This window comes from Mycobacterium mantenii (assembly GCF_001667865.1).
GTDB classification, from domain to species: Bacteria; Actinomycetota; Actinomycetes; order Mycobacteriales; family Mycobacteriaceae; genus Mycobacterium; species Mycobacterium mantenii_A.
Window position 1 is genome coordinate 56,254 of the sequence record NZ_LZJP01000013.1, and the last position, 57,671, is coordinate 113,924.

General features: G+C 67.2%; 48 protein-coding genes, 1 tRNA gene and 1 pseudogene (2 of these 50 only partly in view). 26 read left to right on the forward strand and 24 right to left on the reverse strand.

Annotated features, from left to right (window positions below; translation table 11 throughout):
- Nucleotides 1-1,163, reverse strand: partial view of an acetyl-CoA acetyltransferase gene (locus A5688_RS02290; protein WP_067914614.1) — the 5' portion only. The gene continues 64 nt to the left of window position 1, outside the view; only the first 1,163 of its 1,227 coding nucleotides appear in the window; its start codon is at nt 1,161-1,163; its stop codon lies off the left edge, out of view.
- An 833-nt stretch (nt 1,164-1,996) separates the two neighbouring features.
- Between A5688_RS02290 and A5688_RS02295 the strand changes: the two genes are divergently transcribed.
- Nucleotides 1,997-3,523, forward strand: a complete 1,527-nt coding sequence (locus A5688_RS02295; protein ID WP_068268037.1) for a DUF4185 domain-containing protein — start codon at nt 1,997-1,999, stop codon at nt 3,521-3,523.
- A 47-nt stretch (nt 3,524-3,570) separates the two neighbouring features.
- On the forward strand, nt 3,571-3,957 hold the full coding sequence (locus A5688_RS02300; protein WP_067838195.1) for a hypothetical protein: 387 nt from the start codon (nt 3,571-3,573) through the stop codon (nt 3,955-3,957).
- Between the two features lie 59 nt (nt 3,958-4,016).
- Here the strand turns inward: A5688_RS02300 and A5688_RS02305 are convergent, their stop codons facing one another.
- On the reverse strand, nt 4,017-4,232 hold the full coding sequence (locus A5688_RS02305; protein ID WP_067838192.1) for a hypothetical protein: 216 nt from the start codon (nt 4,230-4,232) through the stop codon (nt 4,017-4,019).
- Nucleotides 4,233-5,178: 946 nt separating this feature from the next.
- On the opposite strand from A5688_RS02305, the gene A5688_RS02310 reads away from it, so the two are divergent.
- The 3 genes from A5688_RS02310 to A5688_RS02320 all read left to right on the forward strand — a co-directional run bounded on the left by A5688_RS02310 (nt 5,179) and on the right by A5688_RS02320 (nt 8,905).
- The gene (locus A5688_RS02310) at nt 5,179-6,414 is read left to right on the forward strand and encodes a PPE family protein (protein WP_067838189.1); all 1,236 of its coding nucleotides are present in this window, start codon (nt 5,179-5,181) and stop codon (nt 6,412-6,414) included.
- Between the two features lie 52 nt (nt 6,415-6,466).
- The gene (locus tag A5688_RS02315) at nt 6,467-7,858 is read left to right on the forward strand and encodes a PPE family protein (RefSeq protein WP_067838185.1); all 1,392 of its coding nucleotides are present in this window, start codon (nt 6,467-6,469) and stop codon (nt 7,856-7,858) included.
- 153 nt (nt 7,859-8,011) lie between these two features.
- The gene (locus A5688_RS02320; RefSeq protein WP_067838179.1) at nt 8,012-8,905 is read left to right on the forward strand and encodes a universal stress protein; all 894 of its coding nucleotides are present in this window, start codon (nt 8,012-8,014) and stop codon (nt 8,903-8,905) included.
- A gap of 66 nt (nt 8,906-8,971) precedes the next feature.
- Here the strand turns inward: A5688_RS02320 and A5688_RS02325 are convergent.
- The 7 genes from A5688_RS02325 to A5688_RS02355 form a co-directional block, all read right to left on the reverse strand.
- A tRNA-Arg gene (locus tag A5688_RS02325) sits at nt 8,972-9,044 on the reverse strand.
- A 360-nt stretch (nt 9,045-9,404) separates the two neighbouring features.
- Nucleotides 9,405-9,971: a polysaccharide deacetylase family protein gene (locus A5688_RS02330; protein ID WP_242660327.1), complete on the reverse strand. Its 567-nt coding sequence runs from the start codon at nt 9,969-9,971 to the stop codon at nt 9,405-9,407.
- A gap of 488 nt (nt 9,972-10,459) precedes the next feature.
- The gene (locus A5688_RS02335) at nt 10,460-11,284 is read right to left on the reverse strand and encodes an LLM class F420-dependent oxidoreductase (protein WP_082951332.1); all 825 of its coding nucleotides are present in this window, start codon (nt 11,282-11,284) and stop codon (nt 10,460-10,462) included.
- A 7-nt stretch (nt 11,285-11,291) separates the two neighbouring features.
- A complete protein-coding gene (locus tag A5688_RS02340) occupies nt 11,292-12,365 on the reverse strand; it encodes a poly-gamma-glutamate hydrolase family protein (protein WP_067912229.1) in 1,074 nt (357 codons plus the stop codon).
- Nucleotides 12,366-13,607 (reverse strand): Nramp family divalent metal transporter, encoded by a 1,242-nt coding sequence (locus A5688_RS02345; protein WP_431602673.1) that lies wholly within the window; start codon nt 13,605-13,607, stop codon nt 12,366-12,368.
- 82 nt (nt 13,608-13,689) lie between these two features.
- Complete coding sequence (locus tag A5688_RS02350; RefSeq protein ID WP_067912237.1) at nt 13,690-14,766, reverse strand: NAD(P)H-dependent amine dehydrogenase family protein; 1,077 nt, start codon at nt 14,764-14,766, stop codon at nt 13,690-13,692.
- 24 nt (nt 14,767-14,790) lie between these two features.
- Nucleotides 14,791-15,582 carry an SDR family oxidoreductase gene (locus tag A5688_RS02355; RefSeq protein WP_067838163.1) on the reverse strand — a complete coding sequence of 264 codons (792 nt, stop codon included), beginning with the start codon at nt 15,580-15,582 and terminating at the stop codon, nt 14,791-14,793.
- 258 nt (nt 15,583-15,840) lie between these two features.
- On the opposite strand from A5688_RS02355, the gene pstS (A5688_RS02360) reads away from it, so the two are divergent.
- The 4 genes from pstS (A5688_RS02360) to pstA all read left to right on the forward strand — a co-directional run bounded on the left by pstS (A5688_RS02360) (nt 15,841) and on the right by pstA (nt 20,352).
- Entirely contained in the window at nt 15,841-16,947 is a 1,107-nt protein-coding gene (gene pstS / locus A5688_RS02360; protein WP_067912240.1) for a phosphate ABC transporter substrate-binding protein PstS, read from the forward strand.
- A 261-nt stretch (nt 16,948-17,208) separates the two neighbouring features.
- Nucleotides 17,209-18,321: a phosphate ABC transporter substrate-binding protein PstS gene (pstS, locus tag A5688_RS02365; protein WP_067838157.1), complete on the forward strand. Its 1,113-nt coding sequence runs from the start codon at nt 17,209-17,211 to the stop codon at nt 18,319-18,321.
- 30 nt (nt 18,322-18,351) lie between these two features.
- Entirely contained in the window at nt 18,352-19,326 is a 975-nt protein-coding gene (gene pstC / locus A5688_RS02370) for a phosphate ABC transporter permease subunit PstC (RefSeq protein WP_067838253.1), read from the forward strand.
- A gap of 123 nt (nt 19,327-19,449) precedes the next feature.
- Complete coding sequence (gene pstA, locus A5688_RS02375; protein WP_067838154.1) at nt 19,450-20,352, forward strand: phosphate ABC transporter permease PstA; 903 nt, start codon at nt 19,450-19,452, stop codon at nt 20,350-20,352.
- Nucleotides 20,353-20,364: 12 nt separating this feature from the next.
- Here pstA and A5688_RS02380 read toward each other — a convergent pair whose 3' ends face one another.
- From A5688_RS02380 to A5688_RS02400, 5 genes are all read right to left on the reverse strand, one after another.
- Entirely contained in the window at nt 20,365-21,270 is a 906-nt protein-coding gene (locus A5688_RS02380; RefSeq protein WP_067912243.1) for a Ku protein, read from the reverse strand.
- Nucleotides 21,271-21,365: 95 nt separating this feature from the next.
- Nucleotides 21,366-22,274 (reverse strand): carbohydrate kinase family protein, encoded by a 909-nt coding sequence (locus A5688_RS02385; RefSeq protein ID WP_067912247.1) that lies wholly within the window; start codon nt 22,272-22,274, stop codon nt 21,366-21,368.
- Nucleotides 22,271-23,683 (reverse strand): mannitol dehydrogenase family protein, encoded by a 1,413-nt coding sequence (locus A5688_RS02390; RefSeq protein ID WP_067838145.1) that lies wholly within the window; start codon nt 23,681-23,683, stop codon nt 22,271-22,273. Before A5688_RS02390 ends, A5688_RS02385 begins: the two co-directional genes overlap by 4 nt.
- Nucleotides 23,684-23,791: 108 nt before the next feature.
- Nucleotides 23,792-24,649: an HAD family hydrolase gene (locus A5688_RS02395; protein WP_067912249.1), complete on the reverse strand. Its 858-nt coding sequence runs from the start codon at nt 24,647-24,649 to the stop codon at nt 23,792-23,794.
- Entirely contained in the window at nt 24,646-26,175 is a 1,530-nt protein-coding gene (locus A5688_RS02400; protein ID WP_067912251.1) for a mannitol dehydrogenase family protein, read from the reverse strand. The genes A5688_RS02395 and A5688_RS02400 overlap by 4 nt, the downstream gene beginning before the upstream one ends.
- A 126-nt stretch (nt 26,176-26,301) precedes the next feature.
- Between A5688_RS02400 and A5688_RS02405 the strand changes: the two genes are divergently transcribed.
- On the forward strand, nt 26,302-28,557 hold the full coding sequence (locus tag A5688_RS02405; RefSeq protein ID WP_067912253.1) for an ATP-dependent DNA ligase: 2,256 nt from the start codon (nt 26,302-26,304) through the stop codon (nt 28,555-28,557).
- Nucleotides 28,554-30,506: a fumarylacetoacetate hydrolase family protein gene (locus tag A5688_RS02410; protein ID WP_067912256.1), complete on the forward strand. Its 1,953-nt coding sequence runs from the start codon at nt 28,554-28,556 to the stop codon at nt 30,504-30,506. Before A5688_RS02405 ends, A5688_RS02410 begins: the two co-directional genes overlap by 4 nt.
- A 57-nt stretch (nt 30,507-30,563) precedes the next feature.
- Here A5688_RS02410 and A5688_RS02415 read toward each other — a convergent pair whose 3' ends face one another.
- Entirely contained in the window at nt 30,564-31,481 is a 918-nt protein-coding gene (locus tag A5688_RS02415; RefSeq protein ID WP_067838132.1) for an SAM-dependent methyltransferase, read from the reverse strand.
- Nucleotides 31,482-31,557: 76 nt separating this feature from the next.
- Between A5688_RS02415 and A5688_RS02420 the strand changes: the two genes are divergently transcribed.
- Nucleotides 31,558-32,364, forward strand: coding sequence for an enoyl-CoA hydratase/isomerase family protein (locus A5688_RS02420; RefSeq protein WP_067838129.1), 807 nt, complete (start codon nt 31,558-31,560; stop codon nt 32,362-32,364).
- Nucleotides 32,365-32,472: 108 nt separating this feature from the next.
- On the opposite strand, the gene A5688_RS02425 is transcribed toward A5688_RS02420, so the two are convergent.
- The 4 genes from A5688_RS02425 to A5688_RS02440 form a co-directional block, all read right to left on the reverse strand.
- Nucleotides 32,473-33,339 carry an LLM class flavin-dependent oxidoreductase gene (locus A5688_RS02425; protein ID WP_067838127.1) on the reverse strand — a complete coding sequence of 289 codons (867 nt, stop codon included), beginning with the start codon at nt 33,337-33,339 and terminating at the stop codon, nt 32,473-32,475.
- A gap of 115 nt (nt 33,340-33,454) precedes the next feature.
- Nucleotides 33,455-34,198 carry an STAS domain-containing protein gene (locus A5688_RS02430; RefSeq protein WP_067838124.1) on the reverse strand — a complete coding sequence of 248 codons (744 nt, stop codon included), beginning with the start codon at nt 34,196-34,198 and terminating at the stop codon, nt 33,455-33,457.
- A 376-nt stretch (nt 34,199-34,574) separates the two neighbouring features.
- A complete protein-coding gene (locus tag A5688_RS02435; RefSeq protein ID WP_067912259.1) occupies nt 34,575-35,813 on the reverse strand; it encodes a DUF4873 domain-containing protein in 1,239 nt (412 codons plus the stop codon).
- Entirely contained in the window at nt 35,810-36,715 is a 906-nt protein-coding gene (locus A5688_RS02440; protein WP_067912262.1) for an AurF N-oxygenase family protein, read from the reverse strand. Before A5688_RS02440 ends, A5688_RS02435 begins: the two co-directional genes overlap by 4 nt.
- 125 nt (nt 36,716-36,840) lie before the next feature.
- On the opposite strand from A5688_RS02440, the gene cobF reads away from it, so the two are divergent.
- The 4 genes and pseudogenes from cobF to A5688_RS02455 all read left to right on the forward strand — a co-directional run bounded on the left by cobF (nt 36,841) and on the right by A5688_RS02455 (nt 39,258).
- Complete coding sequence (cobF, locus tag A5688_RS02445; RefSeq protein ID WP_067838116.1) at nt 36,841-37,599, forward strand: precorrin-6A synthase (deacetylating); 759 nt, start codon at nt 36,841-36,843, stop codon at nt 37,597-37,599.
- A 4-nt stretch (nt 37,600-37,603) separates the two neighbouring features.
- Nucleotides 37,604-37,846: pseudogene (locus tag A5688_RS27980) on the forward strand (DNA-formamidopyrimidine glycosylase family protein); the annotation flags it as partial.
- A gap of 162 nt (nt 37,847-38,008) precedes the next feature.
- Nucleotides 38,009-38,467 (forward strand): zinc finger domain-containing protein, encoded by a 459-nt coding sequence (locus tag A5688_RS27985; RefSeq protein ID WP_242660331.1) that lies wholly within the window; start codon nt 38,009-38,011, stop codon nt 38,465-38,467.
- A 41-nt stretch (nt 38,468-38,508) separates the two neighbouring features.
- On the forward strand, nt 38,509-39,258 hold the full coding sequence (locus A5688_RS02455) for an SDR family oxidoreductase (protein ID WP_067838111.1): 750 nt from the start codon (nt 38,509-38,511) through the stop codon (nt 39,256-39,258).
- A gap of 3 nt (nt 39,259-39,261) precedes the next feature.
- Here A5688_RS02455 and pgi read toward each other — a convergent pair whose 3' ends face one another.
- Together pgi and A5688_RS02465 are read right to left on the reverse strand one after the other, a co-directional pair.
- A complete protein-coding gene (gene pgi, locus A5688_RS02460) occupies nt 39,262-40,926 on the reverse strand; it encodes a glucose-6-phosphate isomerase (protein ID WP_067838108.1) in 1,665 nt (554 codons plus the stop codon).
- Between the two features lie 132 nt (nt 40,927-41,058).
- Complete coding sequence (locus A5688_RS02465) at nt 41,059-41,379, reverse strand: chorismate mutase (protein WP_082951330.1); 321 nt, start codon at nt 41,377-41,379, stop codon at nt 41,059-41,061.
- 393 nt (nt 41,380-41,772) lie between these two features.
- On the opposite strand from A5688_RS02465, the gene pcrA reads away from it, so the two are divergent.
- A complete protein-coding gene (pcrA, locus tag A5688_RS02470) occupies nt 41,773-44,097 on the forward strand; it encodes a DNA helicase PcrA (RefSeq protein ID WP_067912268.1) in 2,325 nt (774 codons plus the stop codon).
- Between the two features lie 74 nt (nt 44,098-44,171).
- Here pcrA and A5688_RS27875 read toward each other — a convergent pair whose 3' ends face one another.
- Both A5688_RS27875 and A5688_RS02480 read right to left on the reverse strand, forming a co-directional pair.
- Nucleotides 44,172-44,762, reverse strand: a complete 591-nt coding sequence (locus A5688_RS27875; RefSeq protein ID WP_207546582.1) for a hypothetical protein — start codon at nt 44,760-44,762, stop codon at nt 44,172-44,174.
- Between the two features lies 1 nt (nt 44,763).
- Nucleotides 44,764-45,816 carry a M23 family metallopeptidase gene (locus A5688_RS02480; protein ID WP_082955141.1) on the reverse strand — a complete coding sequence of 351 codons (1,053 nt, stop codon included), beginning with the start codon at nt 45,814-45,816 and terminating at the stop codon, nt 44,764-44,766.
- Nucleotides 45,817-46,140: 324 nt separating this feature from the next.
- Between A5688_RS02480 and sucC the strand changes: the two genes are divergently transcribed.
- From sucC to A5688_RS02495, 3 genes are all read left to right on the forward strand, one after another.
- Entirely contained in the window at nt 46,141-47,304 is a 1,164-nt protein-coding gene (gene sucC / locus A5688_RS02485; protein WP_007776999.1) for an ADP-forming succinate--CoA ligase subunit beta, read from the forward strand.
- A gap of 12 nt (nt 47,305-47,316) precedes the next feature.
- Nucleotides 47,317-48,219 carry a succinate--CoA ligase subunit alpha gene (sucD, locus tag A5688_RS02490; RefSeq protein WP_067838101.1) on the forward strand — a complete coding sequence of 301 codons (903 nt, stop codon included), beginning with the start codon at nt 47,317-47,319 and terminating at the stop codon, nt 48,217-48,219.
- A gap of 121 nt (nt 48,220-48,340) precedes the next feature.
- Nucleotides 48,341-49,864, forward strand: a complete 1,524-nt coding sequence (locus tag A5688_RS02495) for an acetyl-CoA acetyltransferase (RefSeq protein ID WP_067912273.1) — start codon at nt 48,341-48,343, stop codon at nt 49,862-49,864.
- Nucleotides 49,865-49,990: 126 nt separating this feature from the next.
- Here A5688_RS02495 and A5688_RS02500 read toward each other — a convergent pair whose 3' ends face one another.
- Complete coding sequence (locus A5688_RS02500; RefSeq protein ID WP_067912276.1) at nt 49,991-50,839, reverse strand: LLM class F420-dependent oxidoreductase; 849 nt, start codon at nt 50,837-50,839, stop codon at nt 49,991-49,993.
- A gap of 254 nt (nt 50,840-51,093) precedes the next feature.
- Here A5688_RS02500 and A5688_RS02505 point away from each other — a divergent pair, with 254 nt between their 5' ends.
- The 6 genes from A5688_RS02505 to A5688_RS02530 all read left to right on the forward strand — a co-directional run.
- On the forward strand, nt 51,094-52,008 hold the full coding sequence (locus A5688_RS02505) for a DUF5336 domain-containing protein (RefSeq protein ID WP_067838092.1): 915 nt from the start codon (nt 51,094-51,096) through the stop codon (nt 52,006-52,008).
- 47 nt (nt 52,009-52,055) lie between these two features.
- A complete protein-coding gene (locus A5688_RS02510) occupies nt 52,056-53,498 on the forward strand; it encodes a cell division protein PerM (RefSeq protein ID WP_068268039.1) in 1,443 nt (480 codons plus the stop codon).
- A 114-nt stretch (nt 53,499-53,612) separates the two neighbouring features.
- The gene (gene purN, locus A5688_RS02515) at nt 53,613-54,260 is read left to right on the forward strand and encodes a phosphoribosylglycinamide formyltransferase (RefSeq protein ID WP_067912281.1); all 648 of its coding nucleotides are present in this window, start codon (nt 53,613-53,615) and stop codon (nt 54,258-54,260) included.
- Nucleotides 54,257-55,840, forward strand: coding sequence for a bifunctional phosphoribosylaminoimidazolecarboxamide formyltransferase/IMP cyclohydrolase (gene purH, locus A5688_RS02520; protein ID WP_067912283.1), 1,584 nt, complete (start codon nt 54,257-54,259; stop codon nt 55,838-55,840). The genes purN and purH overlap by 4 nt, the downstream gene beginning before the upstream one ends.
- A gap of 90 nt (nt 55,841-55,930) precedes the next feature.
- Nucleotides 55,931-57,316: an ATP-binding protein gene (locus A5688_RS02525; RefSeq protein ID WP_067838081.1), complete on the forward strand. Its 1,386-nt coding sequence runs from the start codon at nt 55,931-55,933 to the stop codon at nt 57,314-57,316.
- Nucleotides 57,309-57,671 carry the start of a vWA domain-containing protein gene (locus A5688_RS02530; protein WP_067912286.1) on the forward strand. Its footprint extends 1,620 nt past the window's final position, so only the first 363 of its 1,983 coding nucleotides appear in the window; the start codon lies at nt 57,309-57,311; its stop codon lies beyond the right edge, outside the window. Before A5688_RS02525 ends, A5688_RS02530 begins: the two co-directional genes overlap by 8 nt.

Consider the following 57,671-nt stretch of genomic DNA (forward strand, 5'->3'; position numbering starts at 1 on the left):
AGGGTGCCGAAGGTCTGCGCGCCGTCGATCTGATACTCGCCGGCGGCATCGGTGACCTGCTTGGCCGCGTCGAGCAGCATCCGCACGCCGGAGGCGCCGACCGGGTGTCCGCCGCCGATCAGTCCGCCGCTGGGGTTGATCGGCAGCCGGCCGCCGATCTCGATCTCGCCGTTTTCGATGGCCTTCCACGATTCGCCCGGCCCGGTCAGCCCGAGGTGGTCGATGGCCAGGTACTCGCTGGGGGTGAAACAGTCATGCACTTCGAACCCGTCGACGTCGTCGAGGCTGCGCTGCGCGCGGCGCAGCGCGTCGAGGACCGCCGCCCGCACGTGGGGCAGGACGTACGGGTCACCATCGGCGCGGTCCAGCTTCTGTTGCAGGCCCAACCCGACGGTGCGGTGGCCCCAGCCGTCGATGCGGCCGATCGGGCGGGCATCGGGATGGTCACGCAGATAGGCGTCGTTGACGAGCATCAATCCCGCACCGCCGTCGGTCATTTGGCTGCAGTCGAATCGTCGTAGCCGGCCTTCGGTGATCGGGTTGGTCGCATCATCGTCGGTGATCGGGTCGGGCACGGTCCATTCGCGGGTCTGGGCGTTGGGGTTACGCCGGGCGTTGGCGAAGTTGAGCTGTGCGATGGCCCGCAGGTGCGCGTCGTCCAGGCCGTACCGGCGGTCGTATTCGTCGGCAACTTGGGCGAACATGGACGGCCACAGGTAGCGGGCGTCGGCCCCCTCGTGACCGGTCCACGCCGCGGCACCCAGATGCTGCGCGGCGGTGTCACCCGCGACGGTCTTCTCCAACTCGATCCCCACCACCAGCGCGCAGTCATACGCGCCCGATCGCAGGTCGGCCATCGCCGAGAGCGCCGCCACGCTGCCAGAGGCGCACGCCGCTTCGTGCCGCGATGCCGGGGTATCCCAGAGGCCGTCGCAGACCGTCGCCGGCATCGCCCCGAGGTGGCCCTGGCGGGCGAACATCTCGCCGAAGGCGTTACCCACGTGCACCACCCCGATCGCGGTCGCGTCGATTCTGGCCGCGGTCAGCGTGGCGTCGACGACTTCGGCGGTCAACGCGGCGAAGTCGCGGCCTTCCTTGTTGAGGTTGCGAGCAAAATCGCTTTGGTAACCGCCGAGAATCCACACACCGGTCGATCCATCCATACGCCGACGGTACTCCCGCGCGGCGGGGTTGTTGAGGGCTATCGCTGAGCCCGCGCCGACTGGCGGGAGTGGGGTGAAAGGGCCCGAAAAAGGGCGGCCCCGTCGGCTCTCGGGCTGAACCGACGGGACCTAGACGGGCGCGAAGGCCGGCCAACACGCTCGCCTCTGTTGGATCATTGCCACCGATGACGGTCGACAAACATGCTGACCCAATCAATTTGAGTGTGACACGTCGCAGGCGTTGCGACGGGTGAATGGCGATTCGCATTGTCCGGGTGTGTGCACCGGCTGCGACGGTGCTGCCGGCCGCACGGTTGAGCTGGGGCAATGTGGTGCGCTCGTACCGATGCGCGTCGATGGCGCAACGGCCGGTCGTGCCGCGACGGGGCTCCCGAACCGCTCGGCGCGCGAGCCCGCCGCGCGGACGTTCGGTGCGTTTGGCGGCCGCCCAGCAAAGTGTCGGCGCCCCTTACCCCGCCGCGCCGGGACTGCCGCGGAGCGGTGTGATGAGTGCCCACCTCGTAGCGACAGCCGAGGCGCCGGGGGCGTCGCCCACCCCTCGGGCGGCGCCGGCCCGTGCACCATCGTGGCACCGCGCCGGTTGCCCGCGGAATCCGGAAGGCCGCAGCGGTGGCAAAGCTGTCAGCGCTTCCCATCTGCCCATACGGGCGGTCAGCTAATCACCCGACGGAGGCGCTGTGCTGGAAATCGCCGCGTTGCGACACGGTCACGGATGGATACCTATCAGCGCATCACTAGTCACATATGCCTCGCGGATAACTATCGTCACATGAGCCAACTAAGGACCGGCGTCCTATCCCGAAAGGTGCTACATGTCGGCGTTTCTGCGAAGTGTGTCGCTCTCGATGGCGTCGGCGGCCGCGATCGGATTCGTCCTCGTGGTGGGGCCCGCGCCGACCGCTAACGCCACTCCGTGCGGGGCGCCCGAAGCGAACGTGGAGCCGCCCGCCGCGCCGCCGGCCAGGCCCGCGCCGCAGCCGGTCGTCCAGCCGCCGACCGGGCGCAGGCCCAGCCACACGAATGACCAGGCGCCGCTACCGCGGCTGGGTCCGCTGATCTCGTCCTTGCTCAAGCCGGCCGCGCCGGGCCGGCAGTACTCCGCACCGGTGCACCCGCGAGCCGAGGGACCCGACCCGTCCGCGCCGATGTACCCGCAAGCCGAGGTATTGCCGCCCGGGCCGAACCCGCCCCCGCCCGGCGTCCCCCAATTACCGCCGAATGCCAACCCGATGCGCCCGAACGCCGCGCCGATGCCGCAGCCGCAGCCCGAGCCGGGGCCGCCGCCTCCTTCCATCGCGGGGGCTCCGACGTCGCTCGTCGACTGGGTGACCGGACCGAACGGCCCTAACAAAACCCTGCAACGCTTCAGCATCTCGGGTACCGACCTCGGGATCGCCTGGGACAACGGTGATCCCGCCAACCGCCAGGTTTTGATGGCTTTCGGTGACACCTTCGGCTATTGCAAGGTGCACGGCCAGCAGTGGCGCTACAACACGCTGTTCCGCAGCAACGATCACGATCTGTCCAAGGGAATTCACATCGCCGACGGTGTGCCGAACGACAGGTATTCCGGGTCGCCGGTCTGGGCACCCGGGCTTTCCAAGCAGGTCGTCAACACCATCCACAAGGCGGCACACGAAACGGGCATCATTCCGACCGCGGCGATGTCCATGGGCAGAACGCAGTACATGAGCTACATGTCGATCCGCCAATGGGGCCGCGACGGCGAATGGTCGACGAACTACTCGGCAATCGCCAGGTCCAATGACAATGGCCAGAACTGGGGGATCTTCCCGACCACCATCCGTACGGCCTCGCCGGATGCCATTCCGGGAGCTGGGTTTACGCCGGGAAATGAAAACTTCCAGATGGGCGCGTTCATGAAGGGCAACGACGGTTACCTCTACCAGTTCGGCACCCCGTCGGGACGTGGCGGCGCGGCGTTCCTGTCGCGCGTACCACCGAACCAATTGCCCGACCTGACCAAATACCAGTACTGGAACGGCGACAACGGCGGCCACTGGGTGGCGAACAATCCGGGCGCGGCGACACCGATTTTCCCCGGACCGGTCGGCGAGATGTCGGCCCAGTACAACAGTTATCTCAAGCAATACCTGGTGCTCTACACCGACGGCGGCAGCAACGACGTCGTGGCACGGACCGCGCCGACGCCGCAGGGGCCGTGGAGCCCCGAGCAACCGCTGGTGTCGTCGTTCCAGATGCCCGGTGGTATCTATGCGCCGATGATCCATCCCTGGTCGTCGGGCCGAGACCTGTACTTCAACCTGTCGTTGTGGTCGGCATACGACGTGATGCTGATGCACACCGTCCTGCCGTAAAGACGTTGCCGTCGAACCACGATGGCCAGAGTGAGAGGAGGGCGACGATGATCGCCTTGCAGTATCACGACAATTGTTCCGGTCTCGCCGACCCGCTCACTCCTCTCGCGGCGGCGGCGTTACCCGACGACGTACCCGCGTCGTCGGCAGGCGAGATCTCCACGCGCGAGGGTGCCGAAGACGCGGATGCCCACACGGTGTTCGACGGTCACCGTCCGGATTTCTGGACCGCGGGTAGGCCGGGGCTCCGTGACATCGAGGTGTGCATCGAAGGCACCCGCGCCGACGGTGCGATCAGCCTGGGCCTGGTGGTCAACGGCCTGGATTGCAGTGGTGTTCCGATCGACCAGGCACTTTCGCTCGCAGACGCCCGGGGGGATGCGGGCGTCTGCGGCGTTAGTTGCCGGGGAGGTGGACACCTCAAAGCCAGTTAGCCAGCGGCTGAGAGCTTTTCGCGATGCCACCGTCGCCGATGTGAATCAGGGGGTGTCGGCTACGGCGGCGGCGGAATCCACCGCTTGCCGTCGGTCGTCCAACCGCACGGCAGGTAGTTCCAGTGCGCCGGCGGATTGGGGTCGAAACTCAGGCACTTCGGCGCGTAGAAAGACGGGGCGGGAGGAGGCGGTGCCGGCTGGTTCTCGGCGCGGGCAACAGCGCCGCTGAGCATCACGGCCCCAACGGCCATCAGTGTCGCGACCAGCTTTCGCATCGCAGGCTCGTTAAGTGTCTGCATTCACGAAGCGACGGGCGCTACGTTTCTTTCCTCGCACGCACGGTATAGATGCTAGTCCTGTTTTTCACGCTTGGTGGGACCTTATTTCTCTTGTCGGCCGGAGGCAGCCGATGCGCGGCGGGGGCCTGGATTGCCGGAGGCTGTTGGGGGTATCGAAAAGCGCTATACAGTAAACGCAATTGGTGAACGCAAGCTGGACAGGGCGTCACAGAGAAAAGTACGATCGTATTCAGTCATCTACTTGGTAGAGCGGGGAAGTTGTTGCGGCATCGGTGCCGTGCGGGAGCACTGCAATGAAGTCTCTCGTTGGGGGTCTGCCTCCAGCGTTTGCTCCCAGCGCCCCCGAAATCGGTGTGCGTGGCCCGAGTCGCACCCCACGGCCCATCCGTCGCTTCGCGCAGGCGCCTACCTGCGTAGCAGCTCTCAGTGCGGAGCAAACACGTCAAGATAGCTGGCGCGCAATCGAAGTCATTGCCAGCACGCATAATCGCCGAGTCGAATCCTATTTGCAACGCAGGCGGCATCGCCCGTGGCGCAACCGTGGATCCTAGCCTCGAGGTCGAGCTCATGTCGCGAACGCGTTGCTCTGCAACGCAAGCGGCGCAATGTGCAACGTGCGGAGAACCGCCGTAGCCGTCTAGCACGTACCGCGGGCTGCTGAGGCGCTCGCGGCCAGGAAGCTGGCCACGGATTGCCGTTCGTCGGAATGCCTTGTGCCATAACAGCAATGCCGCCGCGATAGGCGCGGCGGCATGACGCGCTGACCAGTCCGTCGGTGGCATGCAGCTTTGGTCGTCCGCAGCACACCGGGCCGCGTGGCGCCGGTGCGCGGATACCGGAAATGCGGGTTCATCAAGTCAACAAGCACGGCGGCGGCGCAGGGCGCTTTGAATGTGACCGCAGCAGTATCAGAGGTTTAGCAATGGATTTCGGAGCTCTACCACCAGAGGTCAACTCCGGCCGAATGTATGCCGGCCCGGGTGCGGGGCCGATGTTGGCGGCCGCGGCGGCTTGGGACGGGTTGGCGGCGCAGCTGCACGCTGCGGCGGCGTCGTACGAGTCGGTGATCGCGGACCTGACCGGCAACTGGCGTGGTCCTTCGTCGGGCACGATGGCAGCCGCGGCAGCGCCGTACACGGCGTGGATGAGTGCGACCGCCGGCCAAGCCGAGCAAGCCGCCAATCAGGCCCGAGCGGCGGCGTCCACCTATGAGGCCACGTTCGCCGCGACGGTCCCGCCACCGATAGTCGCGGCCAACCGTGCCCGGTTGATGGCGCTGGTCGCGACCAACCTTCTCGGTCAAAACACTTCGGCGATCATGGCCACCGAGGCCGAGTACGCCGAGATGTGGGCCCAGGATGCGGCGGCGATGTACGGCTACGCCGGCTCCTCGGCGACGGCCACGCAGATGGCGCCATTCAGCCAGCCGCCGCAAACCGTCAACCCGGCCGGGACGGCGGGACAAGCCGCCGCAGTCGCGCAGTCCACCGGCACCTCGGCGGCAACCAATGCGCAATCGATTCTGCCGCAACTGATGTCGGCCGTCCCGCAATCGTTGCAAAGCCTGACAGCACCCGCCGCCGCCGCCGCTGACCCACCGTCGCTGCTGTCGGCGTTGGACTCGGCCCTCACGGGTCCGCTGGGCCCCGTGTCGCTGTACGGCATTGGTGGCAGCCCGTACCTGCTTGGGATCGAAAACTACCTGGTGCCCCAGAACGTGGCGAATGTGAACAGCGCGCGACAACGGCTCGACAGGGACAGATCGAAGCTGAAGGAGCTGGGCGGGGGCCTCGGTTCAGAGACGCGGGTGGTCCGCTCAGCGACCCCCGGCGGAGCCGGAATGTCCACGGGCACGGGTCGCGCCGGCGTCGTCGGACGCTTGTCGATACCACCCGGATGGGCTGCGGCCGCCCCGGAAATCCGGACGGTCGCCGCGGTGTTGCCGCAAACGAATCTTGCCGTCGCACCGGCGGCCGCTGCGGCGGATGGGCAGGGGCCACTGTTCGGCAACATGGCCGCTTCGGGCCTGGCCGGCCGGGCCGTTGCGGCTACCGGGACCGGCTCTGCTCGCGGAATGGCGTTCGGTGGCAGCGCATTCGGGCGGGCGGCCACCACCGCCACGATCATCGTCATCAACGCCGACGACGCCCAGGAATAGAAGGCGCCGGCATCTCACCTTCGAACTAGCCGCAAAGAATCAAGGAGTTCCAATGGATTTCGGAGCACTGCCCCCGGAGCTCAACTCCGGCCGGATGTACATAGGTCCCGGCTCGGGATCAATGTTGGCCGCCGCGTCGGCCTGGGATGGGTTGGCCGCCCAACTGCACTCCGTGGCGGCATCCTATGAGTCGGTGATCTCCAACCTGACCAGCGGTTGGCAGGGCCCGTCATCGGCAGCCATGGCGACAGCGGCCGCACCCTACGTGAAGTGGATGCGCGACACCGCCGCGCAAGCCGAGCAGGCCGCCGCCCAGGCGCGAGCGGCCGCCGCCGCGTACGAGACCGCATTCATGGCGACGGTGCCCCCGGTGGCGATCGCGGAAAACCGCAGTCAGCTGGCGTCACTAGTGGCCACGAACGTACTGGGACAGAACACCGCCGCGATCTCGGCCACCGAGTCGGAGTATGGACAGATGTGGGCGCAAGACGCCGCGGCCATGTACGGCTACGCCGGTTCCTCGGCGTCCGTCGTACAGATGACGCCGTTCAGCCCGGCGCCGCAGACCACCAACCCGGGCGGTACGGCCGGCCAATCAGGCGCGGTCGCCCAAGCCGCCCGCTCGGCGCCCGCCAACGCGCAGTCGGCCTTGTCGCAGCTGATGTCGTCGACACCACGAACCCTGCAAGGCCTCGCATCGCCCGCCGCATCTTCGGCGGCGGATCCGGCGTCGCCGGCGTCATCCTTGGCGACCTGGCTGAACAATTTGAATTCCACGCCGCTGGCCCGGATTGCCGCGAACGTCGAGTTCGTCACCAAGGCGATCCGTCCGGTCAACGACACGTTGCTCAGCCTGAGCTTGGGCCTCGTGGTGACGGCACGGACCTGGAGCGACACGGCGGTCGAGCTCGAGGGGCCGCTGTTCGCCGCGCTTGGGTCGAGCACGCAGACGGTCGCGGCGGCCGGGGCGTGTGCCGTGTCGGCGGGTGTCGGCAGCGCGGGCCTGGCCGGAGCGTTGTCCGTGCCCCCGGCCTGGGCCGCCGCCAGCCCGGGGATCAAGCTGGCGGCCACCGTGCTGGAGTGCACCACCGCGGGAGCCGCCCCGACGGTCGCGGCGGCTACGAGTGGCCTCGTGGGTGAAATGGCCCTGGCGGGCTTGGCCGGAAGCACCCTGGGCGGTGCGGTGCCCCGTGGGATCACCGCAAGCACCGGGCGGGGTTTAGGCCGCCGCCCGTCGGACGCCGACGGCAAGACCCCGGACAAGCTCAAGGCCGTCCTCGCGGAACTGCAGCAGGCGCCGGAGGCGGTCCAGCACTGGCACACCGATAAGGCTCATCTGGAAAGTCTTTTGGACCAGTTGGCCAAGAAACCGGGCGTCCACGCCGTGCACTTGTCCTCTGCTGACAGATCCAAGGCCACACCACCGCGGGCTACCTGGGGGTAGCGGATCTCGTCCCGCCTGGTTGCCGTTCCGGGTGTTGCCGGGCGTAGGGCTGTTGGTCGGGCAAATCGGTGACCAATGCCACCTGATCTTCTGCGACCGTCGTCCTATGGTCAGGCGTGAAGCTGCCAACACGACCCAGGGCAGGAGATTGAAATGTCTGACCCCGGAACCCATCGTGGCATCTTGGTAGGCGTCGACCGCTCAGCCTCGTCGATGGCCGCGGCCGAGTGGGCGGCGGTCGACGCCGCAATGCGCAACGTTCCACTGACACTCATGCATGTTGTCGCACCGGTCGTGCCGGCAATCGCGCCGTGGCCGGAGATTCCGATTCCTCAAGGCTATTTCGAGCAGCAGGACGACGAGGCGAGGCGGGTTCTCGAAGACGCGCGCAGGGCGGTCGCCGACAGCACCGGTGACCACGGCCCGCCGTTCGTGTACAGCGTCGTGGTGCACGGCCCGGTCGTTTCCACCCTCGTCAACGAGTCCAAGATCGCGGACATGATGGTCGTGGGATGCCAGGGCGAAGGCGCGTTTGGCCGGGTGTCGTTCGGCTCGGTCAGCACCGGCCTGGTGAATTATGCGCATTGCCCGGTCGCAGTTGTCCATGACGATGAGGCCTCGCCGCCGCCGGCGCAGGCGCCGGTGCTGGTGGGGATCGACGGTTCCTCCGCATCGGAGCGGGCGACCGAGATCGCCTTCGACGAGGCCTCCCGCCGGGGTGTGGACTTGGTGGCACTGCATGCGTGGTCGGACGTCAGCATGTTGGAGGTGCCGGGTCTGGATTTCGCGCCGATGGAGGTGACGGCACACGAGGCGCTGACCACGTGGCTCGCCGGCTGGCAGGAGCGCTATCCCGATGTCACGGTGCGACGTGTGGTGGTGCGCGATCAGCCGGCGCGTCAGCTCGTTGAGCACTCGGAGTCCGCGCAACTCGTGGTGGTGGGCAGCCACGGTCGCGGCGGATTCGCGGGCATGATGCTGGGTTCGGTGAGCACGGCCGTTGCGCGCACGGCGCGGACCGTGGTCATCGTCGCCCGCGAGCCGTAGCGGCGCGTGCGCGCATCACGGATGTGCTGACGACCCGCATACAGAGATGCATTGCAAGAACACGAGTGCCCCCGGCAGGATTCGAACCTGCGACACCGGCTTTAGGAGAGCCGTGCTCTATCCCCTGAGCTACGGGGGCGCGGACGTCTTCTGAATACCTGACTAGAACCTAGCCGGTGGAAGCGCTGGGCGGGTTTCCGTGGTGTTCTCGGCGTCCTGTTGCCGTTCCCGGCGGTAGACCTGGTCGTCGGGAGTGCGGCGGGTGCAAGTGTAGCGGGCAGGACGATGGCCACGCGACGCTTGGGCGTGCGTGGTGGGCGCTTGGCGTGACGGCCGGTGTTGGGCGGCTCGCTCTTTGGATCGGGTCGTCTACGAAGGCAAGCCGCGATTACGTTGCGGTCCAATGCGAATCCCGGCATGACGAGCGAAGAGTGTCGCGGTGATCGCGGCATAGGCGCCCGCACTCCGGCGCCGCCGATGACGATCGCATGAGCATTCATTAGGCGAAGACGTCGTTGAGGGTCACGGTTTGCAGGTTACGGCTACGGATGATGTCGAGCAGCTGGGGAAAACAGCGGGTGACAGTGGGAAGGTTGGCGTGGCCCAGCACAATTTGATGGGGCAGCAACGATTTTTGCGCCGCAGTGATCAGCCCGGCGTCGCTGATGGGCACGCTATCGCCAAGACTGCCGCTCCACAGCGCGATGGTGGCATAACCCTGATCGGCCGCAATCCGGTCCGTGGCGGTAGTGTGCCGGCCGAAGGGCGGCCGGAAATAGGGGGTTCCGTCAACCCCATAGGTGTTGCGCAAGAAATCAGCGTTGCGCCGGATCTGGCCGGCAACTGCGGCTGAACCGATGCGGGTGATGTCGGGATGCGACCAGGTGTGGTTTCCCATCTGGATTTGACCGGAATCGACCATCGGCCGCAGTGCGGGTGCGTTGACCGACCAGGAACTGTTGGCGCCGTTGACGAAGAACGTCAACCGGATCCCGCTGTCGCGGCAAAAATCGGCAAATGCGCCCACCACCTGCCCGCTGGCGCCGTCGTCGATGGTCAGCGCCAACTGGTTATCGGCCCCCGGTAGCCGGGTGAGCACACCGACAGGGTGCGGCATTTTCTGGGTCGGAAAGCCTCGGACAGTCGGGGACCGACTGGCCGCGGCCAGTACGGCGATCGCGATGCCGCACAGCAGTGCGCGGCGATCCATGTTCTTCATGGGTCAACGCTACTGCCCGCCACGACCCAGAGGAAGATCGTGTCTTTCGTTGTGCGCCTTGCCATAAGGCTCCCGCACCATGGCGATCGCGGCCGAAGGTCAGGACTGCTGGCCATCCAGTCTGTTGGCCGCGACGTCCGCAGCACGCAGCGATCTCATCGGTGGGTGCGAAGTTCGTTCGCGCAGCCAGGTGTCGGCATCGTCGCGCCAGGTACGGGCAAGCGATGGCGGTGATCCTGTGAGCGGCTACCATCACGAATCGCGGACCGTTCGGTCCACGCCGGGGCGGACGGCCTGAGCTCACCGGCACGCCCACCGCTAAGGCGCCGCGGCGGTCACCGCAGTTCGGCGATCACCTTGGAGAAGTTGTCGATGTTGTTGTCCTGCACGGTGAAGGACGAGACGCCATATTTTTCGCGGTAGGCGGACAAGGTGTCGGCGATCTCGCGGGGTGAACCGCTGAGCACCGACGGCATGGACAGGATCTCCTCATCGGACAGCTCCGGCGAGTAGGTGCGGGTCAGCTTGAGGTCGGGCTCGGTCTCCCCGAGCCGCGGCATCGCCGTGATGGCGAGGTTCAGCTCGAGCGAGTCGAATCGGTCGCCCGCCGCGTTGCGGACGAACTCGACGCGTTCGGCGAACGGGTCATCGACGGCGCGCACCTTGGCGCCGGTCAGCCCGATGATGTCGGCGTTGCGGGCGGCGATGGTCAGCACCCGGTCGCCGTTGCCGGCGATGATCAGTGGCGTCGACGGGTGGTGTTCCTTCAGGTAGCTCGTCATGTGTTCGAGGTAGTCGACCCGCTCGCGGGCACTGGGATACGGGATCTCCGCGGCCTCGAACTCCTCCTTGACGTAGCCGGTGCCAAGCCCGATTTCGAGGCGGCCGTCGCTGAGCAGATCGAGGGCTTGCATGTCGCGGCTGAGCAGCGCCGGCTTGTAGAACGCCGAATTGAGCACGTACATGCTCAGCCGCAGCGTGGTGGTCACCATCGCGACCGCGGTCAGCGTCGGGAACGGTGCTGCGGCGCCCAAATGGTCCGGCACGCAAAGAATGTCGAAGCCGGCGTCTTCGGCGCGCTTGGCCTTGTCGAGCAGTGCCTCGCGCGTCTTGAAGAAACGCATGCTCATTCCGAAGCGAAAATCCTTGGCCACCAACAATCTCCGTTCAATTCGACATTGACCAACTACGGGCGGCGTCCGCCAACCCCTGGATCAGGGCGCCGGTGACCGACGACAATCCGTCGTCACCGGGCAGCGGGCTGCGCGGGCTGATCCCCCTGACCCGCGCGGACAGTTCCAGCTGAGTCCCGCCGTCGCGCACCCTGTTCACCGGGTTGCGCGGGTGCAGGCCGCGCAGTTCCGGCGGGATGTCGTCGAGGTCGGTGATCAACCGGTAGCCGGGCAGCCGGATGTGCCGGGTCAGGTGAGCGGCCAGCGTCCGGTTGCGGCCACCGGCCAGCAGTTGGGTGCTGCGACCATCGCGGCCGTACCCGTGCAGCGACACCGCGACGTCGACATGCTCGAGGAACTCGGCGAGCCGCGCCGACTCGGCCGGGTCGAACAGCGCCGACGGCAGGTGATGCGGGTAACGATCGGGATGGCGCACCACGTACACCGACGCGCCGGCGGCCTCGGCGGCGCGATCGGCGATCACGTCGGTCATCTCTTCCAGCCCGCCGCCGTGGATCGCGAAAAACCCGAAACGTGAACGCAATTGGCTGCTCTCGATCACCCCGGGTTCACACAGCAATGCCGAAAGCGACTGTGGCCCAAGCCCGGACGCCGGCGACGATTTCGGGCGTGGCCAGCCGGCGGGATCCCAGCGACGCAGGAAGTCGACCCAGCGTTGCGGCAGCCCGTGCTGCGTGGCGCCGTCGATGATCTTGGGCAGGTAGCCCGGCCGGGGCGGGCCCGGGGTCACCCGGTGGTCGATGTACACCCAGGCCCGTGCCGGTCCGTCGTCGGTGTGCACGGTCATCCGGTCGCGCCGGTAGCGCACCGGCACGCCCTCGGCGCTGTCCAGCGTCGCCAGGTCGCCGTCGGAGATCTGCCACACCACCCCGTAGACCTGGTTACCGTCGAGCGGTTCGACGGTGGCCACGCCGCGCTGGTTGATCAGCCAGTCGTGATCGGCCAGCACCGCTGGCCGCGGATGCGCGGCGTCGGGACAGCGTCGCGCCATCTGCCTGACGCACAGGTTCGACCCGTATGCGAAATAAAGGTGCCGGCGGGCCGGCATTCAGCCGGTCACCGTCAGCCAGATGAGCACCATGTTAAGCAGACTAATCAATACGCCGATGGCCCAGCCAAGAATCGTGGTGATGCGGTGATTGACGTCGCCACCCATCAGCTCGCGATTGCTGGTCAGCTTGATCAAAGGCAGCACGGCAAAAGGTATTCCGAACGACAACACCACCTGGGAAAGCACCAGCGCGCGGGTGGGATCGAATCCGACCGCCAGGATCACCAGCGCGGGCACCAGGGTGATCGACCGGCGCACCAGCATGGGGATCGACCGGTGCAACAACCCCTGCATGATCATGGCGCCGGCATAGGCGCCGACCGAGGACGACGCCAGGCCCGAGGCAAGCAACCCGACGGCGAACAGCACCGCGATGGTGGCGCCCAGCGTGTTGTGAATCGCGGCATAGGCGCCCTCGATGGAGGCGCTCACGTTGCGGTGTTGCAGATTGAGCGCGGCGATGATCAGCATGACGGCGTTCACCGTGCCGGCGACCGCCATCGCCAGCACCACGTCCCAGCGGGTGATGCGCAACAGCAGATGGCGATGTGACCCCTCGTCGGGATGCCCGTGCCGGTCGAGAACCAGGCCCGAATGCATGTACACCGCGTGGGGCATCACGGTGGCGCCCAGAATGGCGGCGGCCAACAGGACGCTCTCGGTGCCGCGGAACCGGGGCACCAGCCCGCTGAGCATCTCCTCCGGAGGGGCCGTCTTGACGAAGAAACTCGCCGCGAATCCGATCGCGATGACCAGCAGCAAGCCGGTGATGACGCGCTCGAAGATGATCTGTCCGCGCCGGTCCTGAATTCCCAGCAACAGCAGCGCCACCAGGCCGGTGATCAGCCCGCCGGCCAGCAGCGGCAAATTGAACAGAATGTGCAAAGCGATGGCCCCGCCGACGACTTCGGCCGCATCTGTTGCGATGGCCACGAGTTCGGCCTGCGCCCAGTAGACCAACCGCGCCGGTCGGCCCATCCGCTTGCCGATCATGGCGGGCAGGGAGCGCCCGGTGACCAGCCCCAGCTTCGCCGACAGGTATTGCACCAGGCCCGCCAACACGTTGGCCACCACGATGACCCACAGCAGCAGGTAGCCGTACTGCGATCCGGCGCTGACGTTGGCCGCGACGTTTCCCGGGTCGACGTAGGCGATCGCGGCGACGAACGCGGGCCCGAGCAAATACCAGTTGCCCTTGAGCGAGCCCTGGGTGCGCTGCGCCAACGTGTCGACCTCGATTCACTTCACCGAATAAGAAAGTGAGGTTAGTCGAACATCGCGGGGGCACCCGCAGCGGCCACTGCGTTTCCCACTCTCTGGCTCACTGCGGGAGGTAGAGCCCCTTGCCGGTGATCAGGGGCAGGTCGAGCGTCGTCACGATGCCAGCCGGGGCGGCCACCACCGCGGGGATGGCGTTGACCACCCGCATCGCGGTGGCCACCAGGCCCGCGTGGTTGTGATCGCCCTTGCGGCTGCTCAGGCAGACGTCCATGGCGTAGGACGGTTCGCCGGTGATCTCGATGCGGTAGGAGCCGCCCTCCTGGGCGGGCTGCGGCCAGTCGGGGCACAGGTCCTCGCGCAGGCGGGTGACATGTTCGAGGACGACGACGGGCTCGCCGTTGAACATGCCGAACACCTCGAAGCGCAGCGCTGCGGCGGTGCCCTTGGCGATGTGACCCGAGGCGATGTCGAAGTCCTCGGGTGCCGGTATGCGGACGTAATTCTGGGTCACCTCGTCCAGCGAAATGCCGAGTCCCGCCGCGAGTTGCCGGATCACCGACCCCCAGGCGAGGCTGAGCACGCCGGGCTGCAGCAGCATGGGAATCTCGTCCAGCGGCTTGCCGAAGCCCATCACATCGAACATGACCGCGGCGCTGTCGTACGTGGCGTAGTCGACGATCTCCATGCAGCGAATCTGCTGAATGCTCTGGCAGGTGCCCGCCAGCGCCAGCGGCAGCAGATCGTTGGCGAAGCCAGGATCGATACCGTTCACGTAGAGGCTTGAATTCCCTTCGCGCGCTGCATCTTCCAGCGGCTTGATGAGCTCCTCGGGAATCACCTGCCACGGATACTGCAAGAAGACCGGGCCGCTACCGACGACGTTGATCCCGGCCGCCAGGACGCGCCGGTAGTCCTCGAGCGCCTCGGGCAACCGGTTGTCGGCCAGCGCGTTGTACACGGCGCACTGCGGCCCCGTGGCGAGCACGGCATCCAGATCGGTGCTGGCAAGCACGCCTGTCGACTCGGCAAGTCCCGCAAGTTCTGCCGCGTCCTTGCCGGCCTTGGCGTCGGAAGACACCCAGACGCCGGTCAGTTCGAACTCCGGATTGGTGATGAGCGCCCGCAGCGCATGGATACCGACATTGCCGGTGCCCAGCTGGACGACGGGGATGGGCATGACAGGCTCCTTAGGCGTCGGGGGTCACAGGTCCGGGACGGGGATGTCGAGGTTGGGGAAGGTGAGGCCGCCGTCGACCTCCAGCGTCTTGCCGGTCAGGAAGTCGCCGGCCGGTGATGCCAAATACACTGCCGCAGCGGCGATATCGACGGGGTCGCCGAGACGGCGCATGGGTGTCACCTTCTCCATCGGCTTGCGCAGTTCCTCGTTGGAGGCCACTACGTCGAGCGCCGAGGTCAGGATCGAGCCGGGTGCGATGGCGTTGACCCGGATGCGTGGGCACAGGTCGAGCGCGGCCGAGCGGGTGTAGTGAGCCAGCGCGGCCTTGGCCGTGGCGTAGGCGGCGAAGCCGCGCCCGGCGAGCCGGCCCATGGTGGAGGTGATGTTGATGATGTTGCCGCCGCCGGAGTGCTCCAGCATCAACGGCACCGAGGCCAGCGTGAGTGCATGCGCGGTGGCGACGTTGAAGGTGAACGCGTCCTTGAGGTCTTTGGTCGAGGTGGTCAGCAAGGTGTTGGGCATGGTGCCGCCGACGTTGTTGACGACGATGTCTAGTTTCCCGAACGCCTCGACGGCCTGGCCGGCCAGCTCGGCGGTGGCCTCGGGATGGGCCAGGTCGGCGGTGATGATGTGGGCTTTGCGGCCCACCGCGCGGACCTGTTCGGCGACGGCTTCTAGTTGGGATTGCGTGCGTGAGGCGATGAGAACGTCCGCACCCGCCTCGGCGAAAGCCAGCGCGATGGCCGCCCCGAGGCCGCGGCCCGCACCGGTGATGACGGCGACTTTGTCGTCGAGACGGAACCTGTCAAGGATCATGGCGGCCTCTCTTCTTTCGGTGTCAGCCGACACGGTAGCAAGCCGCGCCGTCTCGGATCGGGCATTTCTGGAACAGGTTCTACTTTTGCATACGGGCGGGGCGGTGCGGCCTTCCGATTGTGCTGCGGCGGCGCGGACGGGCCCGGCGCTGCGCTTGCCGGCACCCGCGTGCGCTGCGCGGCCATTTGCGTGCCGTTAACCTTGATGCTGTTAGCTGAACGGCGGCGATCATGTGTGTGGACACCACGAGGAAGTAACTTGAGGCGCAAGCATTTTGGTGCCGCATTGAGCGTCCTGACGGCTAGTGCGCTGGTGCTGTCGGGGTGCGGGAGTGACGACACCCGAGCGTGGGGACACGGGGCAAATCCGTCGGGCCAGGTTAGCTGCGGTGGCAAGAAGGCCCTGAAGGCCAGCGGATCCACGGCTCAGACCAACGCGATGACCCGCTTCGGCAACGCGTTCGAGCGGGCCTGCCCCGGCCAGACGCTGAATTACACTCCCAACGGTTCGGGTGCGGGGATCGGTGAATTCACCGGCAACCAAACCGATTTCGGCGGCTCGGATTCGCCGCTGGCCCCGATCGAATACTTCGCCGCCCAGACGCGATGCGGTTCGCCCGCGTTGAATCTGCCGGTGGTATTCGGCCCGATCGCGATCACCTACAACGTCCGCGGCGTCACCTCGCTGATCCTCGACGGCCCCACCACCGCAAAAATCTTCAAGGGCGTGATCGCCGTCTGGAACGATCCCGCTATCCGGGCGCTGAATCCCGGCACCGCGCTGCCGGCCGAGCCCATCCGCGTCACGTTCCGCAGCGACCAGTCCGGCACCACGGACAATTTCCAGAAATATCTGGACTCGGCCTCCGACGGTGTCTGGGACAGAGGCATTGGGAAGACCTTCACCGGTGGGGTGGGCGAGGGCGTCGAGGGCAACGGCGGCACGTCGGCGGTCGTGAAAGCGACCGAGGGCGCGATCACCTACAACGAATGGTCGTTCGCTTCGGCGCAGAAACTGGACATGGCCAGGATCGTCACCTCGGCCGGACCGGACCCGGTGTCGATCAGTGCGGATTCGGTCGGGAAGACGATCTCGGGTGCCACCCTCACCGGGCCGGGCAATGATTTGGTCGTCGACACCTTCTCGTTCTACAAGCCGACCCGGCCCGGTTCCTACCCCATCGTGTTGGCCACCTACGAGATCGTGTGCTCCAAGTATCCCGACCCGCAGGTGGGGGCGGCGGTAAAAGCGTTCCTGCAGAGCACCATTGGCGCCGGGCAGGATGGTCTTGCGGACAATGGATATATCCCGGTACCCGGGTCGTTCAAGTCACGTCTGTCGGACTCAATCAACTCGATCTCCTGATTTCGAGAACGGGTTCGCGGCCACGGCGGGCGCGGTAGACGGGTGCGCATTTCTTTGCTGTCGTGCCGTCCCGGGGCGGCGTCGAGTGCGGATTTCGCCCACGTCGCCGCCGGGTTCCATCGCGTTCAGCCGCGAACGCCGAACAATTTGCTCAACGTTTACCTTGTTACTGTTAGCTTCGTGGCTGCGAGACGGGCTGGTGGGGGCGCAGTGCCTCCGACCGGCGGCGATCCTGTTTCATCCCTACCGTAAGGAAGCGAATTGAAACTCAACCGATTTGGCGCCGTTCTGAGTGTCCTGAGCGCCGGCGCGCTGGTGTTGTCGGCATGCGGAAGCGACAACAACGGGACCGGCGCGAGCGCTACGAGCGGCTCCTCGTCGGGCAACGTGAGCTGCGGCGGCAAGAAGGCCCTCAAGGCCAGTGGTTCGACGGCTCAGGCCAACGCGATGACCCGATTCGTCAACGCGTTCGAGCAGGCGTGCCCCGGACAGACGTTGAACTACACCGCCAACGGGTCCGGCGCGGGAATCAGTGAATTCAACGGCAAGCAGACCGATTTCGGTGGTTCGGATTCGCCGCTGGCGCCCAACGAATACGCCGCGGCACAGCAGCGTTGCGGTTCGCCGGCGTTGAACCTGCCGGTGGTTTTCGGCCCGATCGCCATCACCTACAACGTCAACGGTCTCAATTCACTGAGCCTGGACGGGCCCACGGCCGCCAAGGTCTTCAACGGCGCGATCACGACGTGGAATGACCCCGCGATTCAGGCCGTCAACCCGGGTGCCACGTTGCCCGCCGAGCCGATTCACGTCGTGTTCCGCAACGACGAATCCGGCACCACGGACAATTTCCAGAAATACCTCGATGCCGCCTCCAACGGTGCGTGGGGCAAGGGCGCCGGGAAAACCTTCAAGGGTGGTGTCGGCGAGGGAGCCAAGGGCAATGACGGCACCTCTGCGGCGATCAAGGCCACCGAGGGATCCATCACCTACAACGAATGGTCGTTCGCTCAGGCGCAGAAGCTGAACATGGCCAAGGTCATCACCTCCGCCGGCCCGGACGCGGTGGCGATCAGTGCGGACTCGGTGGGCAAGACGATTGCCGGAGCCAAGATCGCCGGCCAGGGCAACGACCTGGTGCTCGACACGCTGTCCTTCTACCGGCCGACCCAGGCCGGTTCCTACCCGATCGTGTTGGCCACCTATGAAATCGTCTGCTCGAAGTACCCCGACGCGCAGGTCGGTACGGCGGTGAAGGCGTTCCTGCAGAGCACCATCGGTGCCGGGCAGAACGGTCTGGCCGACAACGGCTACATCCCGATCCCCGACGCGTTCAAGTCGAGGCTGTCTACGTCCATCAACGCCATCACATAACCTGAAGTGGTCGTGACACGAGGAACAGCAATCAGCCCGTCGACCACGGAGAAGCCGGCACTAACAACGCTGAGTGCACACGTGGGGCGGCGGGCTGATCGCCTGTTCAAGTTGGCCGCAGCCGCTGCGGGCTCGACGATCGTGATCGCCATCCTGTTGATCGCGCTGTTCCTGTTGCTGCGCGCCGTCCCGTCGTTGCGCGTCAACCACGCGAACTTCTTCACCAGCGCCAAATTCAGCACCAGCGACCCGAACAAGCTCGCGTTCGGGATCCGCGACCTGCTCATGGTCACGGTGCTCAGTTCGCTCAGCGCGCTGGTGCTGGCCGTTCCCGTCGCGGTCGGCATCGCCGTGTTCCTGACGCAGTACGCGCCCAAGCGGCTGGCGCGCCCGTTCGGGGCGGTGGTGGATCTGCTGGCCGCGGTGCCGTCGATCATCTTCGGGCTGTGGGGGATTTTCGTGCTCGCCCCCCAGATCGAGCCGGTGGCCGCGTTTCTCAACCGCCACCTGGGTTGGTTCTTCCTCTTCAAACAGGGCAACGTTTCGCTGGCCGGTGGCGGCACCATCTTCACCGCCGCGGTCGTGCTCTCGGTGATGATCCTGCCGATCATCACTTCCGTCTCGCGCGAAGTCTTTCGGCAGACCCCGCACATCCAAATGGAGGCGGCGCAGGCGCTGGGCGCCACCAAATGGGAGGTGGTGCGGATGACCGTGCTGCCGTTCGGCCGCAGCGGTGTGATCGCGGCCTCGATGCTGGGGTTGGGCCGGGCGCTGGGCGAGACCGTGGCGGTGCTGATCATTCTGCGTTCGGCGGCCCGCCCGGGTAACTGGTCGCTGTTCGACGGGGGTTACACGTTCGCCTCGAAGATCGCCTCGGCGGCCGCCGAGTTCAGTTCGCCGCTGCCCACGGGGGCTTACATCTCGGCGGGATTCGCACTCTTCGTCTTGACGTTCATCGTCAACGCGCTCGCTCGCGCGATCGCCGGCGGCAAGGTCAACGGATGACCGGTCATGGGGAGCGTTCATGACGCGCGGCGCGACGACGCAGAGCGAAGCGATGATGAGGAGCGGCGCTCATGACGCGCGGCGCGACGACGCAGAGCGAAGCGATGATGAGGAGCGGCGCTCATGACCGTTGAGGCCCTTGACCGGCCGGTCAAAGTCGAGGTGTTCAGGCCGCTGAGCTTCCGGCGCCGGATCACCAACAACGCCGCGACGCTTTTCTTCCTCGGCTCCTTCTGCATCGCGCTGGTGCCGCTGATCTGGGTGCTGTCGATCGTGATCGCACGAGGCTGGTACGCCGTCACACGGTCGGAGTGGTGGACCCACTCACTGCACGGCGTGCTGCCGGAGCAATTCTCCGGCGGCATCTACCACGCGCTTTACGGCACGCTGGTGCAGGCGGGGGTGGCCGCGGCCCTGGCCGTGCCGCTGGGCTTGATGACCGCGGTCTTCCTGGTGGAATACGGGTCCGGACGGCTGGTGCGGTTGACGACCTTCATGGTCGATGTGCTCGCCGGGGTGCCCTCCATCGTGGCGGCGCTGTTCATCTTCAGCCTGTGGATCGCCACCCTGGGCTTCCAGCAGAGTTCGTTCGCGGTGTCGCTGGCCCTCGTCTTGCTGATGTTGCCGGTGGTGGTGCGCTCCGCCGAGGAGATGCTCAGGCTGGTGCCCGACGACCTGCGTGAAGCCAGCTACGCGCTCGGCGTGTCGAAATGGAAGACCATCGTGCGGATCGTCTTCCCGATCGCGATGCCCGGCATCGTGTCCGGCATCCTGCTGTCGGTCGCGCGGGTGATCGGCGAAACCGCGCCGGTGCTGGTGCTGGTTGGCTACAGCAGATCGATCAACGTCGACATCTTCCACGGCAACATGGCTTCGCTGCCGCTGCTGATCTACACCGAGCTCACCAACCCCGAACACGCGGGTTTCCTGCGGATCTGGGGCGCGGCGCTGACCCTGATCATCATGGTCGCCGTGATCAACGTCGTCGCGGCGCTGACCCGCTTTTTGGCAACCCGCAGGCGCTGACCCGCGGCGGGGTCAGGACTTCGACGACGCTTTCGAAGCAGTCTTCTTGGCCGGAGCCTTCTTGGCGGCCGTCTTCTTCGCGGGAGCCTTTTTCGCCGCGACCTTCTTCGTGGGTGCCTTGCCATTGCCGGAGCGCGCTTTCACGCTGGCCTCCAGCTTGGCGAGCAGATCGGAGACGTCCTCGGTCTCGTCCAGCTCCTTCGGCTGCTCCTCGGTGGTAAACGCTTCTCCGCCTTCGAGTTTGGCGTCGACCAGTTCCTGCAGCTGCTCCTGGTAGGTGTCGTGGTAGCGGTCGGGATTGAAGTCCTCGGCCATCGACTCCACCACTTGACCGGCCATCTTGAGTTCGGCCGGCTTGATCTCGACCTTCTTGTCCAGGATGGGGAAGTCCGGGTCGCGGATCTCGTCGGGCCACAACAACGTGTGCACCACCATCACGTCGCGCTTGCCGAAGTCCTTGACGCGCAAGGCCGCCAGCCGGGTCTTGTTGCGCAGCGTGAAATGAACGATCGCCATCCGATCCGTCTCGGCAAGCGTCTTGGCAAGCAGCACATAGGATTTCGATGACTTGGAGTCGGGTTCCAGGAAGTAGCTGCGGTCGAACAGCATCGGGTCCACCTCGCTGGCCGGCACGAACTCCAGCACTTCGATCTCGCGGCTGCGTTCCTCGGGCAGGGTGGCGATGTCGTCATCGGTGATGATGACCATCTGGCCATCGTCGGATTCGTAGGCCCGGGCGATGTCGCGGTATTCGACGGTTTCGCCGTCCACCTCGCACACGCGCTGGTAGCGAATTCGGCCGTTGTCCTTGGCGTGTACCTGGTGGAACTTGATGTCGTGGTCCTGGGTGGCGCTGTACACCTTGACCGGGACGTTCACCAGCCCGAACGCGATGGAACCCTTCCAGATGGAGCGCATGCAAGTCAGTATGCCCGTAGGCCCGGTGGCAAAACAGCACGGCAGGGCTACGACCTGGGATTGTCCGGCCGGGCTGTCAAGGTCGGGATGAGCGCCTAGCGGCGCCGGGCGGCCTCCAGCGCGGCCCGATCCGGCAGGTCGGCTCCCGCGCGTCCGACGGTGAGTGCCGCGGACAGGCTCGCCGCCTGCAGCGCCGTCGTCAGCGCGTCCACGTCGATCCCGTGCAACTCGGTGCGCCGGTCGGCGCCCAACGATCCCGCTCCCCATAGCGCGTCGATCAGACCGGCCATGAAGGAGTCACCGGCGCCGACGGTATCGACCACGCGCTGCGCGCGCGTCGGCACCCGGGCGATCCCCGCTGCGCAGAAAGCCACCGCGCCCCGGTCGGCCATCGTCACCGCCACGACGGCGGGGCCCAGCCGCAGCCAGGTCTGCGCGATCTGGTCGGGCGGGCGAGTGGGGTCGATCCAGTGCAGGTCTTCCTCGCTGACTTTCACGATGTCGCTGCGTTCGATGAGATGCTGGATGCGCGCGACGGCCAGGTCCCGGTCGGCGATCAGCGACGGCCGCACGTTGGGGTCGAAGGTGATCGTGGCCGAGACGCGATAGGCATCGATCATCGCGGCGACCGCCAGGCAGCCCGGATCCTGCACGGCGGCAATCGATCCGGTATGGACGAAAAGCGGCGGGGCCACCGGCGGCGTTCCGGAAAGGTGCCAGTCCAGATCGAACACATAGTCGGCCGACCCGTCTTCGGCGATGGTCGACCGCGCGGTCGCCGTGCGCTCGGCTGTCCGGCTTTCTGAAACCAGTTGCACCCCTGCGGCTTCGACGTAGTCGATGATCCGGCGGCCGTACGGGTCGTCGGCGATGCAGGTGAGGAAGTCGACGTCGCGGCCCAACCGGCCGAGCCCGACGGCGACGTTGAGCGGGCTGCCGCCGACATGCTCCTCGCTGTCGACGATATCGATCAGCGACTCGCCGATCACCAGCCCGCGGGTCATCGCACCAAAGCCTCCAGCGTTGCCCGAGATCCCTTGCTGTGCAACGAATCCAGCGCCCAGCAGTACGCCTCGACAAACCGCGGTTGGTGGGCCAGATCGCAGAACACCGCGGTGACCTCAACGAACGCGGTGGGATTCTGGTGCTGCGACCGGGCGATTGGAATGAGCGAGTCCGCCAGCTGGTCCAACACCTCGTACGGCTTGCCCCACTCGTCGACACCCTCGACGTAGCGGGCCCAGCTGGCCACCGCCGCGGCAGCCAGTTGAACCGGTCCGTCGTTGGCGAGGTTGTCGCAGATGACGGGAAAGAGCCATTTCGGGATGCGGTCCGACGAGTAGGCGCACAGCCGGGCGACGGTGTCGCGCACGGCCGGGTTGGCGAACCGCTCGACCAGCGTGCGGGCGAAGGCATGCAGGTCGATTCCCGGCACCGGCGGCAGCGTGGGGATGGCCTCGGTGTCGAAGTAGGCGAGCAGGAACTCGGCGAACAGGGGATCGCGCGCCGCCTCGTGGACGAACTGGAAGCCGCACAGATGGGCGAAGTAGGCCAGGCATTGATGGCCCGCGTTGAGCAGCCGCAGCTTCATCAGCTCATAGGGGCGCACATCGTCGACCATCAGTACCCCCGCTTGCTCCAGCGGCGGCCGGCCATCGGCGAAGTCGTCCTCGATCACCCAGGCGGTGAACGGCTCGGCCACCACGGGCCACCGGTCGTTGACGCCGAAGTCGCGTCGCACCTCCGCCGCCATCTCCAAAGTCGTTGCCGGAGTGATGCGGTCGACCATCGAACTCGGGAATCGGGCGTGTTCCGCCACCCACTCGGCCAATTCGGGATCCATGCGTTCGGCGCTGGCGAGCACGGTACGCCTGGCGACCTCACCGTTGTTCTCGATGTTGTCGCAGGAGACGATCGTCGGCGCGGGGATGCCTCGATCGCGCCGCCGGCCGAGCGCCTCGGTGATCAACGAGAACGCCGGCCCGTCGGGATCGCGGTACCCGCCTTCGGTGATGGTCAGCGAAATGATCCGGGTGGACGGCGCGGCGAGCACCTCCAACGCCGACTCGGGATCGTCCGGGGCGTAGCGGTAGTCGACGATCGAGCCGATCACCTGGGCGTCCCGGCTGCCGTTGGGATTCTCCAGGATCAGCGTGTACAGCCCGTCCTGACCGTTGAGGACGTCGCGCATGGTCCAGTCGGCGGGCATCACCCCGACCCCGCAGATGCCCCAGTCGTTGGCCAGGCCCTGCTGCAGCAACAGGTTGATGTACGCAGCTTGATGCGCCCGGTGGAAGTGGCCCGCCCCGATGTGGGCGATGCCGACGCTCACGCCGCCGCGGTCATAGGTCGGCGCGTCGATCGGCAGCTTGGCGAGCGACGCGTTGTTCAGGTTGATCGCGCTAGCCACCATCGGCCAACTCCTCCCGGGCCACGGTCCGGTCTTTACCGGGCCCGCGGCACCTCTCGACGGTATGACGGCCGCGGGCCGAAGCCCAGCGGCACATGACCTGTCGATGCCCTACGTGAGCGGGGAACCTGCGGCCGGCACGGCCGAGGTCAGCAGGACATCAGCAAGCGCACGCCACGAATCCGTGATCGCGACCGCGCCGGCATTGATCAAATCCGTTCGGCGGCAATCCTGTTCGTCAGGTGGCACGAACATCAGGTTGCCGACGGTGGCGTAGCCCGCGGCGACCGCGGAACCCACGCCGGCCACGGAGTCTTCGATCGCCAGCCCCTGTTCGGCCGCGACGCCCAGCGCCTGGCCGGCATGCAGGTACACCGCCGGGTCGGGCTTGCTTGTCGGCACCGGAAGCGAATCCTCCGCGCTGAAGGTCACCGCCTCCGCGATCAGCGAGTCCAGACCGGTCGCGGCGAAGCAGCCCAGCAGGCGCTTGGTGGCGCTGGAGCTGACGGCCGCGAGCGCGTAGTGCTTGGCGAGCTCGCGCAGCGGTTCCAGCACCTCCGGATCGGGCGTCAGGGTGGCGGCCAGATGAGCCGTGACCCGTTCGCGCTCGTCGCGCACCCATTGCTCGAGTTCGTCGGCGCACAATGCGTTGCCGCTGGCCACGTCGGCGGCCGAGGCGACCACCGCGCCGGGACGGCCCCGGGTCAACGCCGGATCGAGCGGCACTTCGCACTGCACCGCCAGGTCGAGGGCGGTGTTGCGGAAGTTCTTTCCGACGGCCCGCTTGCGCAGCTCTTCGGAGCTGAGCGGAGCCGTCACGCCGAACCTGGCCAGGAAGCGATTCGTCACCTCGGTCGACGCCTCGAACGCCGGCCGCTCCGAACCGAACAGGTTGTCGTCGGCGTCGCAGAGCAGGGTGGTGATCGGCGCCGGGTCGAAGGGGCGCACAAAGGTCAGGCGGGAGTTCATCGCGTCACCAACTCCCGCTCGTCATTGCGCAGCGCGTACCGCAACGTGGGCACCACACCGCGCTCGTCGATGTCGGCAATCATCTCGCCCAGCCGCTCCGCGAAACCGGGAACCGCGCGTACCTCGGCGAACATCTCGTGCTCGAGCAGCGGGTCGGCGTTGGTGCTGGCCATGTTGGCCAACCTAGCCACCGGTATCGCCTGCGAGTCTTCGAGGCGGAGTTTGCGTCCCTGCAGGTCGTGGCCGCGCATGTAGCGGGCCCATCCGGCGACGGCCAACATCAGCAGCGAGTGGGGCCGGCCCTGCGCGATCGCTTCCTGCAGGGAGGGCATCACGAACTGCGCTATCTTGCTCGTTCCCCGTCGAGCCAGTCGGGACAACTGGTCACTCATCCGCGGATTGCTGAGGCGGTCGAGCAAGGTTTCCCGGTACTCGGGTGTGTTCATGCCTGGGACCGGGGGCAGCAGCGGCTGAATCTCGTCGCGCAGCAGCGCCTCGACGTAATCGAAGATGGCGCGGTTCCGCATCGCCTCGTCGGTGCGCTGGTGACCGGCCAGGGTGGCCAGGCACGCGAGCGCGATGTGGGTTCCGTTGAGGAGACGGGTCTTGATCAGTTTGTGGTCGCGGACATCGGCGACGAATTCGACACCGACCTCGTCGAGCGGCGGCCGCCCATTGCTGAAGGCGTCCTCGATCACCCATTGGCAGTACGGCTCGGTCACGACCGGCCATTTGTCGGCCACGCCGAACGTCTGCTCGACGAACTTGCGCTCCGACTTGGAGGTCTGCGGAGTGATGCGATCGACCATCGTCGAGGGGAACGCCACATACGTGTCGATCCACCGGGCGAGCCCGGGGTCCTTCAACGCGGCGAACGACAGCAGCGCCGTTCTGGCCGGTTGGGTGTCGCCGGGGATGTTGTCGCAGCAGAGCACGGTGAACGGTGCGATGCCGGCGCGGCGACGCCGGTCCAGCGCTTCGGTCAGATATCCCCACGCGGTGGCGTACCCGCCGGAGGCGCCATTAGACGTGACGACGTCAGCGCGCACGTCGGGGTGGTCGGCGTCGAACTCGTCGGTGACCGGGTTCAGGAAGTATCCGTTGCTGGTGATCGTCAGGCTCACGATGCGGGTTTGGGGATCGGCCAGGGCGGCACGGACTGCCGCGCCGTCGTTCGGTGCGTAGTGCACGGAGCCGATCGAGCCGACCACGCGGGCGGTCTGGCGGTCGTGGCCACGCTGCACCACGGTGTACAGCCCATCTTGTGCCGTCAGCAGGTCTTTGAGGTCGGGGGAGTGGAGGCTGACGCCGGTGACTCCCCATCGTCCCGAGATGCCCGAGCGGGCCAGGTCGTCGAAGTAGACGGCCTGATGTGCGCGGTGGAAGTTGCCCGCACCGATGTGAACGACACCGCGCCGCAGGGCCGAGCGGTCATAGGTGGGCACCGCGATTCGCTGGGAATGTAGTCGTAGGGTCGCATTGCTGAGGGGGACGCCGCATTCTGGACGCCAGGGGATTATGCGCATCAGTGTTCCGTAACCGGGGCGCCGGCGGATCTAACACGTTCGTGAACGATGTCACAGAACTTTACGTTTGAGACATAATCCGTGGTGGGAAGCCATTATCGCTGCTCAAACGCGTAGGTTGAGGACATGGCGCCGAGGGTGAAGCTCACCAACGCTGACAAGGTGCTGTACCCCGCCACCGGGACCACGAAGCGGGACATCTTCGACTACTACACCCGGATCGCCGAGGTGATGGTCCCGCACATCGCGCGACGCCCGGCCACCCGCAAGCGGTGGCCCAACGGCGTCGAGGAGTCCTCGTTCTTCGAAAAGCAGCTGGCTTCCTCGGCCCCCGACTGGTTGCCCCGCGCCAGTGTCTCCCACCGCTCCGGGACGACGACCTACCCGATCATCGACAGCGTCGACGGGCTGGCCTGGATCGCGCAACAGGCGGCGCTGGAGGTCCACGTGCCGCAGTGGCGGTTCGTCGCCGAGTGGACCCGGAGCAAGGCCGAGGAACTCAAACCCGGCCCGGCGACCCGCCTGGTGTTCGACCTCGACCCCGGGGAAGGCGTGACCATGGCCCAGCTGGCCGAGGTAGCCCGTGCCGTCCGCGAGCTGATCACCGAAATCGGGCTGACCACATATCCGCTCACCAGTGGCAGCAAGGGCCTGCACCTCTACACGCCGCTTGCCGAACCGGTGAGCAGCAAGGGCGCCACGGTGCTGGCCAAACGTGTTGCGCAACAGCTGGAGAAGACGATGCCCACGCTGGTGACGTCGACCATGACCAAGAGCCTGCGCGCCGGCAAGATCTTCCTGGACTGGAGCCAGAACAACGGCTCCAAGACGACCATCGCGCCCTACTCGCTGCGCGGACGCGAACACCCCACTGTCGCGGCGCCGCGCACCTGGGAGGAACTCGACGACCCGTCGCTGCGCCAGCTGCGTTACGAGGAAGTGCTGGACCGGGTCGCCCGTGACGGCGATCTGCTGGCACCGCTCGACCAGGATGCGCCGGTCCCCGACCGCCTGACCAAGTACCGCAGCATGCGGGACGCCGCGAAAACCCCCGAGCCGGTCCCATCGTCTGAACCCGTTGTCGGACAGGGGAACAGCTTCGTCATCCAAGAGCACCACGCCCGTCGGCTGCACTACGACTTCCGGCTGGAGCGAGACGGCGTGCTGGTGTCCTGGGCGGTGCCGAAGAACCTGCCCGAGACCACCTCGGTGAACCATCTGGCGGTCCACACCGAGGATCATCCGCTGGAGTACGGCGGGTTCGAGGGCGTCATCCCCAAGGGCGAATACGGCGCGGGGAAGGTGATCATCTGGGACTCCGGAACCTATGAGGCCGAGAAGTTTCACGACGACGAGGTGATCGTCAATCTGCACGGCAGCAAGGTCTCGGGCCGCTATGCGCTGATTCAGACCAACGGCGACCAGTGGCTGGCGCACCGAATGAAGGACCAAAAGGTCTTCGAGTTCGACACGATCGCCCCCATGCTGGCCACCCACGGTTCGGTGACGGCGCTCAAGGCGGGCCAGTGGGCGTTCGAAGGCAAATGGGATGGCTACCGGCTGCTGGTCGAGATGGACCGCGGCGCCCTGCGGGTGCGGTCCCGTCGGGGCCGCGAGGTCACCAGCGAATACCCCCAATTGCAGTCGCTGGCAGACGATCTCGCCGATCACCATGTGGTGCTCGACGGGGAGGCCGTCGTGCTGGGTGCGTCGGGCGTGCCGAGCTTTCACGCGATGCAGAACCGTGGCCGCGGCAGCCGCGTCGAATTCTGGGCGTTCGACGTTTTGTATCTCGACGGCCGCTCGCTGCTGCGGGCCCGCTACCAGGACCGGCGAAAGTTGTTGGAGACACTGGCCAGCGGCAGCAAGCTGATCGTCCCGGAGCTGCTGCCCGGAGACGGCAAAGAGGCGTTGAAGCACTCCGGTGAGCACGGCTGGGAGGGCGTGGTCGCCAAGAAGCGCGACTCCACGTACCAGCCTGGCCGCCGCTCGGCATCCTGGATCAAGGACAAGCACTGGAACACACAGGAAGTCGTCATCGGCGGCTGGAAGGCGGGGGAGGGCGGGCGCAGCAGCGGCATCGGCTCGCTGCTGATGGGCATCCCGGTCGACGGCGGCCTGCACTTCGCCGGGCGAGTCGGTACCGGTTTCACCGATCGTGACCTGGCCAGCCTGAAGAAGACCCTCGCACCGCTGCACACCGACGAATCCCCTTTCCGCCCACCGCTACCCAGGGTCGAGGCGCGCGGCGTGACATACGTCGAGCCCGTCCTGGTGGGGGAGGTGCGCTACAGCGAGTGGACCCCGGATGACCGGCTCCGCCAATCGAGCTGGCGGGGGCTGCGGCCGGACAAGGAACCGAGTGAGGTGGTACGCGAGTGAAATGGGTTACCTTTCAAGGTGATGACGGCGAGCGCGTCGGCTTACTCTCCGGCGACACCATCCATGCGATGCCGTCGGGAGTGACGCTGCGTGAGCTGATTGCGCGCGGCTCCGCGGGATTGCGGCAGGCGGGGGAGGAGGTGCAGTGGTCCCCGGCGGCGACGGTGCCGCTCGCGGACGTGCGCTTGCTGGCGCCGATTCCGCGCCCGCCGTCGATCCGGGATTCGCTGTGCTTCCTCGACCACATGCGCAACTGCCAAGCCGCGCTGGGCGCGGGGCGGGTGCTCGCCGACACCTGGTATCGCATCCCCGCGTTTTACTTCGCCTGTCCGGCAACCGTTCTGGGTCCCTACGATGACGCCCCGACTGCGCCCGGAAGTGCCTGGCAGGACTTCGAATTGGAGATCGCGGCGGTGATCGGGGCCGGCGGAAAAGACCTCACCGTCGAGCAGGCCGAACAGGCGATCATCGGCTACACCATCTTCAACGACTGGTCCGCGCGCGACCTGCAGCAGATGGAAAGCCAACTGGGGATCGGGCAGGGCAAGGGCAAGGACAGCGGGGTCACCCTGGGTCCCTACCTGGTGACCCCCGACGAGCTCGAGCCGTACCGCCGCGACGGCAGGCTGGATTTGCAGGTCACCGCCCTGGTCAACGACGCCGTCATCGGTGTGGGGTCGACGGCCCAGATGGACTGGACCTTCGGCGAAGTCATCTCCTATGCCTCGCGCGGCGTCACGCTCAATCCCGGTGACGTCATCGGCTCCGGGACCGTGCCGACCTGCACGCTGGTCGAACATCTCAATCCCGCAGCGCTGGAAGCATTTCCCGGCTGGCTGCACGACGGCGACGTCGTCGCCCTCCGGGTCCAGGGCTTGGGGGAGACCCGGCAAACCGTCCGGGCGAGCGGCCCGCCGCACGCGTTGGCCGCGCGACCCAATCCGGACGCGGCGCCCGCCGCGCCGCGGGTCAACCGGGCGCCGGCCCGGGTGCCCTACACCCGCGGGCTGCATCAGGTCGCCGACCGGGTGTGGGCGTGGACGCTGCCGGACGGGGGCTACGGGTGGAGCAACGCCGGTCTGATCGCCGGCGAGGGCGCCTCCCTGCTGGTGGACACCCTGTTCGACCTGGCCCTGACCCGCGAAATGCTCACCGCGATGCGGCCCATCACTGAATCGGCGCCGATCACCGATGCGGTGATCACCCACTCCAACGGGGACCATACCCACGGCAACCAACTGCTCGACGCGTCGGTGCGCATCATCGCCGCGCACGGTACCGCCGAGGAGATCGAGCACGGGATGGCACCCGAGATGCTGGCCATGGCGCAAACCGCCAACCTCGGGCCGGTGGCAACCCCGTACACGCGAGAACGCTTCGGGCACTTCGACTTCAGCAACATCACCCTGCGCAACGCCGACCAGACCTTCGAGCGCAACCTGTGCGTCGAAGTGGGTGGGCGGCGGATCGACGTGCTGAATCTGGGGCCCGCACACACCGCCGCCGACTCGGTGGTGCACGTGCCCGACGCGGGGGTGCTGTTCGGCGGCGACCTGTTGTTCATCGGCTGCACCCCGATCGTGTGGGCAGGCCCGATCGCCAACTGGGTCGCGGCGTGCGACGCGATGATCGCCCTGGACGCGCCGACGGTGGTGCCCGGCCACGGCCCGGTCACCGACCCGGATGGAATCCGTGCGGTGCGTGGCTATCTCGTGCACGTCGCCGAGCAGGCCGAAGCCGCGTACCGCCGGGGCCTGTCGTGGGCCGAGGCCGCCGACACCATCGACCTCGGCGAGTACGCGACCTGGCTGGACGCCGAGCGGGTGGTCGTCAACGTCTATCAGCGATACCGCGAACTCGATCCGCAGACACCGCAATTGGAGGTCATGACCCTGCTGGTGATGCAGGCCGAGTGGCTGGCCAAACGAGGCGCCGAGTGTGGGCCCTAGGCACGGTTATCGCGGGCAGAGCGTGCACAGGCCCCGCTCTCGGCGGCGCGGCCTGTGCTAAACGCGCACGGCCCGAACGAATTTGATCGTCGTGGACGGGACCTGCTGCGCGGCCTGCGCCAGCTCCGGCAGCGCGGCAGCGGAGAACAAATCGGTGAGCGTGGATACGGTGGTTTCCCAGCCGTTGTCGTGTAGGTGTGCGGCGACGTCGGTGTGCTCGCCCGGGTACGTCAAGCTGGTGAGGTCCATCTCGAGTCCCCGCCGTCGCCAGCCTTCGGTCATCAGCCGGGATTGCTCGAGGGCCTCTGGCGAAGTCCCGGTCACCGATCCGTAGTCGGCGGCGAACCGGCTGCCCTCGGCGGACAGCGGGATGATGGAGTCGAGCAGCCGAATCTCGGCCTCCGGCGGTAGCCATCCGATGAGCACCCCCTCGGCGAGCCATGCGGTGGGATGGGCCGGATCGAAGCCCGCCTCCTGCAGCGCCGCCGGCCAATCCTCGCGCAGATCGATCCCCACCTCGCGAAGCTTGGCGGTGGGGGCCGCGCCGATCTCGGCCAGCGTCGCCGTTTTGAACGCGATCACCTCGGGCTGATCGATCTCGTACACCGTTGTCCCGATCGGCCACCGCAGCCGGTAGGCGCGCGAATCCAGACCCGATGCCACGATCACGACCTGGAGGATCCCGGCCTGGCCGGCCGCGGCGAAATAGTCGTCGAAATACCGGGCGCGTGCGGCGAAAGTGTCCACCATCCGGTGAAACCCGACGCCCTGCTCGAGGTCGTCTGAATCGAGTTCGCCGCTGGCCAACTTGGTGAACACGTCCAAACCGACGGCACGCACCAGCGGCTCGGCGAACTCATCGGTGATGACCGGTTGTGGGCGTTTGGTGGCGGCCGCCCGGGCCGCGGCGACCATGGTGGCGGTGGCGCCCACACTGTTGGCCAGGTCCCAGGTGTCACCTTCGGTTCGTGCCATGGCTTCTCCTTCGCTGTGGTGGCAAAACCACGGTAGGCCTGATCGGTGAACGGGGCGCGTCGCCTACGGTTCCCCTATGCCCGCAGTGACATTGGAACGTCTCGAAGACAACATCGCCTGCATCACCCTGAACCGGCCGGAACGCCTCAACGCCATCGATGGATCGTTGATCGACGGCGTCCACGAGGCCCTGGACGTGCTGGACACCGGCGAGTTCAGGGTGGCGATCCTGACCGGCGCCGGGCGCGGCTTCTGCGCCGGCGCCGATCTGAGCGGAACCGGGCAACCGTGGACGAGGAACAAGCCGGCCACCCCGGCGTTCAAGGCCAACTACGACGCCCAGGTCCGGTTGGCCAACCTGTACACCCGGATCTACGAGATGGACATTCCGGTGATCGGCGCGGTGAACGGTGTCGCGGTCGGGGGCGGCCTGGCCTTCGCGTTGGTCTGCGATATCCGGGTCGCCTCCGAGCAGGCCCGGTTCGGTTCGGTGTTCATCAAGGCGGGCTTTTCGTCCATGGACATGGGCACCAGCTACCTGCTGCCGAAGATCGTCGGCGCCGGGGCGGCCCGAGAACTCATGCTTACCGGCCGCATCATCGACGCGGCGGAGGCCTATCGCATCAAGCTGGTGCATGAGGTCGTCGCCCCCGACGAGCTGATGCCCGCCGCGCTGCGCAAAGCCCGCGAGATCGCCGAGAACAACGCTTATGGCGTGTGGCAGACCAAGATTGGTCTGAACGCCGCGCTGGACGCGCCGAGTCTGCGCCACGCGATCGAGATCGAGAACCGCACCCAGATCCTCAGCGGTTTCACCAACAACCCGGTCGAGGCCGCCATGGCGCACCGGGAGAAGCGCGCCCCGAAATGGGATGTGCTGTAACGGTGCCTGATGGCGGCGGCCCACTGCGCCCGGCATTGGGCTATGCGCGGCCCACTGCGCCCGGCTTCGCCGCGCTTGTGACCGCCGCGGCCGCGCTTGTGACCGCCGCTAGAGTTTCGCGATCACGTTCTCGGCGAACATCTCCAGGTTGCGGATCTTGCTGTCCAGCGGCTCGGTGTCCTTGCCCTTGATGTAGGGGATGCGGAAGCCGACGATGACGTCGGTGACACCCTTGTCCTCGAGCCGTTTGATGCCGTCGGCGGTGTAGGCGTCGGCCGAGATGACATGGATCTCGAACGGACCGGTCTTGCCGGCTTCTTCGCGGAACTTCTTGAGCTTGGCCAGCAGGTGGTCGAGTTCCTCGGGGTCGCCGCCGCCGTGCATCCAGCCGTCCAGGCGCGCCGCGCGCCGCAGGGCCGCGTCGGCGTGACCGCCGATCAGGATCGGGACGGGTTTGGTGGGAGCCGGCGTCATCTTGGTCTTGGGGATGTCGTAGAACTCGCCGTGGAATTCGAAGTAGTCGCCGGTGGTGAGGCCCTGGATGATTTCGATGCATTCGTCCATCCGCTTGCCGCGCCTGGCGAACGGGACACCCAGCAGTTCGTAGTCCTCGGGCCACGGGCTGGTGCCGACGCCGAAACCGACGCGGTTGTCGGTCATCGCGGCCAGCGACCCGATCTGCTTGGCCACCAACGCCGGTGGCCGGATGGGCAGCTTGAGGACGAAGAAGTTGAACCGCAGCTTCGAGGTCACCGCGCCCAACGCCGATGTCAGCACGAAGGTTTCGATGAACTCCTTGCCGTCCAGGAACTCGCGGTTGCCGTCCGGGGTGTAGGGGTATTTCGAGTCGGATTCGAAGGGGTAGGCGATGCTGTCGGCGATCGTCATGGCGTCGTAGCCGGCCGCCTCGGCGGCCTTGGCCAGCGGGATGTAGTACCTAAAGTCAGTCATCGCCTCTGCGTAGGTAAACCGCACGTCATCTGCCTTCCTGGAGGGGTCGTCACTCGACATTAGAACGTGTTCTAGTTTCAGCACAACCGGCGGATCGGCGCGGCCGGCGCGGACTCGCCGGCCAGGGGCGGGTTTCGGGCTAGAGCTGGTTCTCGGGGCCGATGACCGCCCACACCGTCTTGCCGGACGCGGTGGGCGTGCTGCCCCACGCGCGCGACAACGCGTCGACGATCGCCAGCCCGGACACATCGATGCCCTTCGAGGGCGACGGCAGTCGCACCGCGGGCGTGTTGCTCGCGTCGGACACCGCGATGGTCGCGGTGGTGCCCTGGGCTTCGATTCGCACCACCGGAACGCTGGCGGTGTGTTCCAGCACGTTCTCCACGAACACGTTGACCACCACCAGGGCCACCGGAATGAGCTTGGACTGCGACCACGTGGTGAGCCATTCGCGGACCATGCGCCGTGACTCGCGCAGGCTGGTCAGGTCGGCGGGGAGCTGGACATCGGCGCGCCGCACCGGGCGACGGCTGTTCTGGCCGAGGCCCTTCATGGCTGCTTTCTCACTGGAAAACAGCGGCATGAAGTGGGCGACGCCGCTGCGGGTGATCGCTTCGCGGGCCGCTTTGTCGGTGCAGACCAACACGATCGGAACGTGCAGGGTGCTGGCCACCTGCCAGTAGGCGCTCATGAAGGTCGACCAGGTGGATTCGGCCTGCACTTTGAGCCCGGAGACGTCGACGACGACGGCGGCGACGTCGTCCAGCGCGGCCTTGAGGATGCGTTCGCGAAGGGCGGTGGAGTTGGCGGCGTCAAGCTCGCCGTTGACGGTGAGAACGGCTACTGAGTCATCGGTCCGCATCGCAACGGCCACCGGGCTCATCCCAACTCGGTCCTGGCGTCCGGTTCCATTTTCCGCTCCTCGCATTCTGCCGGGCCGATTGCTTGAGTATCCGCTCTCAGCGGCAAAAGTCTACTTCGCGGGACGGGCCAGGACACAGCCGAAAATTGCAGGCCGCGATCCGGATCCCCTCGAACCCGCGCCGCAATCCCGCAGCGAAAGCATCATGCGTCCCCCTCCCCACCCAGCGGGAATCCGACCGCACAGCCCGAACGTGCTGTGAGTCCAATGCCCAGGACGCGCTTTTATCGGGGTTACCACGCGGTGCGCGCCGCCAAACTTTTTCGTATGCGCGAAGAACGGGGGTTCACCAGCGCAAAGGCATCAACCGCCGGGCGTCGCCGGCGCGCATCTCGGTTCAGTGATCGCTGAGCGCGTAGGGGGGAGCGCCGACTCCGGCGACCGAGTGCGTCCCCCACGGTGTCTGTTCGACGACGCGTGCCGGCGCGCTGTACCCGCCGACCGTCAGCGTGCCGGTCCGCGCCTGCTTGAAGATGTCGCCGGACAAGGGGCCGGACGGAGAACCGAATACGGTTCCCTGCCAGTGGTAGTGGCCGTCGATCGGGTCGAGATGGCCGGTAAGCCGGACACGCACCGAGTGGCGCGTGCCGGCGATCTCCAGCGTGGCGGTTCCGTCGTATGTGTCATCGCCGTCGGGGGCGCCGGCCGAGAGATCGAAGGCCGACTCCACCGGGGGTGGCTCGGCCGGTCGCAGTTGAGCGCGCTCGTTGAACACCTGCTGGCTGCTCGCACGCACCTCGATGCGGCCGCTGGCGGTGCGCTCCATGACTTTCAGGCATTCGACGACGTAGCGCGCCGACGCGTCCGGATCGGGTCCGGTGAGGAAGAAGTAGTTGGGAAAGCCGCGAATGGCCACCCCGCAGAACGGCTCCATGCCGTCGTGCCACGCCTGGCGGATCGGCAGGCCGGCCGCACCGATCAAGGCGTCGTCGTCGGCGTCCTCCGGGATGAAGAAGCCGGTGCCGTAGATGATGGCGTCGACACGGTGGTCGACGCCGTCGACGGTGCGCACGCCCGACGCGGTCACCGCATCGATTGCCGACGCGGCGATCGCGACCCGTGGCCGGCCGACCGTCCGGGTATGGCCGCGCAGCCAGCGTTTGGCGCGGGCCGACCACACTGGAATGTCGGTCACGACGCGACGCGGCGCGTGGGCGAAGACGGTGACCGATGCCGCTTTTGGCGCCAGCCACCCGAGGTGGTGGGCCGCCGCGGCGTCGGTGCCGACCACCGCGACGTGCTTGCCGGCCGGGTCGAATCCGCAATCCCATGCCGCGGCGTGAAACGACGCCCCGCCGAATCCGTCGCGCCCGGGAATGGGGGGCAGCCAGGGCAGCTGGACCGGGCGGTCAGCGGCGACGACGACGTCGGCCCGGACCTGTTCGCCCTCGGCCGTGGTCAACAGCCAGCCGTCGGAGTCGTCGTCAAAGCGTGCGCGCCGGACGGGTCCGTCCAGCATCACCCGGTCGGTGAAACCGGCTGCCAACAAGGCGCTTTGGGCGCTTTTCCCGCAGGCGCCCGCTCCGGCGACGGCGATGTGGCAGCGACGCTCGGCGCGATCCCGCGCCTGCGTCACAGAAACCTGCTGCGCTGCCAGCCGCGGCGCGCGATCGGTCCCATCAGCCCGACCTCGGTCAGAAACGCCGCCAGCGGAGCGAAACCGGCGACCTGCATGTCGCGGCGATGCGGGCTGGTGCGCGCGATGTTGCGGGCCCGCTTGGGGTCCAGACCCGTTCGCGCATAAGGGATCGGATTGCTGAACAGGTAGTTGAAGAAGTAGCCGCCCAGGCCGTTGATGTTGGCCATGAACCAGCGGTTGAGCCGGGGCATCTCGGCGACCCGCTTACGGGCGCCGTCGCGCGCGAACTGGATGTGGCGCGCCTCTTCGGTGACGTGAATTCGCATGAGCCGCTGAATGATTGGCTGCAGCTCCGGGTCGTCCATCATCTGCCGCTGCAGCGAGTCGAAGATCTCCTCGCCGATCAGCGCTGCCACCCAGAGCATCGAGCCGCGCTGGAACGCCAAGGGCAGCGTATTGATGATCATCCGGTGAAACCGCTTGGGCCGCACCGGCTTGGCGCCGATGCGTTCGATGGCCTTGCCGAACATCACCATGTGGCGGGTCTCGTCGCCCAGCTCGGTCAGCTTGTAATGCGTCGACCGGCTGGTGGGGTCCTCGTGCAGGATCGTGCGCAGCAGCGCCTGGTTGAGCATGTTCTCGAACCAGATGCCGGCCGACAGCGTGTTGACCAATTCCTGGCGGGACAGCTCGATCTGTTGCTGGCGGGTCATCTCGTCCCAGATGGGCGTGCCGTAGAGCGACACCAGCCGGGGTGGCAGATAGAACTTGTCGGGGTCCAGCTCCGCGTCCCAGTCGATGTCGACGATGGGCTCGTAGGACTTTTTGACCGATCCGCGCAGCAGACGCTCCGCGAAGTCCTCACGAGTCGGCCCACCTGGTTTCACCGGAGTGGTCATCGCTGGCGTCCCTCCATTGGGTGCTGCAGACGGTACCCATGGTACTGGGTACTTGTGGTCCCGACTAGATGCTGAAGGTTGCGATTCGGCAATCTGACGGGCAACGAGCGGTAGGAGGCGACGTAGTGGGCCGGCACATCCATGTCATCGGCATCGGTGCCGGCGATCCCGACTACGTGACCGTGCAGGCGATCGAGGCGCTCAACGACACCGGGGTGTTCTTCGCGATGGACAAGGGCGAGCAGAAGAGCGATCTGGTGGCGCTGCGACGCGAGATCTGCGGCCGGTTCATCCGTGAGCCGGGCTACCGCTTCGTCGAGCTGCCCGACCCCAAGCGGGCCGGCCCCGACAACCGGCAAGCCGACTACCGCGACGCCGTTGCCGATTGGCACGCCGCCCGCGCGCAGATCTGGGCCGACGCCATCTCCGCCGAGCTGGGTCCGGATGGCGTCGGCGCGTTCTTGGCCTGGGGTGATCCGTCGCTCTACGACAGCACCCTGCGCATCCTCGACGCGGTGGCGGGGCGGGTCGACTTCACGTTCGACGTCATCCCGGGCATCACCGCCGTGCAGGCGCTGACCGCCCGGCACCGCATCCCGCTCAACGAGGTCGGCGAACCCGTCGTGATCACCACCGGGCGGCAACTGCGCACGCACGGGCCGGCCCCGGGATCCGCAGTCGTGATGCTCGACGCCGACTGCTCCTTCCAGGTGTGTCCGCCCGGTACGCGAATCTGGTGGGGCGCCTACCTCGGCACCGAGGACGAACTGCTGGTCGCGGGCACCGTCGGCGAGGTGGGGCCCCGCATCGTGTCGCTGCGGGCCGAAGCCCGCGCCCGGCACGGCTGGATCATGGACACCTATTTGCTGCGACCGGCACACTGAAACCGTGCCCGAACTACCCGAGATCGAAGCGCTGGTCGACCATCTGCGGCGCCATGCCGTCGGACTGACGGTCGGCCGGGTCGACATCGTCGCCCTGTCCGTGCTGAAGACCTTCGACCCGCCGATCAGCGCGCTGCACGGCCAGGCCGTGGTGGGGGCCGAGCGGTGGGGCAAGTACCTGGGTCTGCGCACCGACACCCACTTCCTGATCGCCCACCTGTCGCGCGCGGGCTGGTTGCGGTGGTCCGACAAGCTGGCCGCGGCGCCGCTGCGGCCCGGCAAGGGCCCGATCGCGCTGCGGGTGCACCTGGGCACGCCCGGTGAGGCGCCCGGCTTCGACCTCACCGAGGCCGGAACCCAGAAGCGGCTGGCGGTGTGGCTGGTCGACGACCCGGCCCAGGTCCCCGGAATCGCCACGCTCGGGCCCGACGCGCTGGATCTGGACGTCGACGCGCTGGGCAATCTGTTGGCCGGCAACACCGGCCGGATCAAGACCGTCATCACCGACCAGAAGGTGATCGCCGGCATCGGCAACGCCTACAGCGACGAGATCCTGCACGTCGCGCGCATTTCACCGTTCGCCACGGCCGGCAAGCTGTCCGATCAGCAGCTCGCCACGCTGCACGACGCGATGGTCTCGGTGCTCACCGATGCGGTGAGCCGATCCGTCGGCCAGGGGGCGGCCACGCTCAAGGGCGAGAAGCGCTCCGGGCTGCGGGTGCACGCGCGCACCGGGCTGCCCTGCCCGGTGTGCGGGGACACCGTGCGCGAAGTGTCGTTCGCGGACAAGTCTTTCCAGTACTGCCCGACGTGTCAGACCGGGGGCAAGATACTTGCCGACCGGCGCATGTCGCGTTTGCTGAAGTAGTCGCCCGGCCGCGACTTGACACCTGTCGATATGCTGCCCCGATGACTCGCCAGAAGATCCTCATCACCGGTGCCAGCTCCGGACTGGGCGCCGGCATGGCGCGCGCGTTCGCCGCCAAGGGCCGCGACCTTGCGCTGTGTGCGCGTCGCACCGACCGGCTCGATGAGCTGAAAGCCGAGCTGTCGCAGAAGTATCCCGGCATCAAGATCGCGGTCGCCGCACTGGACGTCAACGATCACGAGGCCGTCCCCAAGGTGTTCGCCGAACTCAGCGACGAGCTGGGCGGCATCGACCGCATCGTCGTCAACGCCGGCATCGGCAAGGGCGCAAAGCTGGGCTCCGGCAAGCTGTGGGCCAACAAGGCCACGATCGAGACCAACCTGGTGTCCGCGCTGGTACAGATCGAGACCGCGCTCGAGATGTTCAACAAGAACGGGTCGGGCCACCTGGTGCTGATCTCGTCGGTGCTCGGCAACAAAGGCGTGCCCGGTGTCAAGGCGGCCTACGCGGCCAGCAAGGCCGGGGTGAGCTCGCTGGGTGAGTCGCTGCGCGCCGAATACGCCAAGGGGCCCGTCAAGGTGTCGGTCATCGAGCCCGGCTACATCGAGTCGGAGATGACGGCCAAGTCCAACAGCACAATGTTGATGGTGGACAACGAGACTGGGGTCAACGCCCTCGTCGCGGCCATGGAGCGTGAGCCCGGCCGGGCCGCGGTCCCGTGGTGGCCGTGGGCACCGCTGGTGCAGCTGATGCGGGTGCTGCCGCCTCAGCTCACCAAGATGTTCGCCTGAGATTCAGCTGGTGCGCCCGCGCTCGCTGCGATAGCGGCGCACCAGGGCGTCGGTGGAGCTGTCCGACTGCGGCACCGGCGACCCGTCCGCGGTGATCACCGGAAGCAGGGCCTTGGCCTGGGTTTTGCCCAGCTCCACGCCCCATTGGTCGAACGAGTCGATGCCCCAGATCACGCCCTCGGTGAAGACTTGGTGCTCGTACAGGGCGATCAGCTGGCCCATGACCGACGGCGTGAGCCGGTTGGCCAGGATCGAGGTCGACGGCCGGTTACCGGGCATCACCTTGTGCGGCACGATGTCGGCGGGCGTGCCCTCGGCGGCGATCTCCTCGGCCGTCTTGCCGAAGGCCAGCACCTGGGTCTGGGCGAAGAAGTTGCTCATCAACAGGTCGTGCATGCTGCCGCTGCCCTCGGCGGTCGGCAGGTCATCGATGGGCTGGCTGAACCCGATGAAGTCGGCCGGCACCAACCGGGTGCCCTGATGCAGCAACTGGTAGAACGCGTGCTGCCCGTTGGTTCCCGGTTCGCCCCAGAAGATTTCACCGGTGTCGGTGGTGACCGGGCTGCCGTCCGCGCGGGTGGACTTGCCGTTGGACTCCATGGTCAGCTGTTGCAGGTAGGCGGCAAAACGTGCCAGGTCGTTGGAATACGGCAGCACGGCGCGCGATTGCGCGCCCATGAAGTTGGAGTACCACAGGCCGATAAGCCCAAGCAGCACAGGAGCATTGGACTCCAGCGGCGCGGTCTTGAAATGCCGGTCGACGATGTGGAATCCGGATAGGAAGTCCGCGAAGGCTTCTCGACCGATGACGGCCATCACAGACAGGCCGATCGCTGAGTCCACCGAGTAGCGGCCTCCGACCCAATCCCAGAAGCCGAACATGTTGTCGGTGTTGATGCCGAAGTCGTCGACGAGGCGTTTGTTGGTTGAGACGGCGACGAAGTGTTGGGACACCGCTGCGTCGCCGAGCGCGTCGGTGATCCAGCGGCGGGCCGCGGTGGCGTTGGTCAGGGTTTCCAGCGTCGAGAACGTCTTCGATGCGACAATGAAAAGCGTTGTGGCGGGATCCAAGTCGGCCAATGTGGCGATCAGATCCGCCGGGTCGACGTTGGAGACGAAGCGCGCCGAGATCCCCGCATCCGCATAGTGGCGGAGCGCCTGGTAGACCATCACCGGGCCGAGGTCCGATCCGCCGATGCCGATGTTGACCACCGTGCTGATTCGTTTCCCGGTGGCTCCGGTCCATTCACCGCTGCGCAACCGGTCGGTGAAGTCGCCCATGGCGTCGAGTACCGAGTGCACGTCCTCGACGACGTTTTCGCCGTCGACGGTCAGTTCGGCATCCCGGGGCAGCCGCAGCGCGGTGTGCAGGACCGCGCGGTCCTCGGAGGTGTTGATGTGCACCCCGCTGAACATCTGGTCGCGGCGCTCTTCGAGGTTGGCCGTGCGCGCCAGATCGACCAAGAGCCGCAGCGTTTCTCGCGTGATGCGGTGCTTGCTGTAGTCGATGTAGAGGTCGCCGACGGAGACGGTCAGCTCGCGGCCGCGTTCGGGGTCGTCGTCGAAGAATTGGCGCAGATGGGTGTCGCCGATTTGTTCATGATGCCTGCGCAGGGCGTCCCACGCCGGGGTGGCGGTGATGTCGGGGATGGTGTGCACGGAGGTCATTCGCGTCGCTCCTCTTCATCGCTTCGCTCCGCATCGTCGCCGACGCGGGTCATGCTTCGACCCTATGGGCTCTGACGTGACGGAGCCAGGTGTAGCGGCGAGCCGTGCGTGCCGGCGGGTGAACCGCCGAGGTCAGTGGCCGAGCCGGCCCCGGCCCAGGCGTAGCAGCAGGATCGCCAGGTCTTTGCCCTCGGGGCCGAGCTGGCTGTAGCGCTCGATCACCTTCATTTCGCGGCTATGGACCAGCCGCGTGCCACCGGACGCCATCCGGGCCTTGCCGATCGCCTGTGACACCTCGGTGCGACGCTGCACCGCGGCGAGAATCTCCGCGTCGAGGCGGTCGATCTCGTGGCGCAACTCGTCTATGTCGGTGACCTCCTGGGTCTCCGGCATCTCGATCTCCATCTCAGCTGACTCCGCGTCGTCGTCGCGATGTGGCGGTTCTGGTCTCATGCAGTATCGGGCCTTACACAAAAGGCGAGCCCCGAGTGCCGAGAACGGACCACGGGGCTCTGCGGAAGCAGTTAGACCACGAGCACCGCGAACCGGTACCCGTAGAAAGATCGGCGGCGCCACTCCTGGGTGGAAGAGCGTCGCCGACACTGCAGGTTGAGCACGAAGTCGAGTGTGCCACCAAAAACTGTGGGCGCGCAAAAAATCGGGCTTAAGCTGCCCTTTTGGGCTCGGGTGCAATTGCGTGCCCGGGCAAACTCCGGTCCGGAAACCGCACTCCGACACGCCGGATTGTCGGTAGTCTGCATGACGCCGCCCCGGCCACTTCGGCCACTAGCCTGGTCTGATGCCAGGGCGCTGCGCGTCGGTGGGCGGCGGTAAGTTTGGACTGACATGAGTGTGCACGCAACAGATGTAAAGCCGGCCTCCGAGGCAGATCAACTGCTCGCGGGTCTCAATCCGCAACAGCGCCAAGCGGTGGTGCACGAGGGTTCCCCACTGCTGATCGTCGCGGGCGCGGGTTCGGGGAAGACCGCGGTGTTGACACGCCGCATCGCCTACCTGATCGCCGAACGCGGGGTCGGCGTCGGTCAGGTGCTGGCCATCACGTTCACCAACAAGGCCGCCGCCGAGATGCGGGAACGGGTGGTGCGCCTGGTGGGCAACCGGGCCCGCGCCATGTGGGTGTCCACGTTCCACTCGACCTGTGTGCGCATCCTGCGCAACCAGGCGTCCCTGATCGAGGGCCTCAACTCCAACTTCTCCATCTACGACGCCGACGACTCACGGCGTCTGCTGCAGATGGTCGGGCGCGACATGGGGCTCGACATCAAGCGCTACTCGCCGCGGCTGCTGGCCAACGCCATCTCCAACCTGAAGAACGAGTTGATCGACCCCGCCGACGCGGTGGGCAAGCTGACCGACGATTCCGACGAGTTGTCGCGCACGGTGGCCAGCGTCTACGGCGAATACCAACGGCGGCTGCGGGCGGCCAACGCGCTGGACTTCGACGACCTGATCGGCGAGACCGTGGCGGTGCTGCGGGCCTTCCCGCAGATTGCTCAGCACTACCGGCGGCGGTTCCGGCATGTCCTCGTCGACGAGTATCAGGACACCAACCACGCGCAGTACGTGCTGGTGCGGGAACTGGTGGGCACGGACACCGAGGACGGCCTCCCGCCCGCGGAGCTGTGCGTGGTCGGCGACGCCGACCAATCGATCTACGCGTTCCGCGGCGCCACCATCCGCAACATCGAAGACTTCGAACGCGACTACCCGGACGCGACAACCATTCTGCTGGAACAGAATTACCGCTCGACGCAAAACATCCTGTCCGCGGCCAATTCGGTGATCGCCCGCAACTCCGGGCGCCGCGACAAGCGACTGTGGACCGCCGAAGGCGCCGGCGAGCTGATCGTCGGCTACGTCGCCGACAACGAACACGACGAGGCCCGATTCGTGGCCGAGGAGATCGACGCGCTCGCCGAGGAGGGCGAGATCACCTACAACGACGTCGCCGTCTTCTACCGCACCAACAACTCGTCGCGGTCGTTCGAAGAGGTGTTCATCCGCGCCGGGATACCCTACAAAGTCGTTGGCGGAGTTCGTTTTTACGAGCGCAAGGAGATCCGCGACATCGTCGCCTATCTGCGGGTGCTGGACAACCCCGGGGACGCGGTCAGCATGCGGCGCATCCTCAACACCCCGCGCCGGGGCATCGGCGACCGTGCCGAGGCGTGTGTGGCGGTGTACGCCGAGAACACCGGGGCCAGTTTCGCCGACGCGCTGGTGGCCGCGGCCGAGGGCAAAGTGCCGATGCTGAATTCGCGTGCGGAGAAGGCGATCGCCGGGTTCGTCGAGTTGCTGGACGAGCTGCGCGGCCGGCTGGACGACGATCTCGGGGATCTGGTCGAGTCGGTGCTCGAACGCACCGGGTACCGCAGGGAACTGGAATCCTCCACCGATCCCCAGGAACTGGCGCGCTTGGACAACCTCAACGAACTCGTCAGCGTGGCACACGAATTCAGCACCGACCGGGCCAACGCGGCGGCGCTGGGCGAGTCCCTGCAAACCCCCGAAGACGAAGACGTGCCGGACACCGGCGTCCTGGCCGAGTTCTTGGAGCGGGTCTCGCTGGTCTCCGACAGCGACGAGATTCCCGAGGACGGTGCCGGCATGGTCACCCTGATGACCCTGCACACCGCAAAGGGTCTCGAGTTTCCGGTGGTGTTCGTCACCGGCTGGGAGGACGGAATGTTCCCCCACATGCGGTCGCTGGACGATCCGGTCGAACTCTCCGAGGAACGGCGGCTCGCCTACGTCGGGATCACCCGGGCGCGGCAGCGACTCTACCTGAGCAGGGCCATCGTCCGGTCCTCCTGGGGGCAGCCCATGCTCAACCCGGAATCGCGCTTCCTGCAAGAGATTCCGCAAGAACTCATCGAGTGGCGGCGCACCGCGCCGGTGTCGTCGTTCAGCGCGCCGGTCAGTGGCGCCGGCCGGTTCGGCGCGCCACGACCGTCACCGACCCGCTCGGGGATGAGCAAGCGCCCGCTACTGGTGCTCGAGCCCGGCGACCGGGTGACGCACGACAAGTACGGGCTGGGCCGGGTCGAGGAAGTGTCCGGCGTCGGGGAATCGGCGATGTCGCTGATCGACTTCGGCAGCTCGGGGAGGGTGAAGCTGATGCACAATCACGCCCCGATCAGCAAGCTCTAGCCCGCCGACCACCGAGCGGCGCGCACCCCGAGGAATCGGCGAAATCGCCGCGGCGAGTTCACGTTCGGCGAAGGTCAGGCGTCCAGCCAGCGTTTGGTTTGCGGCAGCATGACCAGCACCACCGTGGCGATCGGCAAGACCGGCAGCAAATGCACCACCCACGCGACCCGGGCGCCGGCGATGAACACGCCGATGTAGGTGAGGAAGGCAACCAGCGCGCCGGCCATCAAAAGGTAGCGGGCGACCGATCGGCGCTGCAGCAGCATGATCACGCCCGACACCGTGGTGCCCGCGAACACCAGGGCCAGGAACGCCACAGCGATGCAGAACAGGCGGTCGGTTCGCCACCAACCGGCGATCAGGTCGGTGGCCACCACCGACGTGGCCCAGCCGCTGACGATGCTCACTGCGCACGCGGCGACGACCGTCCGGTCGCTGGGCTCGAGGGTCGGCATTCCGGGATAGCCGCTGCGACCCGCGCGAGGACCCGCCCGCTGGGCTGCCGATTGCGGGGCGAAATGGCTGGTAGGGGCGTCCGGCGTGGTCGGTATGGGCCCGGTCGGCGCACGCCGGATGATTCGTGTCCGTGCGTCGGAGGGCGACTCGGGCTCTGGCGCGGACTCGGGCGGTTGCGGACCGGAAGGTTGTTCGTTCGGCGCGGTCACCTCAACCAGCGTAGTTGCCGACCATAAGACCACGCTTAGCGAGCCACGGCACCGGGTCGATCCGTTCGGTGCCGCCCTGCAGCACCTCGAAATGCAGGTGCGGGCCGGTGGAATTGCCCCGGTTGCCCATCGTCGCGATCTGGTCGCCGGCCATCACCCGCTCACCGACGCTGACCAGCGTGGTGTTGATGTGGCCGTAGAGCGTGACGGTGCCGTCCGCGTGACGCAGCTTGACCAGCATGCCGTAGCCGCTGGCCGGGCCGGAGTCGATGACGACGCCGTCGGACACCGCATAGATCGGTGTCCCGATCGAGTTGGCCAGGTCGATACCGGCGTGCAGCACGCCCCAGCGGTAGCCGAAATTGGAGGTGAAGATCCCCTTGGTCGGCATGACGTAGAGCGGCTGCGACAACCGCGCCTCGCGCTGAGCGCGATCGTTGGCGAAGGCGACGCCCTTGGCGAGCTCTTGGTTGTGCAGCGCGGCGGTGGCCGCCCGGTCCGCGGCGATCACCTGGGGGCCGCGGACGGTGTTTGGGCCCGCCCCGCCGGTGAGTGCGGACGCGTTGGCGGTGAGCACGGCGTCGGTCTTGGGGGTGTCGGCGTGGCTGGTGGCCGTGTGGGCGGCCGCGGCGGCGGCACCGGCCGCCATCGCCGAGATCAGCAGCCGGCCTCGGGCTGCGCTGGTCGGTTGCTTGCGGTGCTGCCCGCCGCGGCGTGCGACGCCGGTGACGTCGGTTGCGTGCGTGCGATCGAGCCGCCGCTCGGTGCGCGGCTCGATGATCACCCGCGGCAGCACCTCGGTGATGGGTGCGGCCAGCCAGCCCGGGCGAAGATCGTCGGCCTCGTGCAGGTCGTCGAGCTCCGGCGCCAGCAGTACCTGTGCCGCGTTGTCGAACGTCGAGTCGTTGCTGAAGTCCAGGTCGCCGAGATCGCTCGCGTCGTCGCTGAAATCGAAGTCATCGAAATCGAAGCCGTCGAGCGGCAGGATTTCGGTGACTTCGGTGCGGTGCGGCGCTTCCGCCCATCGGGCGCCTGCCGCGCGACCTACCCTCACAACGCCTTCAGTCACGGCAGAAGGCCGGGCAATTCGGTGTTGGGGCAACCTGAAATGTCCTCGTATCGTGACCATAACGTTATCTGGACCCCTAGGAAGGTATCCGCTAACGCGCGCGACTGGCAACCTCGCTGCACAATCCGGTCGAAATTGTGATTTGGATCACGCGGGCGGTCAACCCGTAGTCCGTGAGCTGTACCACATCGGCGGACGCGGCGGTAGCAGCCGTTTGAGGGGTGGATACAGTTCGTCCGTGCGAGTTGCCGACTGCGGCACCGCCCACCACGAGGCCTAGTAGTTGAGTCGAGCGAAGACAGAGAGTCCATGGACCTTTTCGAATATCAAGCAAAAGAATTGTTCGCCAAGCACAACGTACCGACTACGCCGGGACGCGTGACCGACACCGCTGAGGGCGCTCGGGAGATCGCCACCGAGATCGGTCGTCCGGTGATGGTCAAGGCGCAGGTGAAAGTCGGCGGCCGCGGTAAGGCCGGTGGCGTCAAGTACGCGGCGACGCCCGACGACGCCTACGAGCACGCCAAGAACATCCTCGGTCTCGACATCAAGGGACACGTCGTGAAGAAGCTGCTGGTCGCCGAGGCCAGCGACATCGCCGAGGAGTACTACATCTCCTTCCTGCTCGACCGCGCCAACCGCACCTACCTGGCGATGTGCTCGGTCGAGGGCGGCATGGAAATCGAGGAGGTGGCCGCCACCAAGCCCGAGCGGCTGGCCAAGGTTCCGGTGGACGCCGTCAAGGGCGTCGACCTGGCGACCGCGCGTTCCATCGCCGAGCAGGGTCATCTGCCCGCCGAGGTGCTCGACGCCGCCGCGGTCACCATCAACAAGCTGTGGGAGGTCTTCGTCGCCGAGGACGCCACCCTGGTCGAGGTCAACCCGTTGGTGCGCGACCCCGAAGACCGGATTCTGGCGCTGGACGGCAAGGTCACGCTGGACGCCAACGCCGACTTCCGTCAGCCCGGCCACGCCGAGTTCGAAGACCGCGACGCCACCGACCCGCTGGAGCTCAAGGCCAAGGAGCACGACCTCAACTACGTCAAGCTGGACGGCTCGGTCGGCATCATCGGCAACGGTGCGGGCCTGGTGATGTCGACGCTCGACGTCGTCGCCTACGCCGGCGAGAAGCACGGCGGGGTCAAGCCGGCCAACTTCCTCGACATCGGTGGTGGCGCGTCGGCCGAGGTGATGGCCGCGGGGCTTGACGTCATCCTGAACGACAAGCAGGTCAAGAGCGTGTTCGTGAACGTGTTCGGCGGCATCACGTCCTGCGACGCCGTCGCCAACGGAATCGTGACCGCGCTGAACATGCTCGGCGACGAGGCCAACAAGCCGCTCGTGGTCCGGCTCGACGGCAACAACGTCGACGAAGGCCGCCGCATTCTGGCCCAAGCCAACCACCCGCTGGTGATCCAGGCCGAGACCATGGACGCCGGTGCCGACAAAGCCGCCGAGCTGGCGAACAAGTAAGGGACTCAAGAGATGTCGATCTTCCTGAATAAGGACTCCAAAGTCATCGTCCAGGGCATCACCGGCGGCGAGGGCACCAAGCACACCGCACTCATGCTCAAGGCCGGCACCCAGGTGGTGGGCGGGGTGAACGCCCGCAAGGCGGGCACCACCGTGTCGCACGTGGACCCGGTCGGCAAGGACGTCGAGCTCCCGGTCTTCGGCAGCGTCGCGGAAGCGATGAAGGAGACCGGCGCCAACGTGTCCGTCGTCTTCGTGCCGCCGAAATTCGCCAAGGACGCGATCATCGAGGCCATCGACGCCGAGATCCCGCTGCTGGTCGTCATCACCGAGGGAATTCCGGTGCAGGACAGCGCCTATGCGTGGGCCTACAACGTGGACAACGGGCAGAAGACGCGGATCATCGGGCCGAACTGCCCAGGCATCATCACCCCGGGTGAGGCGCTGGCGGGCATCACCCCGGCGAACATCAGTGGACCCGGCCCGGTCGGGCTGGTGTCCAAGTCGGGCACCCTGACCTACCAGATGATGTACGAGTTGCGCGATTTCGGCTTCTCCACCTCGATCGGTATCGGTGGCGACCCGGTGATCGGCACCACCCACATCGACGCCATCGAGGCGTTCGAGAAGGACCCCGACACCAAGGTCATCGTGATGATCGGAGAGATCGGCGGTGACGCCGAGGAGCGCGCGGCCGACTACATCAAGGCCAACGTCTCCAAGCCGGTCGTCGGCTATGTCGCCGGATTCACCGCGCCAGAGGGCAAGACGATGGGCCACGCGGGTGCCATCGTGTCCGGCTCGTCGGGCACCGCGGCCGCCAAGAAGGAGGCCCTGGAGGCGGCCGGCGTCAAGGTCGGCAAGACGCCGTCGGAGACCGCGGAGCTGGCCCGGGAGATCCTGCAAAGCCTGTAGTTCTTCACCGAGACCGCGGTCAGCTCGCGATTCCACTGCGAATCCCCGAGCTGGCCGCGGTTTCGTTTCGGCCCCAGCCATCGGTTAGCCTGTCGAACTAACAGTTGCCAGGAGGTTTGTAATGCCGGTCGATCCGCGAACTCCGGTGCTCGTCGGTGTCGGCCAGTTCACCGAGCGCATCGACGATCCCGACTATCGGGGCATGTCGGCGGTCGACCTCGCGACGGAGGCCGCGCGGGCGGCACTTGCCGACACCGGCGCCAAAGGCGTTGCAAAGTCCGTCGACACGGTGTTCGGGCTAAGGCAGTTCGAGATCTCCGGACCGATGCCGGCAAGGCTCGGCAAGTCGAACAACTACCCGCGTTCGGTGATGAACCGTCTCGGCGGCGACCCGGCCCGCGTGGTGCTCGAACCCGTCGGAGGGCAGGGGCCGCAGAAGCTCGTCACCGAGGCGGGCAATGCAATCGCGGCCGGCGACGCCGACGTCGTGCTGATCATGGGCTCGGAGCCCGGGTCGACGGCTCGCTATTTCGCCGACCGCGATGACAAGCCCGACTTCACCGAACACGTCGAGGGTCAACTGGAGGACCGCGGCCACCAGATCTTCAGCTACATCGACGAATACACGATCCAGCACGGCTTGACCGGGGCGCCGGTGCAGTACGGGCTCATGGAGAACGCCCGCCGCGCCCGCCTTGGCCGCAGTGTCGCCGACTACCGGCGCGAGATGGCCGAACTGTTCGCCCCGATGTCCAAAGTGGCTGCCAAGAACCCGTTTTCGTCATCACCGGTGGAGCGATCGGTCGACGAGATCATCACCATCGACGACGACAACCGGATGATCTGCGACCCGTACCCCCGCCTGCTCGTCGCTCGCGATCAGGTCAACCAGGGCGCGGCGGCCGTGCTGATGTCGGTGGAGGCGGCGACCCGCCTCGGTGTGGCCGAGGACAAGTGGGTTTTCGTCCACGGCCACTCGGACATGGTCGAGCAGGCGATGCTCGATCGCGTCGACCTCGGCGCCAGCCCGGCGGCGGTTCATGCGGCCCGCGAAGCGTTGCGGGTAGCCGGAATTGGTGTCGACGACATCTCCACCTTCGATCTGTACAGCTGCTTCCCGTTCCCGGTGTTCGTCATCTGTGAGGCCCTGGGCCTTGAAGGCGACGACCCGCGCGGCCTGACCCTGACCGGCGGATTGCCGTACTTCGGCGGTCCCGGAAACAGCTACTCACTGCACGGCATCGCCGAGACGGTCGCCCAGATGCGCGACAGGCCAGGGCAATTCGGCCTCGTCGGCGCGAACGGCGGCATCATGAGCAAGTACTCGGTCGGTATCTACTCGACCACGCCGACGGACTGGCGCACCGACAACTGCGCGGAGCTGAAGAAGGAGATCGACGCGCTGCCGAAGGTCGACGTCACGAAAACGCCCGACGGCGCGGCGAGGATCGAGACGTACTCGGTGCGCTACGACTGGCCGACCCGCACCGGCATCATCGTCGGCAGGCTGGCCGCGGACAACGCGCGATTCATGGCCACCACCGACGACGACGATCTCGTCGCGTTGATGAGCGACGGCGATCCACTCGGCGCGGAGATCTTCGTGTGGTCGACCGACAACGGCAACCGGGCGTCGCTGGGATAGACCCGGGCTGCTCGCCGCTGGCGCGACACGTAAACCACGCACACGACACGCCGCGGGCGGTCGCCGTGGTTTACGTCTCGCGGATACGAAGTCTCGCCGATACGAAGGGTCGTCAGCCTCGCCGCGTCAGACCAGGGCGGCGAGCTTGCCCGCCAAGCGCTCGACGTAGGCGGCGACCTCATCCTCGGACTTGTCCGGCAGGCCGAACAGCACCTCGGTCACCCCGAGCTCGGCCCATTTGGCGAGCTTCTCGGGCACCGGCTTGAAGTCCAGCGCCACGATCTGGGGAGCGCCCCCGCGCCGCGCGGCCGCCCAGGTGTCCTGCAGCAGCTTCACCGGCTCGTCGATGTCGAAGTCGCGCGGGGTGGTGATCCAGCCGTCGGCGCTGCGGGCGATCCACTTGAAGTTCTTCTCGGTGCCCGCGGCACCCACCAGCACCGGGATGTGCGGCTGCACCGGCTTGGGCCAGGCCCAGCTCGGGCCGAACTTCACGAACTCACCGTCGTAGCTGGCTTCCTCTTCGGTCCACAGCGACCGCATCGCCTCGAGGTACTCGCGCAGCATGGTGCGGCGACGGCCCGGCGGCACGTTGTGGTCGGCGAGTTCGTCGGTGTTCCAGCCGAACCCGACGCCCAGGCTGACCCGTCCGCCCGACAGGTGGTCAAGGGTGGCAATACTTTTCGCCAAGGTGATCGGGTCGTGTTCGACCGGCAGGGCCACCGCGGTGGACAGCCGCACCCGCGAGGTGACCGCGCATGCCGCGCCCAGACTCACCCATGGGTCTAGTGTCCGCATATAGCGGTCGTCGGGCAGCGATTCGTCCCCTGTGGTGGGGTGAGCCGCCTCGCGCTTGACCGGAATGTGGGTGTGTTCTGGCACGTAGAAGGTCTGAAAGCCGTGGTCGTCGGCGAGCTTCGCGGCCTTCGCCGGAGAGATGCCACGGTCGCTGGTAAAAAGCACAAGCCCGTAATCCATGCAGAGAATTAGAACGTGTTCTACCTCCGCTGAGCAAGCCGTGATGAAACGGACCGTCTCGCGGGGGCCTCGCCGCGCCGGCGGTGTGGGCCCCGCCGTCCAAGCCGATGGCAACGGCATGGGTTGCCGCACGTGCGCTAGCGTGGGTGATCGACCGCGTCGCTAACGCAGCGAGGCGCCTGGAAGCACAGCGTTGCACTGCAACCGTGGCGGCCGCTAGGCAGTTCAAGGCACTGGAAGCAACAGGAGGAGCCATGACCTACTCTCCCGGAAGCCCGGGCTACCCACCCGCGCAACCCGGCGGCACCTATGCGGGCGGCACACCGTCCTTCGCCAAGGATGACGACGGAACGAGCAAGCTCCCGTTCTACCTGAACATCGCGGTGGTGGTCCTGGGTCTGGCGGCTTACCTCCTGAACTTCGGCCCGACGTTCACCATCGGCGCCGACCTCGGCCCGGGCATCGGCGGGCGCGCGGGCGATGCGGGCACCGCGGTCGTGGTTGCGGTGCTGGCCGCGCTGCTCGCCGGGCTCAGCCTGCTGCCGAAGACCAAGAGCTATGCGGGAATCGTCGCGGTCATCGCGGTTCTGGGCGCCTTGCTGGCCATCACCGAGACGATCAACCTGCCCGCCGGTTTCGCGATCGGGTGGGCGATGTGGCCGCTGGTGGCGGCGGTCGTGCTGCAGGCAATCGCCGCGGTCGTCGTGGTCCTGCTGGACTCCGGGGTGATCACCGCGCCGGCGCCGCGGCCCAAGTACGACCCCTACGCGCAGTACAACCAATACGGCCAGTACGGCCAGTACGGTCAACAGCAGCCTTACTACGGTCAGCAGCCGGGCGCCCAGCAGCACGCGGGCCAGCAGCAGTCGCCGCAGGGATACGGGTCGCAGTACGGCGGCTATTCGCCGAGCGCGGCACCCACCCAGAGTGGCGTCCCGACCGGCGGTTTCGGTGCTCAGCCCGCGCCGCAGTCGGGTCCGCAGCCGTCCGCGCAGCAGCAGGGCCCCTCGACACCGCCCACCGGCTTCCCCAGCTTCAGCCCGCCGCCGAACGTCGGCGGATCGGACGCCGGTTCGCCGACGGCAAACTTCTCCGAGCAGGGTGGGGGCCAGCAGTTCGGCCAGGAGCAGCAGTCGCCGTCGTCACCGTCTGGGCCAGCGCCCGCCTGACCGTGCGCTGTCGCGCCTAGTCGGGGACGTGCCCCAGAGTGACACGGGTGGAGGACAACCGGGCGGCGGGCGCTCGCCAGGCGCGTGACCTTGTCAGGGTCGCGTTCGCCCCGGCGGTGGTGGCGCTGGTCATCATCGCCGCGGTCACGCTGATCCAGTTGTTGATCGCCAACAGCGACATGACCGGCGCGCTGGGCGCCATCGCCAGCATGTGGCTGGGCGTGCACCAGGTACCGGTCTCGATCGGTGGCCGCGAACTCGGTGTGATGCCGCTGCTGCCGGTTTTCCTGATGATCTGGGCTACCGCGCGCAGCACGGCGCGGGCCACCACGCCCTACTCGTCGTGGCTCGTCGTTCGCTGGGTGATCGCCTCGGCGCTGGGCGGCCCGCTGTTCATGACGGCGATCGCCCTGGCGGTCATTCACGACGCGTCGTCGGTGATCACCGAGCTGCAAACCCCCAGCGCGCTGCGTGCGTTCCTCAGCGTGCTCGTCGTCCACGCCGCCGGCGCCGGGATCGGTGTGTGGTCGCGGGTGGGGCCACGCGCCTTGGCGACGTCGCCGCTGCCGTTTTGGCTGGGCGATTCGATGCGCGCCGCAGCCGCCGGGCTGCTGGCGTTGCTCGGGCTGTCCGGCCTGGTGACGGCCGGGTCGCTGGTCGTGCACTGGTCGACCATGCAGGATCTCTACGGCATCACCGATTCGATCTTCGGCGAGTTCAGCCTCACCCTGTTGTCAATCCTCTACGCGCCCAACGTGATTGTGGGCACCGCGGCAATGGCCGTGGGGTCCAGCGCGCATATCGGGTTCGCGACCTTCAGTTCGTTCACCGTGTTCGGCGGTGATATCCCGGCCCTGCCGGTGCTGGCCGCGGTGCCCCGGCCCCCATTAGGGCCGGTCTGGGTGGCGCTGCTGATCATCGGCGCGGTGTCCGGTGTGGCGGTCGGCCAGCAATGCGCCCGGCGTGCGCTGCCGCCGCTCGCGGCCGCGGCCAAGCTGCTGGTCGCCGCGGTCGCCGGGGCGCTGGTGATGTCCTTGATCGCGTACGCCGGCGGCGGCCAGCTGGGTAACTTCGGCCACGTCGGCGTGGACCAGGGCGCGTTGCTCATCGGTGTCTTCTTCTGGTTCACGGTCATCGGCGGGGTCACCGTGCTGATGACCGGCGGGATCAGGCGTCGTCCCCGACGGCTCAAGCCCAAACCCGCGCCCGCCGCGGTGACCGAGGAGCCAGCAGACTTCGCGGGCGTTTTCGACGACGATCGGCTGCCGGAGGATGCGGAGGCGGCGACTCCGGCGGACCCGGCCGGCCAGGTGCCGGCCGACGCGGGCGACTCCGGTGATGTGCTGCCGGGCGAGTCCGGCGATGTGCCGCCGAGCGACTCCGGCGATGTGCCGCCGAGCGACTCCGGCGAACATGACGCGCCGGTCGACGACGGACCGCCCCCCGGCGAACCGGAGCGGGGCGCGACCGAGCGGGATTCCGGGGATTAGTCGTTGTGCCCGCCTCGCAGCGACAACCGCGGCTGATTGTCGCTCAGAGGCGGGCAATTCCCATGCGGCCAGCCTGATCGTCAGGGCGACGACGTCGCCAGTAGGCTCGCCGATGTGGTCGAACCGCTCCGTGTGCCCCCGAACGCACCGGCACGGGTAGTGGTACTGGCGTCGGGCACCGGATCGCTGCTGAACTCCCTGTTGACGTCGGCCGTCGCGGACTACCCGGCCCGGGTGGTCGCCGTCGGCGCCGACCGCGACTGCCTGGCCACCGAGATCGCCGCGGCCGCGTCCGTGCCCGCCTTCACCGTCCGGCTCGGCGATCACCCGGACCGCGACGCCTGGGACGCCGCCATCACCGAGGCCACCGCCGCGCACTCGCCCGACCTGGTGGTCTCCGCCGGCTTCATGAAAATCCTTGGGCCACAGTTTCTTTCGCGATTCTACGGGCGCGTCATCAACACCCATCCCGCGCTGCTGCCGGCGTTCCCGGGCGCGCACGGGGTGGCCGACGCGTTGACCTACGGTGTCAAGGTCACGGGCTGTACGGTGCACCTGGTGGACGCCGGGACGGACACCGGGCCGATCCTGGCGCAGGAATCCGTTCCGGTCCTCGACGGCGACACCGAAGAGACCCTGCACGAACGCATCAAAGTCACCGAACGGAAGCTCCTGGTGGACGTGGTGGCCGCGATCGCGACGGGCGGCCTGACCCTGGTCGGGAGAAAAGCGACGATCGGACGAAAGGCGACCAACCGATGAGCACCGACGACTGGCGGGAAGACGCCAAACGGCCGATCCGGCGCGCCTTGATCAGCGTGTACGACAAGACCGGGCTGGTCGACCTCGCCCAGGGCCTGGCGGGTGCGGGCGTCGAGATCGTCTCGACCGGATCCACGGCGAAGGTCATTGCCGACAAAGGCATTCCGGTGACCCGGGTCGAGGAGCTGACCGGTTTTCCCGAAGTGCTCGACGGCCGGGTCAAGACGCTGCATCCTCGCGTGCACGCGGGCCTGCTGGCCGACCTGCGCAAGCCCGAGCACGCCGCGGCGCTCGAGGAGCTGGGCATCGCGGCGTTCGAGCTCGTCGTCGTCAACCTGTACCCGTTCACCGAGACCGTCGATTCCGGGGCGAGCATCGACGAATGCGTCGAACAGATCGACATCGGCGGACCGTCGATGGTGCGGGCCGCGGCGAAAAACCATCCCAGCGTGGCGGTGATCACCGACCCGCGGGGTTATGACGGAGTTCTCGCCGCGGTACGCGGGGGTGGCTTCACCCTCGCCGAGCGCAAGAAACTTGCCGCGCTGGCCTTCCAACACACCGCCGAATACGACATCGCGGTGGCGAGCTGGATGGAGTCGACGCTGGCTCCCGAACACCCGCCGACGACCTTTCCGAAATGGCTGGGCCGCAGCTGGCGCCGCTCGGCGATGCTGCGCTACGGCGAGAATCCACACCAGCAGGCGGCGCTGTACAGCGACCCCGGCGCGTGGCCGGGACTGGCGCAGGCCGAGCAGCTGCACGGAAAAGAGATGTCCTACAACAACTTCACCGATGCGGACGCGGCCTGGCGGGCCGCCTTCGACCACGAACAGACCTGCGTGGCGATCATCAAGCACGCCAACCCGTGTGGGATCGCCGTCTCGTCGGCATCGGTTGCCGACGCGCACCGCAAGGCGCACGAATGCGATCCGCTGAGCGCCTTCGGCGGCGTCATCGCGACCAACACCGAAGTCAGCCTGGAGATGGCCGAGTACGTCAGCACCATCTTCACCGAGGTCATCGTCGCGCCCGCCTACGAGCCGGCCGCGCTGGAGGCGTTGACCCGCAAGAAGAACATCCGGGTGCTGGTGGCCTCCGAGCCCCTGACCGGCGGCACCGAGCTGCGGCCGATCAGCGGCGGACTGCTGGTGCAGCAGCGCGACGAGCTCGACGCGCACGGCGACAACCCGGCGAACTGGACCCTGGCCACCGGCTCGCCCGCGGATCCGGCGACGCTCGCCGACCTGGTGTTCGCCTGGCGCGTGTGTCGCGCGGTCAAGTCGAACGCGATCGTGATCGCCGGCGGCGGCGCCACCATCGGCGTCGGCATGGGTCAGGTGAACCGGGTGGACGCCGCGCGGTTGGCCGTCGAACGCGGCGGCGATCGGGTGCGCGGCGCGGTCGCGGCCTCGGATGCGTTCTTCCCGTTCCCCGACGGACTCGAGACGCTGACCGGCGCCGGGGTGAAGGCGATCGTGCACCCCGGCGGATCGGTGCGCGACGACGAGGTGACCGCTGCGGCCACCACCGCCGGCATCACGCTGTATCTCACCGGGGCGCGTCACTTCGCCCATTGAGTTGCGCCGCCGCACGGGGGGCGCATCTGTCAATAAGCGCGCAGTGAACGCCCTTGGCATGACTCGTAGGAGCGCGCGTCGTAGCGTGGAGTGGTGACGTCACCGAGCAACCTGCCCCGGACCGTCGGCGAACTGCGCGCCGCCGGTCATCGTGAACGGGGAGTCAAGCAGGAAATCCGCGAGAATCTGCTCACCGCGCTGGCCGCGGGGGATGACACCTGGCCGGGCATTCTGGGTTTCGAGGACACCGTCCTGCCCCAGCTCGAGCGGGCCTTGATCGCGGGCCACGACTTCGTTCTGCTCGGCGAACGCGGCCAGGGTAAGACCCGGCTGTTGCGTGCGCTGACCGGCTTGCTCGACGAGTGGACGCCGGTGATCGCCGGTGCCGAACTGGGTGAGCACCCTTTTTCGCCGATCACCCCGGAGTCGATCCGCAAGGCCGCGACCCTGGGTGACGACCTGCCGGTGGACTGGAAGCACCGCAGCGAGCGCTACACCGAAAAGCTCGCCACCCCGGACACCAGCGTTGCCGACCTGGTCGGCGACATCGACCCGATCAAGGTCGCCGAGGGCCGCAGCCTGGGTGATCCGGAGACCATCGCCTACGGATTGATCCCGCGGGCGCACCGCGGCATCGTCGCGGTCAACGAGCTTCCCGACCTCGCCGAGCGCATCCAGGTATCGATGCTCAACGTGATGGAGGAACGTGACATCCAGGTCCGCGGTTACACGCTGCGGCTGCCCCTGGACGTGTTGGTGGTCGCCAGCGCCAACCCCGAGGACTACACCAACCGCGGCCGCATCATCACCCCGCTGAAAGACCGTTTCGGCGCGGAGATCCGCACCCACTACCCTCTGGAACTCGACGCGGAAGTCGGCGTGATCGTCCAGGAGGCGCACCTGTCCGCCCAGGTGCCCGACTACCTGATGCAGATCATCGCCCGGTTCGCCCGTTACCTGCGGGAGTCCAACTCCGTCGATCAGCGCTCCGGGGTGTCGGCGCGGTTCGCCATCGCCGCGGCCGAGACCGTCGCCGCCGCCGCGCGGCATCGGGGCGCGGTGCTGGGGGAGACCGATCCGGTGGCCCGGGTGGTCGACCTGGGCACGGTGATCGATGTGCTGCGCGGCAAGCTGGAATTCGAGTCCGGCGAGGAAGGCCGCGAACAGGCCGTGCTGGAACACCTGCTGCGCCGGGCGACCGCGGACACCGCGTCGCGGGTGCTGGGTGGCATCGACGTCGGTTCGTTGGTGTCCGCGGTCGAGGGCGGTTCGGCGGTGACGACGGGTGAGCGGGTGTCGGCCAAGGACGTCCTGGCTGCGGTCCCGAGCCTGCCGGTGGTGGACAAGATCGCCGCCAAGGTCGGTGCGCAGTCGGAAGGCGAACGCGCCGCGGCGCTGGAACTCGCGCTCGAGGCCCTGTATCTGGCCAAGCGCATCGACAAGGTATCGGGGGAGGGTCAAACCGTCTATGGCTAAAGGCCATTCCTCGCGCTACTCGGCGTACACCGGCGGGCCCGACCCGCTGGCCCCGCCGGTGGATCTGCGCGAGGCGCTCGAACAGATCGGCCAGGACGTCATGGCCGGCACGTCGCCGCGCCGTGCGCTGTCCGAGCTGCTGCGCCGGGGCACCAACAACATGCCCGGCGCGGACCGGTTGGCCGCCGAGGCCAACCGACGACGGCGGGAGTTGTTGCGGCGCAATAACTTAGATGGAACCCTGCAGGAGATCAAGAAACTTTTGGACGAGGCCGTGCTGGCCGAACGCAAGGAACTGGCCCGCGCCCTCGACGACGACGCCCGCTTCGGCGAGCTGCAGTTGGACGCGCTGCCG

Excerpts from the sequence above, each read along its gene's own strand:
- A5688_RS02295 (WP_068268037.1), top strand. The coding sequence starts at position 1,997 with ATGTCGGCGTTTCTGCGAAGTGTGTCGCTCTCGATGGCGTCGGCGGCC.
- A5688_RS02300 (WP_067838195.1), top strand. The coding sequence starts at position 3,571 with ATGATCGCCTTGCAGTATCACGACAATTGTTCCGGTCTCGCCGACCCG.
- A5688_RS02305 (WP_067838192.1), bottom strand. The coding sequence starts at position 4,232 with ATGCGAAAGCTGGTCGCGACACTGATGGCCGTTGGGGCCGTGATGCTC.
- A5688_RS02310 (WP_067838189.1), top strand. The coding sequence starts at position 5,179 with ATGGATTTCGGAGCTCTACCACCAGAGGTCAACTCCGGCCGAATGTAT.
- A5688_RS02315 (WP_067838185.1), top strand. The coding sequence starts at position 6,467 with ATGGATTTCGGAGCACTGCCCCCGGAGCTCAACTCCGGCCGGATGTAC.
- A5688_RS02320 (WP_067838179.1), top strand. The coding sequence starts at position 8,012 with ATGTCTGACCCCGGAACCCATCGTGGCATCTTGGTAGGCGTCGACCGC.
- A5688_RS02340 (WP_067912229.1), bottom strand. The coding sequence starts at position 12,365 with ATGCCGGCCCGCCGGCACCTTTATTTCGCATACGGGTCGAACCTGTGC.
- A5688_RS02350 (WP_067912237.1), bottom strand. The coding sequence starts at position 14,766 with ATGCCCATCCCCGTCGTCCAGCTGGGCACCGGCAATGTCGGTATCCAT.
- A5688_RS02355 (WP_067838163.1), bottom strand. The coding sequence starts at position 15,582 with ATGATCCTTGACAGGTTCCGTCTCGACGACAAAGTCGCCGTCATCACC.
- pstA (WP_067838154.1), top strand. The coding sequence starts at position 19,450 with ATGACCGTTGAGGCCCTTGACCGGCCGGTCAAAGTCGAGGTGTTCAGG.
- A5688_RS02380 (WP_067912243.1), bottom strand. The coding sequence starts at position 21,270 with ATGCGCTCCATCTGGAAGGGTTCCATCGCGTTCGGGCTGGTGAACGTC.
- A5688_RS02385 (WP_067912247.1), bottom strand. The coding sequence starts at position 22,274 with ATGACCCGCGGGCTGGTGATCGGCGAGTCGCTGATCGATATCGTCGAC.
- A5688_RS02390 (WP_067838145.1), bottom strand. The coding sequence starts at position 23,683 with ATGGTGGCTAGCGCGATCAACCTGAACAACGCGTCGCTCGCCAAGCTG.
- A5688_RS02395 (WP_067912249.1), bottom strand. The coding sequence starts at position 24,649 with ATGAACTCCCGCCTGACCTTTGTGCGCCCCTTCGACCCGGCGCCGATC.
- A5688_RS02400 (WP_067912251.1), bottom strand. The coding sequence starts at position 26,175 with ATGCGCATAATCCCCTGGCGTCCAGAATGCGGCGTCCCCCTCAGCAAT.
- A5688_RS02405 (WP_067912253.1), top strand. The coding sequence starts at position 26,302 with ATGGCGCCGAGGGTGAAGCTCACCAACGCTGACAAGGTGCTGTACCCC.
- A5688_RS02415 (WP_067838132.1), bottom strand. The coding sequence starts at position 31,481 with ATGGCACGAACCGAAGGTGACACCTGGGACCTGGCCAACAGTGTGGGC.
- A5688_RS02420 (WP_067838129.1), top strand. The coding sequence starts at position 31,558 with ATGCCCGCAGTGACATTGGAACGTCTCGAAGACAACATCGCCTGCATC.
- A5688_RS02430 (WP_067838124.1), bottom strand. The coding sequence starts at position 34,198 with ATGAGCCCGGTGGCCGTTGCGATGCGGACCGATGACTCAGTAGCCGTT.
- A5688_RS02440 (WP_067912262.1), bottom strand. The coding sequence starts at position 36,715 with ATGACCACTCCGGTGAAACCAGGTGGGCCGACTCGTGAGGACTTCGCG.
- A5688_RS02455 (WP_067838111.1), top strand. The coding sequence starts at position 38,509 with ATGACTCGCCAGAAGATCCTCATCACCGGTGCCAGCTCCGGACTGGGC.
- pgi (WP_067838108.1), bottom strand. The coding sequence starts at position 40,926 with ATGACCTCCGTGCACACCATCCCCGACATCACCGCCACCCCGGCGTGG.
- A5688_RS02465 (WP_082951330.1), bottom strand. The coding sequence starts at position 41,379 with ATGAGACCAGAACCGCCACATCGCGACGACGACGCGGAGTCAGCTGAG.
- pcrA (WP_067912268.1), top strand. The coding sequence starts at position 41,773 with ATGAGTGTGCACGCAACAGATGTAAAGCCGGCCTCCGAGGCAGATCAA.
- sucC (WP_007776999.1), top strand. The coding sequence starts at position 46,141 with ATGGACCTTTTCGAATATCAAGCAAAAGAATTGTTCGCCAAGCACAAC.
- sucD (WP_067838101.1), top strand. The coding sequence starts at position 47,317 with ATGTCGATCTTCCTGAATAAGGACTCCAAAGTCATCGTCCAGGGCATC.
- A5688_RS02495 (WP_067912273.1), top strand. The coding sequence starts at position 48,341 with ATGCCGGTCGATCCGCGAACTCCGGTGCTCGTCGGTGTCGGCCAGTTC.
- A5688_RS02500 (WP_067912276.1), bottom strand. The coding sequence starts at position 50,839 with ATGGATTACGGGCTTGTGCTTTTTACCAGCGACCGTGGCATCTCTCCG.
- A5688_RS02505 (WP_067838092.1), top strand. The coding sequence starts at position 51,094 with ATGACCTACTCTCCCGGAAGCCCGGGCTACCCACCCGCGCAACCCGGC.
- purH (WP_067912283.1), top strand. The coding sequence starts at position 54,257 with ATGAGCACCGACGACTGGCGGGAAGACGCCAAACGGCCGATCCGGCGC.